This window comes from Hydrogenophaga sp. LT287, from assembly GCF_055702805.1.
In genome coordinates, this window is sequence record NZ_JBVPZC010000018.1 from 1 (window position 1) to 57671 (window position 57671).

47 protein-coding genes and 5 tRNA genes (1 of these 52 running past the window's edge) are annotated in these 57671 nt (G+C 63.0%); 39 read left to right on the forward strand and 13 right to left on the reverse strand.

The features are described 5' to 3' along the window. Positions 1 to 148 precede the first annotated feature (148 nt). Positions 149 to 1111: an IS5 family transposase gene (locus AC0GNR_RS13365; RefSeq protein ID WP_472900628.1), complete on the reverse strand. Its 963-nt coding sequence runs from the start codon at positions 1109 to 1111 to the stop codon at positions 149 to 151. Positions 1112 to 1245: 134 nt separating this feature from the next. On the opposite strand from AC0GNR_RS13365, the gene AC0GNR_RS13370 reads away from it, so the two are divergent. After that, on the forward strand, positions 1246 to 1563 hold the full coding sequence (locus tag AC0GNR_RS13370; RefSeq protein WP_472901435.1) for a high-potential iron-sulfur protein: 318 nt from the start codon (positions 1246 to 1248) through the stop codon (positions 1561 to 1563). Positions 1564 to 1608: 45 nt separating this feature from the next. Here AC0GNR_RS13370 and hpnD read toward each other — a convergent pair whose 3' ends face one another. From hpnD to hpnC, 4 genes are read right to left on the reverse strand one after another with little or no spacing between them, the layout of a single operon-like run. Beyond that, entirely contained in the window at positions 1609 to 2475 is an 867-nt protein-coding gene (gene hpnD, locus AC0GNR_RS13375; RefSeq protein ID WP_472901436.1) for a presqualene diphosphate synthase HpnD, read from the reverse strand. Between the two features lie 26 nt (positions 2476 to 2501). Beyond that, positions 2502 to 5642 (reverse strand): efflux RND transporter permease subunit, encoded by a 3141-nt coding sequence (locus AC0GNR_RS13380; RefSeq protein WP_472901437.1) that lies wholly within the window; start codon positions 5640 to 5642, stop codon positions 2502 to 2504. A 13-nt stretch (positions 5643 to 5655) separates the two neighbouring features. Next, on the reverse strand, positions 5656 to 6765 hold the full coding sequence (locus AC0GNR_RS13385; protein WP_472901438.1) for an efflux RND transporter periplasmic adaptor subunit: 1110 nt from the start codon (positions 6763 to 6765) through the stop codon (positions 5656 to 5658). A gap of 58 nt (positions 6766 to 6823) precedes the next feature. Next, positions 6824 to 7744 (reverse strand): squalene synthase HpnC, encoded by a 921-nt coding sequence (hpnC, locus tag AC0GNR_RS13390; protein WP_472901439.1) that lies wholly within the window; start codon positions 7742 to 7744, stop codon positions 6824 to 6826. A 278-nt stretch (positions 7745 to 8022) separates the two neighbouring features. On the opposite strand from hpnC, the gene AC0GNR_RS13395 reads away from it, so the two are divergent. The 17 genes from AC0GNR_RS13395 to AC0GNR_RS13475 all read left to right on the forward strand — a co-directional run bounded on the left by AC0GNR_RS13395 (position 8023) and on the right by AC0GNR_RS13475 (position 26887). Further along, positions 8023 to 9135: an efflux RND transporter periplasmic adaptor subunit gene (locus tag AC0GNR_RS13395; RefSeq protein ID WP_472901440.1), complete on the forward strand. Its 1113-nt coding sequence runs from the start codon at positions 8023 to 8025 to the stop codon at positions 9133 to 9135. Positions 9136 to 9143: 8 nt separating this feature from the next. Further along, positions 9144 to 12308 carry an efflux RND transporter permease subunit gene (locus tag AC0GNR_RS13400; protein WP_472901441.1) on the forward strand — a complete coding sequence of 1055 codons (3165 nt, stop codon included), beginning with the start codon at positions 9144 to 9146 and terminating at the stop codon, positions 12306 to 12308. Between the two features lie 161 nt (positions 12309 to 12469). Further along, a complete protein-coding gene (locus AC0GNR_RS13405) occupies positions 12470 to 13354 on the forward strand; it encodes a MurR/RpiR family transcriptional regulator (RefSeq protein ID WP_472901442.1) in 885 nt (294 codons plus the stop codon). 42 nt (positions 13355 to 13396) lie between these two features. Continuing rightward, positions 13397 to 14776 (forward strand): aspartate aminotransferase family protein, encoded by a 1380-nt coding sequence (locus AC0GNR_RS13410; protein ID WP_472901443.1) that lies wholly within the window; start codon positions 13397 to 13399, stop codon positions 14774 to 14776. Positions 14777 to 14915: 139 nt separating this feature from the next. Continuing rightward, a complete protein-coding gene (locus AC0GNR_RS13415; RefSeq protein ID WP_472901444.1) occupies positions 14916 to 15890 on the forward strand; it encodes a TAXI family TRAP transporter solute-binding subunit in 975 nt (324 codons plus the stop codon). Positions 15891 to 15998: 108 nt separating this feature from the next. After that, positions 15999 to 18575, forward strand: coding sequence for a TRAP transporter permease (locus AC0GNR_RS13420; protein ID WP_472901445.1), 2577 nt, complete (start codon positions 15999 to 16001; stop codon positions 18573 to 18575). Next, positions 18572 to 19216, forward strand: coding sequence for an aspartate/glutamate racemase family protein (locus AC0GNR_RS13425; protein ID WP_472901446.1), 645 nt, complete (start codon positions 18572 to 18574; stop codon positions 19214 to 19216). The genes AC0GNR_RS13420 and AC0GNR_RS13425 overlap by 4 nt, the downstream gene beginning before the upstream one ends. Before the next feature lie 106 nt (positions 19217 to 19322). Then, a tRNA-Leu gene (locus AC0GNR_RS13430) sits at positions 19323 to 19409 on the forward strand. 70 nt (positions 19410 to 19479) lie between these two features. Beyond that, complete coding sequence (gene tig / locus AC0GNR_RS13435; RefSeq protein ID WP_472901447.1) at positions 19480 to 20790, forward strand: trigger factor; 1311 nt, start codon at positions 19480 to 19482, stop codon at positions 20788 to 20790. 230 nt (positions 20791 to 21020) lie between these two features. Beyond that, complete coding sequence (clpP, locus tag AC0GNR_RS13440) at positions 21021 to 21638, forward strand: ATP-dependent Clp endopeptidase proteolytic subunit ClpP (protein WP_304840021.1); 618 nt, start codon at positions 21021 to 21023, stop codon at positions 21636 to 21638. A 146-nt stretch (positions 21639 to 21784) separates the two neighbouring features. After that, positions 21785 to 23050, forward strand: a complete 1266-nt coding sequence (gene clpX / locus AC0GNR_RS13445) for an ATP-dependent Clp protease ATP-binding subunit ClpX (RefSeq protein WP_472901448.1) — start codon at positions 21785 to 21787, stop codon at positions 23048 to 23050. 101 nt (positions 23051 to 23151) lie between these two features. Further along, positions 23152 to 25584 carry an endopeptidase La gene (lon, locus tag AC0GNR_RS13450; RefSeq protein ID WP_472901449.1) on the forward strand — a complete coding sequence of 811 codons (2433 nt, stop codon included), beginning with the start codon at positions 23152 to 23154 and terminating at the stop codon, positions 25582 to 25584. Between the two features lie 77 nt (positions 25585 to 25661). Next, positions 25662 to 25737: transfer RNA gene (locus tag AC0GNR_RS13455), tRNA-Gly, on the forward strand. A 72-nt stretch (positions 25738 to 25809) separates the two neighbouring features. Then, positions 25810 to 25883, forward strand: a tRNA-Cys gene (locus tag AC0GNR_RS13460). Between the two features lie 24 nt (positions 25884 to 25907). Continuing rightward, positions 25908 to 25983, forward strand: a tRNA-Gly gene (locus AC0GNR_RS13465). A gap of 149 nt (positions 25984 to 26132) precedes the next feature. Then, positions 26133 to 26221 (forward strand) — tRNA-Leu (locus AC0GNR_RS13470). Between the two features lie 42 nt (positions 26222 to 26263). Next, positions 26264 to 26887 carry a DUF6806 family protein gene (locus AC0GNR_RS13475; protein ID WP_472901450.1) on the forward strand — a complete coding sequence of 208 codons (624 nt, stop codon included), beginning with the start codon at positions 26264 to 26266 and terminating at the stop codon, positions 26885 to 26887. A 414-nt stretch (positions 26888 to 27301) separates the two neighbouring features. On the opposite strand, the gene AC0GNR_RS13480 is transcribed toward AC0GNR_RS13475, so the two are convergent. The 3 genes from AC0GNR_RS13480 to AC0GNR_RS13490 all read right to left on the reverse strand — a co-directional run bounded on the left by AC0GNR_RS13480 (position 27302) and on the right by AC0GNR_RS13490 (position 30236). Beyond that, positions 27302 to 27712 (reverse strand): DUF4332 domain-containing protein, encoded by a 411-nt coding sequence (locus tag AC0GNR_RS13480; RefSeq protein WP_472901451.1) that lies wholly within the window; start codon positions 27710 to 27712, stop codon positions 27302 to 27304. 161 nt (positions 27713 to 27873) lie between these two features. Further along, positions 27874 to 28686 (reverse strand): glutamate racemase, encoded by an 813-nt coding sequence (gene murI / locus AC0GNR_RS13485; RefSeq protein WP_472901452.1) that lies wholly within the window; start codon positions 28684 to 28686, stop codon positions 27874 to 27876. Then, positions 28683 to 30236 carry a fumarate hydratase gene (locus tag AC0GNR_RS13490; protein WP_472901453.1) on the reverse strand — a complete coding sequence of 518 codons (1554 nt, stop codon included), beginning with the start codon at positions 30234 to 30236 and terminating at the stop codon, positions 28683 to 28685. Before AC0GNR_RS13490 ends, murI begins: the two co-directional genes overlap by 4 nt. A gap of 153 nt (positions 30237 to 30389) precedes the next feature. Here AC0GNR_RS13490 and fumC point away from each other — a divergent pair, with 153 nt between their 5' ends. After that, positions 30390 to 31787, forward strand: a complete 1398-nt coding sequence (fumC, locus tag AC0GNR_RS13495; RefSeq protein WP_472901454.1) for a class II fumarate hydratase — start codon at positions 30390 to 30392, stop codon at positions 31785 to 31787. A gap of 47 nt (positions 31788 to 31834) precedes the next feature. On the opposite strand, the gene AC0GNR_RS13500 is transcribed toward fumC, so the two are convergent. After that, entirely contained in the window at positions 31835 to 32707 is an 873-nt protein-coding gene (locus AC0GNR_RS13500; protein ID WP_472901455.1) for an ion transporter, read from the reverse strand. A 165-nt stretch (positions 32708 to 32872) separates the two neighbouring features. On the opposite strand from AC0GNR_RS13500, the gene acs reads away from it, so the two are divergent. Beyond that, positions 32873 to 34867, forward strand: a complete 1995-nt coding sequence (gene acs / locus AC0GNR_RS13505; protein WP_472901456.1) for an acetate--CoA ligase — start codon at positions 32873 to 32875, stop codon at positions 34865 to 34867. Between the two features lie 91 nt (positions 34868 to 34958). Here acs and AC0GNR_RS13510 read toward each other — a convergent pair whose 3' ends face one another. Further along, the gene (locus tag AC0GNR_RS13510; protein WP_472901457.1) at positions 34959 to 35264 is read right to left on the reverse strand and encodes a c-type cytochrome; all 306 of its coding nucleotides are present in this window, start codon (positions 35262 to 35264) and stop codon (positions 34959 to 34961) included. Positions 35265 to 35385: 121 nt separating this feature from the next. Between AC0GNR_RS13510 and AC0GNR_RS13515 the strand changes: the two genes are divergently transcribed. Beyond that, positions 35386 to 35628: a TIGR04438 family Trp-rich protein gene (locus AC0GNR_RS13515; RefSeq protein ID WP_472901458.1), complete on the forward strand. Its 243-nt coding sequence runs from the start codon at positions 35386 to 35388 to the stop codon at positions 35626 to 35628. A gap of 12 nt (positions 35629 to 35640) precedes the next feature. Here the strand turns inward: AC0GNR_RS13515 and ilvD (AC0GNR_RS13520) are convergent, their stop codons facing one another. After that, a complete protein-coding gene (gene ilvD, locus AC0GNR_RS13520) occupies positions 35641 to 37344 on the reverse strand; it encodes a dihydroxy-acid dehydratase (protein WP_472901459.1) in 1704 nt (567 codons plus the stop codon). Between the two features lie 159 nt (positions 37345 to 37503). On the opposite strand from ilvD (AC0GNR_RS13520), the gene ilvD (AC0GNR_RS13525) reads away from it, so the two are divergent. From ilvD (AC0GNR_RS13525) to AC0GNR_RS13555, 7 genes are all read left to right on the forward strand, one after another. Continuing rightward, positions 37504 to 39363: a dihydroxy-acid dehydratase gene (ilvD, locus tag AC0GNR_RS13525; RefSeq protein WP_472901460.1), complete on the forward strand. Its 1860-nt coding sequence runs from the start codon at positions 37504 to 37506 to the stop codon at positions 39361 to 39363. Between the two features lie 78 nt (positions 39364 to 39441). Continuing rightward, positions 39442 to 40245 (forward strand): prolipoprotein diacylglyceryl transferase, encoded by an 804-nt coding sequence (gene lgt, locus AC0GNR_RS13530; protein ID WP_472901461.1) that lies wholly within the window; start codon positions 39442 to 39444, stop codon positions 40243 to 40245. Between the two features lie 176 nt (positions 40246 to 40421). After that, the gene (locus AC0GNR_RS13535) at positions 40422 to 41090 is read left to right on the forward strand and encodes a GntR family transcriptional regulator (RefSeq protein WP_472901462.1); all 669 of its coding nucleotides are present in this window, start codon (positions 40422 to 40424) and stop codon (positions 41088 to 41090) included. Continuing rightward, positions 41087 to 42415: a malonyl-CoA decarboxylase domain-containing protein gene (locus AC0GNR_RS13540; RefSeq protein WP_472901463.1), complete on the forward strand. Its 1329-nt coding sequence runs from the start codon at positions 41087 to 41089 to the stop codon at positions 42413 to 42415. The genes AC0GNR_RS13535 and AC0GNR_RS13540 overlap by 4 nt, the downstream gene beginning before the upstream one ends. A gap of 28 nt (positions 42416 to 42443) precedes the next feature. Continuing rightward, positions 42444 to 43430 carry a Bug family tripartite tricarboxylate transporter substrate binding protein gene (locus AC0GNR_RS13545; RefSeq protein ID WP_472901464.1) on the forward strand — a complete coding sequence of 329 codons (987 nt, stop codon included), beginning with the start codon at positions 42444 to 42446 and terminating at the stop codon, positions 43428 to 43430. Between the two features lie 2 nt (positions 43431 to 43432). Continuing rightward, complete coding sequence (locus tag AC0GNR_RS13550; RefSeq protein ID WP_472901465.1) at positions 43433 to 44200, forward strand: enoyl-CoA hydratase/isomerase family protein; 768 nt, start codon at positions 43433 to 43435, stop codon at positions 44198 to 44200. 38 nt (positions 44201 to 44238) lie between these two features. Then, positions 44239 to 45792 (forward strand): malonate--CoA ligase, encoded by a 1554-nt coding sequence (locus AC0GNR_RS13555; protein ID WP_472901466.1) that lies wholly within the window; start codon positions 44239 to 44241, stop codon positions 45790 to 45792. Positions 45793 to 45917: 125 nt separating this feature from the next. Here the strand turns inward: AC0GNR_RS13555 and AC0GNR_RS13560 are convergent, their stop codons facing one another. After that, positions 45918 to 46361 carry a universal stress protein gene (locus tag AC0GNR_RS13560; protein WP_304838702.1) on the reverse strand — a complete coding sequence of 148 codons (444 nt, stop codon included), beginning with the start codon at positions 46359 to 46361 and terminating at the stop codon, positions 45918 to 45920. 79 nt (positions 46362 to 46440) lie between these two features. Between AC0GNR_RS13560 and AC0GNR_RS13565 the strand changes: the two genes are divergently transcribed. From AC0GNR_RS13565 to AC0GNR_RS13605, 9 genes are all read left to right on the forward strand, one after another. Next, positions 46441 to 48885, forward strand: a complete 2445-nt coding sequence (locus tag AC0GNR_RS13565; protein ID WP_472901467.1) for a heavy metal translocating P-type ATPase — start codon at positions 46441 to 46443, stop codon at positions 48883 to 48885. 62 nt (positions 48886 to 48947) lie between these two features. After that, positions 48948 to 49085, forward strand: coding sequence for a cbb3-type cytochrome oxidase assembly protein CcoS (ccoS, locus tag AC0GNR_RS13570; protein ID WP_472901468.1), 138 nt, complete (start codon positions 48948 to 48950; stop codon positions 49083 to 49085). Positions 49086 to 49153: 68 nt separating this feature from the next. Beyond that, positions 49154 to 50599, forward strand: coding sequence for a cytochrome-c oxidase, cbb3-type subunit I (gene ccoN / locus AC0GNR_RS13575; RefSeq protein ID WP_472901469.1), 1446 nt, complete (start codon positions 49154 to 49156; stop codon positions 50597 to 50599). Between the two features lie 11 nt (positions 50600 to 50610). Beyond that, positions 50611 to 51231, forward strand: a complete 621-nt coding sequence (gene ccoO, locus AC0GNR_RS13580) for a cytochrome-c oxidase, cbb3-type subunit II (RefSeq protein WP_472901470.1) — start codon at positions 50611 to 50613, stop codon at positions 51229 to 51231. A gap of 15 nt (positions 51232 to 51246) precedes the next feature. Beyond that, complete coding sequence (locus AC0GNR_RS13585; protein ID WP_472901471.1) at positions 51247 to 51384, forward strand: cbb3-type cytochrome oxidase subunit 3; 138 nt, start codon at positions 51247 to 51249, stop codon at positions 51382 to 51384. A gap of 26 nt (positions 51385 to 51410) precedes the next feature. After that, positions 51411 to 52319, forward strand: a complete 909-nt coding sequence (gene ccoP / locus AC0GNR_RS13590; protein WP_472901472.1) for a cytochrome-c oxidase, cbb3-type subunit III — start codon at positions 51411 to 51413, stop codon at positions 52317 to 52319. A gap of 170 nt (positions 52320 to 52489) precedes the next feature. After that, positions 52490 to 53863, forward strand: a complete 1374-nt coding sequence (gene ccoG, locus AC0GNR_RS13595) for a cytochrome c oxidase accessory protein CcoG (RefSeq protein ID WP_472901484.1) — start codon at positions 52490 to 52492, stop codon at positions 53861 to 53863. A gap of 43 nt (positions 53864 to 53906) precedes the next feature. Continuing rightward, positions 53907 to 54203, forward strand: coding sequence for a hypothetical protein (locus tag AC0GNR_RS13600; protein ID WP_472901473.1), 297 nt, complete (start codon positions 53907 to 53909; stop codon positions 54201 to 54203). A gap of 81 nt (positions 54204 to 54284) precedes the next feature. Next, complete coding sequence (locus tag AC0GNR_RS13605; RefSeq protein ID WP_472901474.1) at positions 54285 to 54578, forward strand: hypothetical protein; 294 nt, start codon at positions 54285 to 54287, stop codon at positions 54576 to 54578. A gap of 109 nt (positions 54579 to 54687) precedes the next feature. Here the strand turns inward: AC0GNR_RS13605 and fnr are convergent, their stop codons facing one another. Beyond that, entirely contained in the window at positions 54688 to 55407 is a 720-nt protein-coding gene (gene fnr / locus AC0GNR_RS13610) for a fumarate/nitrate reduction transcriptional regulator Fnr (protein WP_472901475.1), read from the reverse strand. Positions 55408 to 55589: 182 nt separating this feature from the next. Here fnr and hemN point away from each other — a divergent pair, with 182 nt between their 5' ends. Together hemN and AC0GNR_RS13620 are read left to right on the forward strand one after the other, a co-directional pair. After that, positions 55590 to 56969 (forward strand): oxygen-independent coproporphyrinogen III oxidase, encoded by a 1380-nt coding sequence (hemN, locus tag AC0GNR_RS13615; RefSeq protein WP_472901476.1) that lies wholly within the window; start codon positions 55590 to 55592, stop codon positions 56967 to 56969. Positions 56970 to 57043: 74 nt separating this feature from the next. Next, positions 57044 to 57671, forward strand: the 5' portion of a protein-coding gene (locus AC0GNR_RS13620) for a sulfite exporter TauE/SafE family protein (protein WP_472901477.1). 32 nt of this gene lie beyond the right edge of the window; only the first 628 of its 660 coding nucleotides appear in the window; its start codon is at positions 57044 to 57046; its stop codon lies off the right edge, out of view.

The window sequence follows — 57671 nt, forward strand, 5'->3', positions numbered from 1 at the left end:
TAAGGCAACGCTGAACAAGCGGTCGATCCAGCGACCCGTTGCCTCCTGATTGCGCCATGCGAGAAGCAAGGTCAAATCAAGTGGATTTCGTACCGTTTCAGGGCCATTTCGACCTTGTGCACGCGTTTGGCGTGCGCTGCAGACGCACTCATCCCATGAGGCGCTGACGCGCCAGGTAGATGTTGGCCAATCCCAGCGCCACGAACGAGCGCGTGGCGTTCTTGGCCAGCCCCCGGTAGCGCACCTTGGCAAAGCCCCACAGCCGCTTGACCACTGCAAAGACGTGTTCGACCCGCGCCCGGATTCTGGACTTGTTGCGGTTCTTCGAGCGTTCGGCTTCATCGACTTCACCGCCCTTGCGCACGCGCTGGTTGGTGAAGTCTTTGGCCTTGGGCGCCCTGGAAGCGATCAGCGTCTTCTGGCTAGCGTAGGCGCTGTCGCCGTACACGCGCTGCTCGTTGCCGTGCAGCAAATCGGGCAGCGGGTGTTTGTCGTGCATGTTGGCCGCTGTCACCACGGCGCTGTGCGCCAGCCCGCTGCGACTGTCCACGCCGATGTGCATCTTCATCCCGAAATACCACTGCTGACCCTTCTTGGTCTGGTGCATCTCGGGGTCACGTTGCTTGTCTGCGTTTTTGGTCGAGCTCGGTGCGCCGATGATGGTGGCGTCCACGATGGTGCCGGTACCGACCTTCATGCCCTGCGCCTGCAGCACCTCTCCCACTTTGGCAAACAAGGCCTCGCCCAGTTGGTGCGTCTCCAGCAAGCGGCGAAACTTCAGCAGCGTGGTCGCATCGGGCACGCGCTCGCGCCCGAGGTCTATGCCGACAAAGCGCCGCAGCGCGGTGCTGTCGAGTAGCGCATCCTCGCAGGCCTCATCGGCCAGGTTGAACCAGTGCTGCACGAAGTACATGCGCAGCATACGCTCGAGCCCGATCGGTGGACGCCCGTTGCCGGCCTTGGGGTAGTGAGGCTCGATCACCGCGCACAACGCCTGCCAGGGCACGATCTGCTGCATCGTGGCCAGGAAGGTATCGCGCCTGGTCGGCCTGCGGTAAGGCTCAAAACCTTCAGCTTGATCGGCGGCCATGGCAAGGGTTTGCTGTTTCATCTTCATCTGCCTGTTCGTCTGTACTGCAACGGTACAGGTAAACACCACGCTCGAGCAGTACTTAATCAGCGTTGCCTTAATGTTGAGAGCGCAACGTGTCGGGGCGATTTCGCAACCACTTTCAAAGGTTTTCAATGATGCGTTCCACCCGTCGTGTGTTCATGATGCAAGTCGCTGCCGGCAGCGCTCTGCTGGCCGCGGCAACCGCCCAGGCTCAGGGGGCTCCGCTGGTGAATGAGAAAGACGCGCAGGCGGTTTCTCTGGGCTATTTGGCCGACACCACCAAGGTCGACGGCAAAAAGTACCCCAAGCATGCTGCGGCCCAGAAGTGCAGCAACTGCATGCTGTACACAGGCAAAGTCAGCGACGCCTCGGGCCCTTGCGGCATCTTCCCGGGCAAGGCGGTGGCCGGTAACGGCTGGTGCAGCGCTTACGTGAAAAAGGCGGGCTGATTCCCCGCCGCACGGACGGGCCAGCCCCACCGGGGGGCGCCCGTCCTACAGCCGGCCCAGCGCCTGCACCTTCCAGGCCAGCCAGAACTTGCGCAGGGGTGTCAGGCTCACCCGCTGGGTCAGCACCAGCGCGGGGTCGGCGGCAATTTCCTGCAGCAGCGTGCGGTAAATGCTGGCCATCATCAGGCCGGGTTTCTGGCTGCGGCGATCGGCTTCGGGCAGCATGGCCAGGGCCTCTTCGTAGGTGCGCAGGGCGCGCTCACACTGAAACTGCATCAGCGCGGTGAAGCGCCGCTGAAAGTCGGCCGCGTCGGTGCCAGGCGCTTTGCCGCGCTTGAGCAGTTCGTGGGCTTTCACGTCAAAGCGTTGCAGCTCGTTCACGGGCAGGTACACACGCCCGCGGGTGGCGTCTTCGCCCACGTCACGGATGATGTTGGTGAGCTGAAACGCCAGGCCCAGGCGGTGGGCAAACGCGGTTGTCTCGGGCTGGGTCTGGCCGAAAATGCGGGCCGCCACTTCACCCACCACGCCGGCCACCAGATGGCAGTATTGCTGCAGGTTGGGAAAGTCGAAATAGCGGTTCTGGTCCAGGTCCATCTGGCAACCGTCAATAACGGCCAGCAGGTGGCGCGGTTCGATGCCGAAGGGGGCGGTGTGCGGCATCAGGGCTTGCGTTACCGGGTGGCTGGGCTCGCCGGCAAAGGCTTTGGCGACTTCGCTGCGCCACCAGGCCAGCGTGGTTTGCGCCACGCCGGGGTCGCTCACTTCGTCCACCACATCGTCCACCTCGCGGCAGAAGGCGTAAAACGCCGTGATGGCCGCGCGCCGCTCGGGTGGCAAGAACAGAAAGGCGTAATAAAAGCTGCTGCCCGAGGCGGCCGCTTTTTGCTGAACGTAGTCTTGTGGATTCATGGGCGCTCTGAGTGTAATCAGCCCGATCAAACGGGTTGCACTCGGACTGCTGTGCCGCCCTTGCGCGGCCGCATGAATGCCAGATACAGCAGCGGCACCACAAACAAGGTGAGCACGGTGGAAAACGCCAGGCCCCAGACGATGCTGGCCGCCACCGGCCCCCACAGCAGGCTTTGGCCACCGATGCCAAAGGCGAGCGAAAACAGGCCGCCGATGGTGGTGGTGGTGGTGATGAGAATGGGCACCACGCGCCGGCGCGCGGCCTGGATGATGGCGTGGATGGTGCTCATGCCGCGCTGCATGCGGTCGTTCGCTGCGTCGATGAGGACGATGGCGGAGTTGACGGCAATGCCGGTGAGAGCGATCACGCCGTACAGCGTGTAGAGCGACAGCGGGTTGCTGGAAATGGCCAGACCAAAGGCCACACCGGTGAAGGCCAGCGGCACGGTGACCAGGATCATCATGGGTTGCCAGTAGCTCTTGAACTGCGCCGCCAGGATCAGGTAAATGATGCCCACGCCCAGCAAAAACAGCTGCTGCATGGCGGCCAGGCTTTCTTCAATGTCTTCGAGCTCGCCCGAAAAGTCCAGGTCCACGCCCGGGTGCTGCGCGCGGATGCCTTCCCACCTGGCCTTGATCAGGTCGTTGGCCACTTTCGTGTCGGTGATTTCCTTGTCCAGATTGGCCTCGACCGTGGTGGTGCGGCGCAGGTTGTAGTGGCGGATGAAGCCGCGCCCGGGTGCCGCTTCGGCCTGCACCAGAGCGCCCAGGCGGGTGGTCTGGCCGTTGGGCAGGGCTATCGGTTCGTCCAGCAGGCTGGCCGGATCCACGCGCAGATCGTCGGGACCGCGCAGGGCCTGGTCGGAGCGCACGCGCAGCTCGATCTTGTCGCCCTCGTCGCGGGTGAAGGCCACCACCTCGCCGTCCACCGCCAGGCGCACCAGGCGCGCCACCTGGGCGGCGCTCAGGCCGGCGTCGCGCAGGGCGTCGCGGTCCAGCCGCAGTTGCAGTTGCGCGCGCCCGGGCAGGTTGTCGTCTTGCACGTCTTTGGCGCCAGGCACCGCGGCCACAATGGTTTTCAGCGCGTCGGCGGCGGCCTGAATCTGGTCGAAGTCGTCGCCGCGCACCTTCACGCTGATGGCCTTGCCCGCGGGCGGGCCGCCCGACAGCACGGTGAAGCTTTTGCGGCCCGGGCCGCTCAGGCTTTCAATGCGCTGGCGCATGTCTTCCACCAACTGTTGCACGTCGCGCGAGTCGTCGGTGCGCGGGTTGAGCGACACGAACACCTGGCCATACAGATCGCCATACACCGGCTCGGTTTCGGTGAACTTCAAGCCGGCGGTGGAGGTGACCGCCCGCGCTTCGCCGTCCAGCCCCACGCCGCGCAGCTGCTCGCGCACCGCCGCTTCCACGCGCTGGGTTTCGGTCAGCGTGTCTTCCAGCGACGCGGTTTGCGGCATGTCCACGTTGACGTAGAACGCGCGGATCGGGTCGAAGGCAAAAAACTGCACCCGGATCACGCCGGTGGCAAGCAGCGCCACCGCCGCTGCCACCGCCAGGCTGCTCACCAGAGCCGAGCGCTTGGGCCGGCGCAACACATAGCCCAGCGCCTGGCCGTAGCGCAGGCGAATGCCCCGGTTGAAGCGCTCGCGCCAGGCTTGCACGCGCGAGGGCCGGTCAAAGCGCACGCCAATGGCGCTCACGTGCACCGGCATCATCCAGAACGCTTCGATGAGCGAAATGGCCAGCGCCAGCGTGACCACAAACGGAATGACAAACATGAACTTGCCGATGATGCCGGGCAGCAGCATGAGCGGCAAAAACGCGGCCATGGTGGTGGCCACCGAGGCCAGCACCGGTTTCCACACCTCGCCAATCGCATCCAGACTGGCGGCCAGCGCCTCTTGTCCGCGCTGCATGCGGTAGTAAATGGATTCGACCACCACCACCGCGTCGTCCACCAGCATGCCCAGCGCGATCACCACGCCCAGCAGCACCGACACGTTGACCGTGTAGCCCATGGCCGAGAGCACGGCGAAGGTGCCGAGCAAAGAAAACGGAATGCCCAGCGTGACCAGCAGCCCAATGCGCCAGCCCAGAAACGCCCAGCACACCGCCAGCACCATGAGCATGCCCACCAGGGCGTTGGTTTGCATCACGCCAATGGCCTCGCGGGTGGGCACGGTCTGGTCGTCGGTCAGCACCAGCTGCAGGCCGGAGGCGGCCAGCACGCTGTTTTGGCTGGCCAGGTAGGCGTTGAGGCGGTCCACCAGTTCCAGGGTGTTGGTGCCCGACTTTTTTGTGACCGCCAGCGACACGGCCGGCTGGCCGTTGGAGGCCGCGTATTGCGAGGCGGGGGCGCGGGCGCGCTCGATGCGCGCCACCTCGCCCAGCCGGGCCGACACGCCCGGGCGCATGCTGGACGCCACCGGCAGGCCTTCCAGCGCCTGCGGGTCGGTGAGTACGCCCTTGACGCTGATGGACCAGGCGCCGTTTTGCGTTTTCAGGGTGCCGCCCGAGGTGTCGCGCCACCAGGCCGACACCGTGTCGGCCACGTCAGACGCCAGCAGCCCGCGCGCGGCCAGCGCCTGGGCGTTGGGGCTGATCAAAATTTCGGGCTCGCGCAGACCCGATGCAAACACCTGGTCCACGCCACCCATGCGCTCCAGGTCGTCTTTGATGCGCCGCGCGTTCAGGCGCAGGGTTTCGTCGTCGGCCTGCCCCAGCAGCATCAGCGCGGCGGTGGGGAAGCCGTTGCTGGTGGTGATCTCCAGAATCAACGGGTCGCGCGCCTCGCGGGGCAGCTCGCTGGCGGCTTTGTTTTGAATCTCGCGGCGCAGGTCGGCCATGCGCTTGTCAAAGGTGCGCTCGTTGATTTCGCGGAACCGCACCAGCAGGCTGGCCACGTTTTCGCGCGAATTGCTGATGACAAAGCGGACGTCGGCCACGCCCTTGATGCCGTCCTCCAGCGGGTTGGTGATGAGGCGCTCCACCTCTTCGGCGCTGGCCCCGGGCAGCACGGCGGTGACGCTGACCCAGTTGAAGTTGACCTCGGGGTCTTGCTCCCGGGGCATGGTGTTGTAGCTCACCAGACCGAGCAGCAGCACCACCATAAAAGCGATGTTGGCTAGCGGGTGGTTGGTGAGCAGGGCGCGCATGAGTTTCATGGGGTGCTCCGGCTCACTGGCCTGCGGCCTGCGCGTCGATGGCCTGCCCGTGTTGCAGCGCCGCCTGGCCGCGAACGATCATCCGCGTGTCGGCCGGCAAGGCCACGGCGCTGGCGCGGCCTTCTTGCGCACCGGGCAGCGGCACAAAGCGTGCCGTGGCCTGGGCGCCGCTGCCTTGCTGCACATACACACCCAGCACGTTTTGGCGCCGCACCATGAGGCCTGGGGGCAGGTGCGGGGCGGCTTCCCTCCAGCGCAGCGTGCCGCTGGTGCCGGCCGCTGGCGCGGTGGCGGGTTCGATGAACGCCAGGCGCGCGGCTTGGGTGCGCGCGGGCGCGGTGACGGTAGGGGCCACGCGCAGCAAGCGCACGGCGTGGCTGGCGCCGGGGGTTTCAAAGCGCGCGGTGCGGGCGGCGCGCAGCCCGGCCACGTCCGCCGGGCTCAGGGTGATGGCCAGTTCGGCCGGGCCGCTGTCGGTCAGCACATACAACGCGCTGCCGGGTGCAACGGCTTCGCCGGTTTGGGCCAGGCGCTCGGTCACGCTGGCATCAAACGGCGCGCGCAGCGTGGTCTTGCCGAGCTGGCGCTGGGCCGTGGCCAGCTGGGCCCGGTTGGCGCTGGCCTCGGTTTGCAGCAGCGCCACCTCGGTTTCGCGCTGGGCCAGCGCTTCTTGCGAGTAAAAGCCCTGCGCCACCAGGTCGCGTGAACGCTGCAGCTGCGCCTGTGCCAGCTTCATTCGGGCGTTGCTGGCGTCCAGCGCGGCCTGGGCGCGCTGGACGCTCAGCTCGGCGTCGCGCGGGTCGATCTGGGCCAGCACCTCGCCGCGCTTCACGGCGGCACCCACATCGGCGGTCCAGCGCAGCAGGGTGCCCGCCGTCTCGGCCGACAAGCGCGATACGTTGCGCGCCACCACGCTGGCCGGGGCCTCGCGCTCGGGCTGCATCCACACGCTGTCCAGCCGGGTCACGCCCACGCTGGCGCGCGCCGGGCTGCTGGCCACTGGCGCGGTGGTGGTTTGGGCCCAGGCGCTGTGCATGCCCAGCGCCAGGCTGAGCGTGATTGCACTCCAAGCGGCGGACCGAAGCACAAACGCGCTAAATGGGCGGGTTGGGTGTGTTGTCATGGGGCATTCCTGAAGGCGGTTTTTTTTGGGGCGTCGGGTGGCAGGGCGCGCAGCTGGGTCACATCCACAGCGCGCGCCAGAGCAGGCGCGGCACATCGGTTTTGTTCAGCGTGGGACGGGTTTGCCAGGTGCGGTGGTCGGCCGCGGCGATGGCGTCCAGTATGCGCAGCCCGCCTTGCACCACCAGGCGCAGTTCCCAGCCGGCGCGCCCGGGCACGCGGCGTGCCAGTGGTGCGCCCATCTGCATCAGGCCGCGGGCGTGGGCGCAGAGCTCGGTCACCACGGCCTGCTGGGCGCTGGGGTGGTTCTGGGGTACGTTGGCCGTGGGGTGAAAAAAGTCTTCTACCTGCAGGCCCTGGCGTTGCAGAGCGTCGGCCGGCAGGTACACCCGGCCCCGGGGCAGGTCCACGCTGATGTCTTGCCAGAAATTGATGAGTTGCAGGGCGCTGCAGATCTGGTCGCTTTGCAGCAGCGACACCGCGTCTTGCACGCCATAGAGGTGCAGCAGCAGGCGGCCCACCGGGTTGGCAGACAGGCGGCAATAGTCGAGCAGCTCGGCGGTGCTGGCGTAGCGGTGGCCGCTGGCGGTGTTGCGCACGTCTTGTTCAAAGGCACTGAGCAGGTCGTGCAGCAGGGAGGTAGGCAGGGCGTGTTGTGCCACCGCTTGCGCAAGTGGGCCAAACACGCCGGCCCAGCGCCCTTGCGCTGCCGCCCCACCCAGGCAGGCATTCAGCGCGTCGCGGTAGGCGGCCAGCTCAGTCAGGCGCTGCTCGGCGGTCGCATCACCTTCGTCTGCCAAGTCGTCGGCCGTGCGGGCAAAGTGGTAGATCGCCATGACGGCCGGCCGCAGGTGTTTGGGGCAGAGCACCGACGCCACCGGAAAATTTTCGTAATGCGCCACGTGTGCCGATAAAGGGGCATCTGCACCAGTGCGGGCCGGTGGTTCGGAGAAGGCGGGTTGCGGCGGTGGCGTGTGCATGGGCTGCTTGGCGGGGGGTCTGATGGGCTGGTGGACACGGAGTCTGACAGGGCTCGGCATGCGCGCAGTGCTTTGGGCCTCACCCTGGTGGTTGCAAGGGCGTTGTTGGAGCAGGCAATTGCACTACAATTTTGATTACTAACCAGTCGGTCAGTAATTTGCCGGAGCCGCCACGGCGACTTGGGCTGTACTGCCCGGCAGAAGCCAGTTCAACCGCCTTGGCCCTGGCCAAGCCGGTTTCGGGTACCCAATTTCACCACCGCTCGTTCACCGTTGCCATGAAAACACCGCATTTTTTCCTCATCATGACCGCCGCACTGGCCCTGGCGGCCTGCTCGCGCCCGGAAGCACCGCAGGAGCCGGTGCGCGCCGTCAAGCTGCTCACGGTGAGCGCCGGGCCGGTGGGTGCCCAGAGCGAATACGCCGGCGAGGTGCGTGCGCGCACCGAATCGCGGCTGGGTTTCCGGGTGGGTGGCAAGTTGCTGCAGCGCCCCGCCGAGGTGGGCCAGCGCGTGGTGGCGGGCCAGTTGCTGGCCCAGCTGGACGCGCAAGATTTCACCCTGGCCAGCCAGGCCGCCCAGGCGCAGGTGAGCGCGGCGCAAACCCAGCGCGACCTGGCTGCGGCCGACCTGAAGCGGTTCACCGACCTGAAGGCGCAGGGCTTTGTGAGCGGTGCTGAAATTGAGCGCCGCCAAGCCACGCTGCACGCGGCCGAAGCCACACTGAAGCAAGCCCGCGCCCAGGGCGCCGTGCAGGGCAACCAGGCCAGCTACACCCGCTTGCTGGCCGACGCTGCGGGCGTGGTGCTGGCGGTGGAGGCCGAGGTGGGCCAGGTGGTGGCTGCGGGCACGCCGGTGGTGCGCCTGGCGCGCGACGGCGCGCGCGACGTGGTGGTGGCGGTGCCCGAAGACCGGTTGGCGCAGCTGCGCACCGGGCAGGCCGCGCAGGTGCGGCTGTGGGCGGGCGCGGGTGTGCCCGTGGCCGCTGCACCGCTGCAGGCCAGCGTGCGCGAAGTGGCGGCCAGTGCCGACCCGGTGACCCGCACCTACCAGGTCAAGCTGGCCTTGCCCGAAGGCGCGCAGGTGCCGCTGGGTGCCACGGCTTACGTGGCGTTTGCATGGACTGGGGCTTCGGCGCCGGCGGCCGTGAAGCTGCCCACCAGCGCGCTGATGCGCTCGGAGGCGGGCGCTCCGTCCAGCACCTCGGTGTGGGTGTTTGACGCGGCCACCAGTACGGTGCAACCGCGCCCGGTGGTGGTGGCTGGGGCAGACGGCAATGAGATGGTGATTGCCAGCGGCCTGCAGCCGGGCGAAGAGGTGGTGGCCGCGGGCGTGCATGTGTTGCAGCCAGGCCAGAAGGTGACGCGTTTTGCTGGCGCCGCCACACAGTGAGGCCCGGAATGAACCTGACCACGGCACCGGCCACCGCAGCCCCGTCGACCTGGGTGTCGCGCTTTAACCTTTCGCAATGGGCGCTGGACCACCAGGCCCTGACCCGCTATTTGATGATCGTGCTGATGTTGCTGGGCGTGGCCGCCTACTTTCAGCTCGGCCAGGACGAAGACCCGCCGTTTACCTTTCGCGCCATGGTGGTGCAGGCCTCTTGGCCCGGCGCCACCGCGCAGCAGATGGCCGAGCAAGTGGCAGACCGGGTGGAAAAGACGCTGCAAGAGGTGCCTTATGCGGACAAGATCCGCAGCTACTCCAAGCCGGGCGAATCGCTCATCATCTTTCAGCTGAAAGACAACGCACCCGCCAGCGATGTGCCGCAGACCTGGTACACCGTGCGCAAAAAAATCGGCGACATGCGCGGCACGCTGCCACCGGGCGTGGTGGGGCCGTTCTACAACGACGAGTTTGGTGATGTGTATGGCGTGATCTACGCCCTGCAGGGCGAAGGCTTTTCGCCCGCCGACAAAAAGCTGGTGGCCGACGACGTGCGCCAGCGCCTGCTGCGCGTGAAAGACGTGAACAAGGTGGAGCTGTTTGGCGTGCAAGCCGAAAAGCTCTTCATTGAAGTCTCCATGAAACGCCTCGCCACGCTGGGGCTTGATCTGCCGCAGGTGCTGGCTGCGCTGGGGCAGCAAAACACGGTGGAGTCCGCTGGCGCGGTGCAGGCGCCGCAAGACGTGGTGCAGGTGCGGGTGGCGGGCGCTTTTACCTCGGTAGAGCAATTGCGCGCCATGCCCATCCGGGCGGCCAATGGCCGGCAGCTGCGCCTGGGCGACATCGCGCAGATCGGGTTGGGCTACGCCGATCCGCCGCAGGTGATGGTGCGCCACAACGGCCAAGACAGCATTGCCCTGGGCATTTCCATGGCCAAGGGGGGCGACATCATTGCGCTGGGCAAGGCCCTGAAAACCACGGTGACCGAGATCGAGGCCGCCTTGCCCGCCGGCATGGCGCTGGTGCAGGTGCAAGACCAGCCCGCCGCCGTGACGCGCTCGGTCAACGAATTCGTCAAGGTGCTGATCGAAGCGGTGGTGATCGTGCTGGCGGTGAGTTTTCTGGCGCTGGGCCTGCACAAGCGCGAAGGCGGGCGGGGCTTGCGCCGCTACACGCTGGACATGCGCCCCGGCCTGGTGGTGTTCATCACCATTCCGCTGGTGCTGGCCATCACCTTTCTGGCCATGCAGTACTGGGGAATCGGGCTGCACAAAATTTCGCTCGGCTCGCTCATCATTGCGCTGGGCTTGCTGGTGGACGACGCCATCATTGCGGTGGAAATGATGGTGCGCAAGCTGGAGGAGGGCTACACCATGATGCGCGCGGCCACCTTCACCTGGGAGGCCACGGCCATGCCCATGCTGACGGGCACGCTCATCACCGCAGCGGGCTTCCTGCCCATCGGCATGGCCAATTCCACCGTGGGCGAATACACCTTTGCCATTTTTGCCGTGACGGTCATTGCGCTGGTGCTGTCCTGGATCGTGGCGGTGTTTTTCGTGCCCTACCTGGGTGTGAAGCTGCTCAAGGTGAAGCCCCATGTGGGCCCGGCCGACGAGGTGTTTGACGGCCCGTTCTACGACCGTTTCCGGGCCACGGTGGACTGGTGCGTGCAACACCGCTGGATCACCATTGGCCTCACCATCGGCACCTTTGTGCTGGGCATCGTGGGCATGGGCCAGGTGCAACAGCAGTTTTTCCCGGACTCCAGCCGGCCCGAGATCATGGTGGACGTGTGGTTGCCCGAGGGCAGCAGCATGGCCGCCAACGACGCCGTGACGCGCCGGGTGGAAGCCCGCCTGGCGGCGGAGCCGGGCGTGACCAGCGTGAGCACCTGGGTCGGTTCGGGTGTACCGCGTTTCTATTTGCCGCTGGACCAGATCTTTCCGCAGACCAACGTGTCGCAAATGATCGTGTTGCCGCAAGACTTGACCACCCGCGAGCGCCTGCGCAAGGCCCTGCCCGAACTGCTGGCCACCGAATTCCCCGAGGTGCGCGGGCGCGTGAAGCTGCTGCCCAACGGCCCGCCGGTGCCGTACCCGGTGCAGTTCCGCGTGGTCGGCACCGATCCGGCCGTGCTGCGCGGCCTGGCCGACGAGGTGAAAGCCGCCGTGCGCGCCAGCCCCAACATGCGCGGCGTGAACGACAACTGGAACGAGTCGGTGAAGGTGCTGCGCCTGGAAGTGGACCAGGCCAAGGCCCGCGCGCTGGGCGTGAGCAGCCAGTCCATCGCGCAGGCCGGGCGCACCTTGCTCAGCGGCAGCACCGTGGGCCAGTACCGAGACGGCGACAAACTGATCGACATCGTGTTGCGCCAACCCTTGAACGAGCGCGATGCGATTTCAAGCCTGGCCAATGCCTACCTGCCCACCGCCAGCGGCCAGAGCATTCCGCTGCTGCAAATTGCGCGCCCCGTGTTTGATTGGGAACCCGGCGTGATCTGGCGCGAGAACCGCGACTACGCCATCACCGTGCAAGGCGATGTGGTGGAAGGCAAGCAAGGTGCGACCGTGACTGCCGAGCTGTTGCCAGCGCTCAAAGCCATTGAAAGCGGTTGGGCGCAGCGCGGCCTGAGCGCCTACCGGGTGCAGGTGGCCGGCGCGGTGGAAGAAAGCAGCAAGGGCTCGGCGTCCATTGCGGCGGGCATTCCCATCATGCTGTTCATCACCTTCACGTTGCTCATGCTGCAGTTGCAAAGCTTCAGCCGCTCGCTGCTGGTGTTCATCACCGGCCCACTGGGCTTGGCCGGTGTGGCCGGTGCGCTGCTGCTGCTGAACCGCCCGTTCGGCTTTGTGGCGCTGCTCGGCGTCATTGCGCTCATGGGCATGATCCAGCGCAACTCGGTGATCTTGATCGACCAGATCGAGCAAGACCGCAGCCGTGGTGTGCCGGCCTGGGACGCGGTGGTGGAATCGGCCGTGCGCCGCATGCGCCCGATCGTGCTCACTGCGGCAGCCGCCGTGCTGGCCATGATCCCGCTCTCGCGCAGCGTGTTCTGGGGACCGATGGCCGTGGCCATCATGGGCGGCCTGATCGTGGCCACCGTGCTCACGCTGCTGGCGCTGCCCGCCATGTACGCCGCCTGGTTCCGTGTGAAACGCGAGCCGCAACCGGCCTGAGCGGGCTGCGGCCGCTGAAGCCCGCTCGATCTGTCGGTTGTGACGGATCGGCGGGCTTTTTTTTGCGCCACTGTGGGGCTGCAGCGCTGTTTCAAAAAGCTTGACTTGAAACGAGTGAATCAATATTATTTGCTTGATTCAAGTGTTTCAATTTCAATCGCGTGCCCTACCGCCAACTTATCCAGCATCTGGACAGCCACTTTGATGCCCTGAGCCCCGAACTGCAGCGGGCGGCCCGCTGGGTGCGGGCGCACCCGGCCGAGCTGGGCTTGCAGTCCATGCGGCAGTCGGCGCGGGCCGCCGGTGTGGCGCCCGCCACCATGACGCGGCTGGCCCAGGCGCTGGGCCTGGGCGGGTTTGACGCCATGCGCCGCCCCGCCATGGCGGCGTTTGTGCGCTCGGTGGGCGAACAGGGCAGCGAACCCATGAACACTGCGGGGGACGCGCTTGAGCCCTTTCAGGAGCAGCCCGCGCTGGCCCGTGCCCAGGCGGGTAACCTGGCTTCGGTGGCGGTGCACAACCCTGCGCCCAGCCTGGCCGCAGCCGCGCAGCGCATCTTGCAGGCGCGCCGCGTGCTGTTTCTGGGGCTGCGTGCCAGCTTTGGCACGGCCTACCACTTGGCCTACACCAGCGACTGGCTTCGCGCCGGCACCGCGCTGGCCACCGACCCCGGTGGCGCCTGGGCCGACCGCCTGGCCGCGCTGGAACCCACCGACCTGCTGGTAGCGGTGAGCCAGGCCCCCTACACCGTGCACACGGTGGAAGCGGTGCAGAAAACCGTTGCCCGCGGTGTGCCAGTGCTGGCGCTGACCGACAGCGCACTGTCGCCTCTGGCCCGCGTGGCCACGCAAAGCCTGTTGTTTGACGCCGCATCGCCCGCCTTTTTCCATTCCATGACCGGCGCTCAGGCCCTGGCCGAAACGCTGATGCAGGCCGTGGCCGAGCAGGGCGGTGAAGCGGTCGTGCAGCGCCTGGCCCAGCGCCAAAAACAGCTGCAGACAGCCCGCGTGTATTGGGACAAGCCCGGCCCGCTCGGTCGGCTCTGACGTGATCAACCTCGCCGCTTTTTTCCACTTTTTTGCCGAACCATGAACGCACCCACCCCCCTCGCCGCCGTCCAGCCCGACGCCACCCATGTGTTTCACCGCCAGTTGCACCACGGCCTGCCCGTGGCCGTCAGCGGGCAGGGCATTGCCATCACCGACGCCAGCGGCAAGGTCTACCTGGACGCTTCGGGTGGTGCTGCGGTGTCGTGCCTGGGCCATGGCCATCCCGACGTGATCGCGGCCATGCACGCCCAGATTGACCAGCTCTCCTACGCCCACACCAGTTTTTTCACCACCGCCGTGGCCGAAGAGCTGGCGGACTTGCTGATCGACACTGCGCCCGCCGGCATGAGTCACGTCTATTTCGTCAGCGGCGGCTCTGAAGCGGTGGAGGCGGCGCTGAAAATGGCGCGCCAATACTTTGTGGAAATCGGCCAACCCCAGCGGCGCCATTTCATCGCTCGGCGCCAGAGTTACCACGGCAACACCCTGGGGGCGTTGGCCGTGGGCGGCAACGCCTGGCGGCGCGAGCAGTTCAAGTCGATCCTGATCGACGTGACCCATGTGGCGCCGTGTTACGAATACCGCGACCGCCGCAACGACGAAACCGGCGAGCAATACGGTCAGCGCCTGGTGGCCGAGTTGTCGGCCGCCATTGACGAGCTGGGCGGCGAGAACGTGATGGCCTTTGTGGCCGAAACGGTGGGCGGCGCCACGGCCGGTGTGCTCACGCCGGTGCCGGGCTACTTCAAAGGCGTGCGCGAGCTGTGCGACCGCCACGGCATTTTGTTGATCCTGGACGAGGTGATGTGCGGCATGGGCCGCACCGGCACGTTGCATGCGTGCGAGCAAGAGGGCGTGGTGCCCGACCTGCTCACCATTGCCAAGGGCTTGGGCGGCGGCTACCAGCCCATTGGCGCGGTGCTGGCGCAGGGCCGTCTGGTGGATGCGTTTCGCCAAGGCAGCGGCCTGTTTCAACACGGCCACACCTACCTGGGCCATGCGGTGGCGTGCGCGGCCGCGCTGGCGGTGCAGCGCGTGATCCAGCGCGATGGCTTGCTGGCCCAGGTGCGCGAGCGTGGGCAGCAACTGCAGGGGCTGCTGCAACAGGCTTTGGGTGACCACCCCAACGTGGGCGATATCCGCGGGCGCGGTCTGTTCTGGGGCGTTGAGCTGGTGGCTGATCGGGCCAGCAAACAGTGGATCGACCCGGCCCACAAACTCCATGTTCGGATCAAGCGCGAGGCCATGGCCGAGGGCTTGATGGTCTACCCCATGGGCGGCACGGTGGACGGCCGGTGCGGTGACCACATCTTGCTGGCGCCGCCTTTCATCAGCACGCCCGATGAGCTGGCACAGATCGTTGAGCGGCTGAAACGGGCGCTCAACCGCTCGTTGGCCGCTGTGGGTGTGGGATCATAAAAATAATGCATAGAGTTTCAGGGTAAACACGAGGGGATATCGTTCAGGCTTACATGGAGCTTGCGATACCATCACCAGTCTTGGGCCACAAGCCCGTTTATTTCCGTAATCACGCAGTCCACTGCAGGAGTTGTTCGAGATGAAGAAAATCACCGCATATCTGAGCGCTGTTGCCGCCGCTACCGCCATGCTGGCACCCGTGGGTCAGGCCCAGGCCCAGCAAAAGTTCATGACCATCGGCACCGGTGGCGTGACCGGCGTTTACTACGCTGCCGGCGGCGCCATTTGCCGTCTGGTGAACAAAGACCGCGCCAAGCACGGCTTCCGTTGTTCGGTGGAATCCACGGGCGGTTCCGTGGTGAACATCAACACCATCAAGGCCGGTGAGCTCGACTTCGGCGTGTCCCAGTCGGACGTGCAATACAACGCCTTCAACGGCGCCAAGCAGTTCGAAAAAGACGGCAAGCACACCGACCTGCGCGCGGTGTTTTCCATCCACCCCGAGCCCTTCACCGTGCTGTCGCGCAAAGAAGCCAACATCACCAAGTTTGACGACCTGAAGGGCAAGCGCTTCAACGTCGGCAACCCTGGCTCCGGCACCCGCGCCGCCATGGACGAGTACCTGGCCAGCAGCGGTGGCAAGATCAGCGACTTCGGTCTGGCTGCCGAGCTGAAGGCCGACGAACACGGTGCCGCTTTGTGCGACAACAAGATCGACGGTTTCATCTACGGCGTGGGTCACCCCAGCGCCAACATCCAGGACCCGATCACCACCTGCGGCGCCAAGCTGGTGCCCATGACCGGTCCAGCGGTGGACAAACTGGTGAAGGCCAACAGCTACTACGCCAAGGTCAACATCCCTGGCGGCCTGTACGCCGGCCACCCCAACCCCACGCCCACCTACGGCGTGCTGGCCTCGTTTGTGACGTCGGCCAAGGTGTCCGACGCGGCGGTGTACGAGCTGGTCAAGGCCGTGTTTGAAAACTTCGACGAGTTCAAGAAGCTGCACCCTGCGTTTGTCGGCCTCGATCCCAAGAACATGATCAAGGACGGCCTGTCGGCTCCGCTGCACCCTGGTGCCGTGAAGTACTACAAGGAAAAAGGCTGGATGTAATTGCCTGCCGATTGCTGAGGTCCAACCGGACTGATGCCGCAAAAAAGCTCTGACTCGTCAGGGCTTTTTTGTTGGCCCCTCACAAAAAAACACAACGCATAGGTCTGCATGAAAACCCAAACCGCACCCGAGGTTGACGTCAACCAACTGGTTGCCGACAACGACACCGGCGGCCGCGCACCCGGCCGCTGGATGAGCCGCATGCTGCTGGCCGTGGCACTGGCTTGGTCCGTGTTCCAGCTCTGGATCGCCTCACCGCTGCCGTTCAGCCTCGGCATTCTGGTGTTCAACGACACCGAAACCCGCGCCATTCACCTGGGCTTTGCGGTGTTCCTCTCTTACATGGCGTACCCCGCGTTCAAGCGATCGCCGCGCGCCTATGTGCCCATCACCGACTGGGTGTTTGCGCTGGTGGGCACCTTCTGCGCCACCTACCTGTTCATCTTTTACAGTGAACTGGCCACCCGCCCGGGCCAGCCCACGCCCATGGACGTGTACACCGGCGCGGTCGGTATCGTGCTGCTGCTGGAAGCCACACGCCGCGTGCTGGGCTTGCCCATGGTGATCGTGGCGCTGGTGTTCCTGGGTTACACCTTTGGCGGGGCCTACATGCCCGACATGATTGCCCACCGGGGTTTCTCGCTCAACCGTGCCATGAGCCACCAGTGGCTCACCACAGAAGGCGTGTTCGGCGTGGCGCTGGGCGTGTCCAGTGGCTTCATCTTTCTGTTTGTGCTGTTTGGCTCGCTGCTGGACAAGGCCGGTGCTGGCAACTACTTCATCAAGTCGGCCTTTGCCTTGCTGGGCCACATGCGTGGCGGCCCGGCCAAGGCGGCGGTGCTGTCGTCGGCGGCCACCGGCATCATTTCCGGTTCGTCGATCGCCAACGTGGTGACCACCGGCACCTTCACCATTCCGCTGATGAAGCGGGTGGGCTACCGGCCCGACCAGGCCGGCGCGGTGGAAGTGTCAAGCTCGGTGAACGGCCAGATCATGCCGCCGGTCATGGGCGCTGCCGCCTTCCTGATGGTGGAATACGTGGGCATCCCCTACATCGAGGTGATGAAGCACGCCTTCTTGCCCGCCATCATTTCCTACATTGCCTTGCTCTACATCGTCCACCTGGAGGCGCTCAAGGCCAACATGGTGGGCCTGCCACGCCGGGGCACCGCCACGGCCGGCTCGCGCCTCATGTCGTTTGCCATGACCGTGGCCGGTTTCATCGTGCTGTCGGGCGCGGTGTACTGGGGCATCGGCTGGATCAAGACCGTCATGGGCGACGCCGCCGTCTGGGTCGTGGGTGCGGGCCTGCTGGCGGCCTATGTGGGCCTGCTGTGGTTTGGCGCCAAGCAGCCCGCCCTGGAGCTGGACGACCCCAACGCGCCGGTGTTTGAACTACCCGAAACCGGGCCCACGGTGAAGTCGGGCCTGCACTACCTGCTGGCCGTGGTGGTGCTGATCTGGTGCCTGATGGTCGAGCAAATGTCGCCAGGCCTCTCAGCCTTCTGGGCCACGATGTTCATCATCTTCGTCATGGTCACGCAAAAACCCATCATCGCCGCGTTTCGCGGCCAGGGTAGGCTGGGTGCTGCCACCCGCCAAGGCTTTGCCGATCTGATCGATGGCCTGGCCACCGGTGCGCGCAACATGATCGGTATTGGCGTGGCCACGGCGGCGGCCGGCATCATCGTCGGCACCGTGTCGCTCACTGGTGTCGGTCTGGTCATGACCGAGCTGGTGGAACTGTTGTCGGGTGGCAACCTCATGCTCATGCTGATTCTGGTGGCGGTCATCAGCCTGATTCTGGGCATGGGCTTGCCCACCACCGCCAATTACATCGTGGTGTCCACTCTCATGGCACCGGTGGTGGTGGAGCTGGGCGCCCAGAGCGGCCTGATCGTGCCGCTGATTGCGGTGCACCTGTTTGTGTTCTATTTCGGTCTCATGGCCGACGTGACGCCGCCGGTGGGGTTGGCCTCGTTTGCTGCGGCGGCCATTGCGCGGGCCGATCCCATCAAAACCGGCATCACCGCCTTCGCGTACAGCATGCGCACCGCCATCTTGCCGTTCCTCTTCATCTTCAACACGCAGCTGCTGATGATCGGGCTGTCGGGCCCGCTGCACCTGATGTTGACCGTGGTGAGTGCCACGGTGGCCATGCTGGTGTTTGCGGCGGCCACGCAGGGGTACTTCCTGGTCAGATCGCGGTGGTACGAAACGCTGGCCCTGCTGCTCATCACCTTCACCCTGTTCCGGCCGGGCTTCTGGTGGGACATGGTTTACCCGCCGTTTGACGAAGTGCCTGCGGCCCAGATGACATCGCTCATTGAACAAGCCCCTGCCGGTTCGGGCAAGCGCATCTGGATCGAAGGCATGAACATGAATGGCGATGACATCCGCAAAGGCGTGCTGCTGCCCTTGGGTGAGCCTGGAACGGCGCGCGAGCGTCTGGCCAGTTCGGGCCTGACCGTGATGGCGCAAGGCGACGAAATGCTGATTGCTGCGGTGAAGTTTGGCAGCCCCGCTGAAAAACTCGGTATCGAGCAGGGCTACCGCATCGTGTCGGCAGAAGTGCCGTCCGACCGGCCGGCCAAAGAATGGTTGTTCCTGCCCGCACTGGCCTTGCTGCTGCTGGTCATGGGTTTGCAGCGCCGCCGTCAGAAGCGGCAGGGCGCAGCGGCGTGACGCGCATAGCGCTCATTCACGCGCTGGCCCATTCGGTGGCGCCCGTCAATGACGAGCTGGCACGGGAATGGCCGCAGGCGCAGCGCATGAACTTGTTGGACGACAGCCTTTCCGCCGACCTTGCGCGCTCGGGACAAGGTCTGGACGCCGCCATGTACCAGCGCTTTGAAGCCTTGGCCGCCTACGCTGAGGGCACGGGCGCGCAGGCCATTTTGTTCACCTGCTCGGCCTTCGGGCCTTGCATTGAAGCGGTGGCCGCGCGCCGGCCCCACCTGCCTGTGCTCAAGCCCAACGAGGCCATGGTGGCCGAAGCGGTCAAGCATGGAGGGCGCATCGGTTTGATCGCGTCCTTTGCGCCGACCCTCGCGTCCATGCCGGTCGAATTCCCGGCCGGTACCGACTTGCGTACCGAGTTGGCCAAGGGCGCATTGGACGCCCTGAACCAGGGCGACACCGCGCTTCATGACGCACGGGTGGTGCTGGCTGCCAAGGCCCTTGCGAGCCAAGGTTGTATGGTGATTGCCCTGGCTCAATTCAGCATGGCGCGCGCGCAAGTGGCGGTGCACCAGGCCGTCGGTTTGCCTGTGCTTACCACACCCGGCAGCGCCGTGCGGGCACTGCGCCAGCGGCTGCATGCGTGAGCCGGTTTGCTGTGGCGGCTGCGGCTACAATCTAGGGTTGCCGTAAAGCGGGCATCTGGCTTGTAGCGTCTTCAAGACGCGATGCTGGTAAGTCCGTTCACAGGACGCGCGGGTGGCGAAATTGGTAGACGCACCAGGTTTAGGTCCTGACGTCCGCAAGGATGTGGGGGTTCGAGTCCCCCCCCGCGCACCACCTCACAGACGAAGAGATACCCCGGGTCAGCCAGGCAGGCTGGTTGACCGACACCCTTTTGGAGAAAACCATGACCGTGAACGTTGAAACCCTTGAGAAGCTCGAGCGCAAGATCACGCTGACGCTGCCCGCAGAAGTGATCCAGAGCGAAGTGGCCAAGCGCCTCAAGCGCTTGGCACGCGACGTCAAGATGGACGGTTTCCGTCCCGGCAAAGTGCCGATGAACGTTGTGGCCCAGCGTTACGGCTACTCCGTGCACTACGAAGTCATGAACGACAAAGTGGGCGAAGCCTTCGCCACTGCCGCCAACGAAGCGCAGCTGCGCGTGGCTGGCCAGCCCAAGATCACCGAAAAAGAGGAGGCGCCCGAAGGCCAGCTGGCCTTTGACGCGGTTTTCGAGGTCTACCCCGAAGTCAAAATCGACGACCTGACCACCGCCGAAGTGGAAAAAGTCAGCGCCGACGTCAACGACGCCGCCATCGACCGCACCCTGGACATCCTGCGCAAGCAGCGCCGCACCTTTGCGCAGCGCGCGCAAGACCAGGCCGCCCAAGACGGCGACCGCGTCACCATCGACTTCGCTGGCAAGATCGACGGCGAGCCGTTTGAAGGCGGCAAGGCCGAAGCCTTCCAGTTCATCGTTGGCGACGGCCAGATGCTCAAGGAATTTGAAGACGCCGTGCGCGGCATGAAGTCGGGTGAGTCCAAGACCTTCCCGCTGGCTTTCCCTGAGGACTACCACGGCAAAGACGTCGCCGGCAAAACGGCCGACTTCCTGGTCACGGTCAACAAGATCGAAGCCGCTCATCTGCCCGAAGTGGACGATGCCCTGGCCGCCTCGCTGGGCATTGCCGACGGCACGGTGGACGGCTTGCGCGCTGACATCAAGAAAAACTTGGAACGCGAAGTGAAGTTCCGTTTGCAGGCGCGCAACAAACAGGCTGCCATGGACGCCCTGGCCGCCAAAGCCGAGCTGGACCTGCCGAAGTCGGTGGTGCAAGCCGAACTCGACCGCCTGGTGGAAGGCGCCCGCGCCGACCTGAAGCAGCGCGGTGTGAAAGACGCCGACAAGGCGCCGATTCCTGACGACCTGTTCCGCCCTCAAGCCGAGCGCCGTGTGCGTCTGGGCCTGGTGGTGGCTGAATTGGTGCGCGCCAACGAACTGCACGCCAAGCCCGAGCAGATCAAGGCCCACATCGAAGAGCTGGCCGCTTCGTACGAAAAGCCGGCCGACGTGGTGCGCTGGTACACCGGCGACAACCGCCGCATGGCCGAGGTGGAAGCCATCGTGATCGAAAACAACGTGACCGAATTCGTTCTGTCCAAAGCCAAGATCACCGACAAGTCGGTCAGCTTCGAAGAGCTGATGGGCCAGGCCTGATCGGCTTGGGCCGCTTCGTGGTCGGTGCGTGAGCACGGGCCCGATGAACGGTTTGGCGAGTGTGGCAGCAATGCCCAGGGCGGAGTATTCCGCCCTTTTTTTTGACTTTGGCTTGCCTTTCGCGGTCTGCACGCCATATGGACAGTCTGGTCAAGCCCGTGACCGGGTAACGGCCTTCCCAGGTTGGTTACAGTAGTGGCATCGCGACCAATCAATACACGGAGAAACGCATGAGCGCAATGGATATTCAAGGCTTGGGCATGGTGCCCATGGTGATCGAGCAGTCGGGCCGCGGCGAGCGCGCGTACGACATCTATTCGCGCCTGCTCAAGGAACGCGTGATCTTTCTGGTGGGCCCGGTGAACGATCAGTCTGCCAACCTGGTGGTGGCGCAGTTGTTGTTTCTGGAAAGCGAAAATCCGGACAAGGACATTTCGTTCTACATCAACTCCCCCGGTGGGTCGGTGAGCGCCGGTATGGCGATTTTTGACACCATGAACTTCATCAAGTCCGACGTGTCTACACTGTGCATCGGCATGGCGGCCAGCATGGGTGCTTTCTTGCTGTCGGCTGGCGCCAAGGGCAAGCGTTTCGCGTTGCCCAACTCTAAGATCATGATTCACCAGCCTCTGGGCGGAACCCAGGGCCAGGCCACCGAAATCGAGATTCACGCCCGTGAAATTTTGAAGACGCGTGACCAGCTCAACAAGATTCTGGCCGAGCGCACTGGCCAGCCGCTGGAAAAAATTGAACGTGATACCGAGCGCGATTACTACCTTTCGGCTGCCGAGTCGGCCGAATACGGCCTCATCGACAAGGTGATCGACAAGCGTCCCGGCGCCGTCTGAGTTTCCACGGCGCTGTGCTCTGTCTGACATGCGCCGCACGAAGGGGAAAGCGCCGAAACCGGTGCTTTTCACCCGTTTGCCCCCTGGCAGCCTTGAACTATCATCGTTGCTGCTTGCACTTTCCGTTTCCAAGACCCTAAAGACTTATGGCCGACAAAAAAGCCACCTCCAGTGAAAAAGCGCTCTACTGCTCGTTTTGTGGCAAGAGCCAACACGAGGTCAAGAAGCTGATCGCTGGCCCTTCGGTCTTCATCTGCGACGAGTGCATTGATCTTTGCAACGACATCATCCGTGACGAGTTGCCCGGTCTGGAGTCGGTCAAGGCTGCTGGCGATGACGTACCCACGCCCGCCGAGCTGAAGTCCAACCTGGACAACTACGTGATTGGCCAAGACCCGGCCAAGCGTGCCCTGGCGGTTGCGGTGTACAACCACTACAAGCGCCTACGCCACAAGCTCACGGCCCGCAAGGACGACGTGGAACTGGCCAAAAGCAATATTTTGCTGATCGGCCCCACAGGCTCTGGCAAAACGCTGCTGGCTCAGACCATGGCGCGCATGCTCAATGTGCCCTTCGTCATGGCCGACGCGACCACCCTGACCGAAGCCGGTTATGTGGGCGAAGACGTGGAAAACATCGTGGCCAAGCTCTTGCAGAGCTGCAACTACGATGTCGAGCGCGCGCAGCAGGGCATCGTTTACATCGACGAAATCGACAAGATCACCCGCAAGTCGGACAACCCGTCCATCACCCGTGACGTGTCGGGTGAGGGCGTTCAGCAGGCCTTGCTGAAGCTCATCGAGGGCACCATGGCCTCGGTGCCTCCGCAAGGTGGTCGCAAACACCCGAACCAGGATTTTCTGCAGGTGGACACCACCAACATCCTGTTCATCTGCGGCGGCGCGTTTGCCGGCCTTGAAAAGATCATCGAAAACCGCACAGAAGCCTCGGGCATGGGTTTTGGTGCGCTGGTCAAGAGCAAGCAGCAGCGCAGCCTGACCGAAGCCTTCAAGGAAATCGAGCCAGAAGACCTGATCAAGTTCGGTCTGATCCCCGAGTTGGTGGGCCGTGTGCCCGTCATTGCCGCGCTGTCTGAACTCAGCGAGGACGCACTGGTCGAAATCCTCACCGAACCCAAAAACGCCGTGGTGAAACAGTTTTCCCGCCTGCTGTCCATGGAAGGTGCCGAGTTGGAGGTGCGTCCTGCAGCGCTCAAGGCGATTGCCCGCAAGGCGCTGGCCCGCAAGACGGGCGCCCGCGGTTTGCGCTCCATCCTGGAAAATGCGCTGATCGACACCATGTTTGAGTTGCCAGGGATGAGCAACGTTGAGAAAGTGGTGGTCGACGAGTCCACCATTGACGAAAACAAACCACCGCTGCTGGTGTACCGCGAAGCTGCCAAGCAGGCCTGACCACCATCCCCAGCGGATGGGAGCCTGCTTTTTAATGTCATCGATGCGTCCGGTTGATATCGCCCGCATCAACCCTACCTGCTGATTTTGCTGAGGTTGAAATGTCCGGACATACCCCCTTGCCCAGTTCGCCGGTTGACCTGCCCCTGTTGCCCTTGCGCGATGTGGTGGTCTTCCCGCACATGGTGATTCCGCTGTTTGTGGGTCGCCCGAAAAGTATCAAAGCACTTGAAGCTGCCATGGAGGCCGAGCGCCGCATCATGCTGGTGGCGCAAAAGGCCGCAGCCAAGGACGAGCCTTCCACGGAAGACATGTTTGAGATGGGCTGCGTGGCCACCATCTTGCAAATGCTCAAGCTGCCCGACGGTACCGTGAAGGTGCTGGTTGAAGGCCTTCAGCGGGCCAAGGTGCTCGACATTCGCGACGGTGACACCCATTTCGTGGCCAATGTGACCCCCGTTGACCCGTCGACCGAGCGCGCCGACACGCAGTCCACCGAGCTTGAGGCGCTGCGCCGCGCGGTGATGCAGCAGTTTGACCAGTACGTCAAGCTCAACAAAAAGATCCCCTCCGAGATCTTGACGTCGATCTCCAGCATCGACGACCCAGGTCGCCTGGCCGACACCATCGCTGCCCACCTGCCGCTCAAGCTGGAGTCCAAGCAGGTGGTGCTGGACCTCGACCCGGTCAACAAGCGCCTGGAAAACCTGTTTGAACAGCTCGAGCGCGAAGTCGACATCTTGAACGTCGACAAAAAAATCCGCGGTCGCGTCAAGCGCCAAATGGAAAAGAACCAACGCGACTTCTATCTGAACGAGCAGGTCAAGGCGATCCAGAAAGAACTGGGCGAAGGCGAAGAGGGCGCCGATATTGAAGAGATCGAGAAGAAGATCAAGGCCGCCAAAATGCCCGCTGATGCGCGCAAAAAGGCCGACGCCGAATTCAAAAAGCTCAAGCTGATGTCGCCCATGTCTGCCGAAGCCACGGTGGTGCGCAACTACATCGATGCACTGGTGGCGTTGCCATGGAGCAAGAAGACCAAGATCAAGCACGACCTGGCGCACGCTGAAGCCGTGCTCAACGAAGATCATTACGGTCTAGACAAGGTCAAGGACCGCATCCTCGAATACCTTGCGGTTCAGCAGCGCGTGGACAAGGTGAAGGCGCCCATCTTGTGCTTGGTGGGTCCGCCCGGCGTGGGCAAGACCTCGCTGGGGCAGTCAGTTGCCAAGGCCACCGGACGCAAGTACGTTCGTATGGCGCTGGGTGGTATGCGCGACGAGGCCGAGATTCGCGGCCACCGCCGCACCTACATTGGTGCGATGCCAGGCAAGGTGTTGCAAAGCCTGAGCAAAGTGGGCACACGCAACCCGCTTTTCTTGCTGGACGAGATCGACAAACTGGGCACCGATTTCCGTGGTGACCCTTCCAGCGCTTTGCTGGAAGTGCTTGACCCCGAGCAGAACCACACCTTCGGGGATCACTACGTCGAAGTGGACTTTGACCTCTCCGACGTGATGTTTGTGGCCACGTCGAACTCGATGAACATCCCGCCGGCGCTGCTGGACCGGATGGAAGTGATCCGCCTGTCGGGTTACACCGAAGACGAAAAGACCAACATCGCCATGCGCTACCTGCTGCCCAAGCAGCTGAAGAACAACGGTATTCGAGATGGTGAGATGGAGGTTCAGGAGTCTGCGGTGCGTGACATCGTGCGCTACTACACCCGAGAAGCCGGCGTGCGTTCGCTTGAGCGCGAGCTGGGCAAGATCTGCCGCAAGGTGGTGAAGGGCCTGCTGCTCAAAAAATACACCCCCACCGTGGTGGTCAACTCAGACAACCTCAACGATTTTCTGGGTGTGCGCAAATACAGCTATGGCCGTGCTGAAGCGCAAAACCAGGTGGGGCAGGTGGTGGGACTGGCGTGGACCGAGGTCGGCGGCGATTTGCTCACCATCGAAGTGGCGATCATGCCCGGCAAAGGCGTGATCACCCGCACCGGATCGCTGGGCGATGTGATGAAAGAGTCGGTTGAGGCAGCGCGCACCGTGGTACGCAGCCGTTCCCGTTCACTGGGCATCAAAGACGAGCAATTCGACAAGCGAGACATCCACATTCACGTGCCCGACGGCGCGACACCGAAAGACGGCCCCAGCGCGGGTGCAGCCATGACCACGGCCCTTGTCTCATCGCTCACGGGCATTCCCGTGCGTGCGGATGTAGCCATGACCGGGGAGATCACCCTGCGCGGTGAGGTCACGGCCATTGGCGGTCTCAAAGAAAAGTTGCTGGCCGCATTGCGTGGCGGCATCAAGACCGTGATCATTCCGGAAGAGAACGTGAAGGATCTGGCGGAGATTCCGGACAACGTGAAGGAAGGTCTGGAGATCGTTCCGGTGAAGTGGATCGACAAGGTGCTGGCGATCGCGCTGGAGCGTTTGCCCGTGCCTTTGACCGACGAAGAGGTGGCCGCCCAGGTGGCTGCAGCGTCGGCCCGGCCTGCGGCAACGGCGCCGGATGCTGTCAAGCACTGAGCAAAAAGTTGCTAGGGGCTTGAAAACCAGCGTTTTTTTGCGCTAGAATTTCAGCTTCTGGCAGACGTTAGAAACATGCGGGATTAGCTCAGTTGGTAGAGCGATACCTTGCCAAGGTATAGGTCGAGAGTTCGAGTCTCTTATCCCGCTCCAAATTAAAAAGGGAAGCCCTGCTTCCCTTTTTTGTCGGTGATGTTGCAGTTGGCTTTGGTGCCAGTTGCATTTGGCGCGATAGCAAATCGGTTATGCAACGGATTGCAAATCCGTCTAGCCCGGTTCGACTCCGGGTCGCGCCTCCAGTCGCTGGCAAGCGGCACACGTATGCGGGATTAGCTCAGTTGGTAGAGCGATACCTTGCCAAGGTATAGGTCGAGAGTTCGAGTCTCTTATCCCGCTCCAATCTCTAAAAGGAAGCTTTGCTTCCTTTTTTTGTTGGTGGCTCAAATGTGTTGACGGCAAGCCTTTACAGGCCACGGCGGAACCGCGCAATGGTCTTCGCGCAGGCTCCCCCCAAAGTCCAGATGTCGAACCTGCGACAATGACGGCCAGCCTCGATGGTGAAATTGGTAGACACAGCGGACTTAAAATCCGCCGGCTTTAACAGGCCGTACCGGTTCGATTCCGGTTCGAGGCACCACCGCTAGGTTTTTTCCGGTTTCGCCGGTACAGTGAGTTTCCCATGACCCGATACAACGCACCCTTCGAAATCCATGTGCATGGAGACGTGCCGCTGCGCGAAGATGTGGTGTTCAGCCAGATCCAAGACGCGCTCAAGCCGCTGTGGCAATACGCCGGCGCACGCTCTCTGGCCGCCGCCGCCGAGAGCGCCTACGAAGACGAGCCTGGCATCCGTTTCGATGCGGCTGCGCACGTGCTGCAGATGTGCTGGACCGTTCCCGGCGACGAAGACTTTCGGCAGGTGATCGAGGAAGCTTGCATGGGCCTGAACGAAATCGCCTCGGCCGGAGCGCCGTTGGAGGTGTCTTTTTACGACACCGAATACGACGAGGAAGACGAGTCTTCTGAAGAAGAAGCCCGCGACGACTTCATGATGTGCTTTGTCGGTCCGACGCCAGCAGCGATCATGCAGGTACAGCGCGACTTGCTCGTTCAGGACGTGGTGCACATCATGGAGCGCCACTTTGACGCGGCCGAGCTTGGTGATGTGGTGGTGGCCATTGACAAGCTGTTTACTGAGCGTTTTGACGCCCTGGTGAACTCGATGCAGCTGGGCCGTCCGCCCCGTGGACACGGTGGCCCTTCGGGGCACGGTGGACCGCGCAAGCCTCGCCATTTGCACTGATCATCAAGCGTGGTGTCCTGCTGGCCACAACCTGGCAGTGGTTCTCTGGTTCGCCGCAGCCCCCTGCTGTCTTTTGCACGGGCTCAATGTAGTCGTCGGGCCGTGCCATGGCGGGTAGGTTGGCCACGCCAAAACAGCGGGTTGAGATTTATGGTCTGTGGACTTTTGCAACCCGTCTGGCCACTATCCTTGGGCCCTTGAGTTGTGGGCTCACTTCGACGACAGGAGAGGGGCGTCAACCAGCGCAGCTGCCCATTGGCCTCACTGGTGCGTTGTTCTTGGGGGTTTGGCCTTGTTGATTCCGGTGAACATGCAGCGCGGCCATGCCGCCACACTGGCCGGACCAGCGCCCCGTCAGACAAGAAAAATGGCCCCGCAGGGCCATGTGACTGTCGCGTGCCCGGGGTAGAGCCTTCAGTATTCAAGCATTCGTGGCAGGCCTTTGGCCTGCTCGACCCACTTTGTCACTTCGGCTTCGGTGGGGACGCGGCGGACCAGTTTTTTCGTGGCGTTGAGTTCGGCCATAGCCGTCGTCAGGTTGTCTGCCCGGCGGCGGGCCAACTCGGGCACCGTGTCCACCCCGGCGGCTTCCAGCAAGTCGGCGTACTCCGAGCCCACACCGCTGATGCGGTACAGGTCGACCATGTTGGCAAATCTCAGCAGCTGCTTTTCCGTCAGGCCGGCTTTGGCTGCAAGGGCCTTGCGCAGGGCCGGTGTTTTGGCCTGGTTCAGCAGGGAGTCCGTGTCTGCTACGCCAGCGTTATTCAATTTTTCGCCGATGACTGGGCCGATACCCTCAACATCGTTGATCTTTTTGTTGGCCATGCCTTGCGTTCCTTTCAGAGGTGGTTGAGACGAACACCGTTGAGGTGCACGCTTGCCAATGTACTGAATTGGTGTCGTTTAGGCCAGAGGGGGTGTCCGCAGGGTGTGTCAGGCATCACACGATGCGTGTGGCGGTGTGGCGCTCAGGTCAAGCGAAAAGCTCAGCAGATCAGTGGCGCTGCGGTGGCTGAGGTGGGTAGCCAGCACTGTGCGGCCTGCGTAAGCGCAGCTGGGTCGCCTGTGCAAAGCAGTTGTAGCCTGGGGTGTGCGACATCACCGCGATGGTCTGCCGCGTCGAGTCCTAGAACCGCCCTGGTGCGGCGGGCCACGGGCAGGCCGGTTTCCACCAACATGATGCCAGGGCCACAGAGCTGGCTCAGAACATCTGCCGCGAAGGGGTAGTGGGTGCATCCCAGTACCAGGGTATCGATGGGCGGGGAGGGGTCTTGCCGCGTTTGCACGGCCTGCAGATAGCGCTGGCAAAGCCGCTGGGTGGTGTTGGCGTCGCCGCGCTCAATGGCATCGGCCAGTCCGTCGCAAGGTTGGCAGCTGAATTGAGCACTGGGAGCGGATGCCTCGACGCGGGAGCGCAGTTGAGCAAAACGCGCACTGTCCAGGGTGCCGCGTGTGGCGAGCACGCCAATGTGCCCGCTGCGGCTCATTTGGGCTGCGGTTTTCAGGGCCGGCTCCACGCCCACAATAGGCAGGTGCGGGTAGGCCAGGCGCAAGTCGTCAATCGCCATGGCTGTGGCGGTGTTGCAGGCCACCACCAGCGCATCAACAGCATGGTGCTGCAAAAGGTAGGCCGCGATGCGGCTGGAGCGGTCGACAACAGCTTGGGCGCTGCGCTCGCCATAGGGGGCGAAGGCGCTGTCGGCCACATAAACAAACTGGGCTTCTGGAATTTCAGCCAGCAAGGCACGCAGCACGCTCAGGCCACCCACCCCGCTGTCAAAAATTCCGATGGTTTTCAAGCGCTGGCGACGGCAATGCCTTTGAACTCGCCAGTGGCGATGCGCTTGCTCCACTCGGCCGGGCCGGTGATGTGGGCGCTGGTGCCACCCGAATCCACGGCCACGGTCACGGGCATGTCCACCACGTCGAATTCGTAGATGGCTTCCATGCCCATGTCGGCAAAGCCCACCACTTTGGCATGCTTGATGGCCTTGGATACCAGGTAGGCAGCGCCGCCCACGGCCATGAGGTAGGCCGACTGGTGTTTTTTGATGGCTTCAATAGCGACCGGGCCACGCTCGGCTTTACCAATCATGGCGATCAATCCGGTCTTGGCCAGCATCATTTCGGTGAAGCCGTCCATGCGGGTGGCGGTGGTGGGGCCAGCGGGACCCACGGCTTCGTCGCGCACCGGATCGACCGGGCCCACGTAGTAAATGACGCGGTTGGTGAAGTCCACCGGCAGGGACTCCCCCTTGGCCAGCATGTCCTGGATGCGCTTGTGCGCGGCGTCGCGACCGGTGAGCATCTTGCCGTTGAGCAGCAGGGTCTGGCCCGGCTTCCAGCTGGCCACCTCGGCGGGCGTGAGCGTGTCCAGGTTGACGCGCTGGCTCTTCTGCGTGTCGGGCGTCCAGTCGACGTTGGGCCACAGGTCGAGGCTCGGTGGGTCCAGGTAGACCGGGCCGCTGCCGTCGAGCACAAAGTGGGCGTGGCGCGTGGCCGCGCAGTTGGGGATCATGGCCACGGGCTTGCTGGCCGCGTGGGTGGGGTACATCTTGATCTTCACATCGAGCACGGTGGTCAGGCCGCCCAGGCCCTGCGCGCCAATGCCGAGCGCGTTGACTTTCTCAAACAGCTCCAGGCGCATCTCATCGACCTTGCTGAGCTTCTCGCCCTTGGACGCCTTGGCCTGCAGTTCGTACATGTCCAGGTCGTCCATCAGGCTTTCTTTGGCCATGAGCACCGCTTTTTCAGCGGTGCCGCCGATACCGATGCCCAACATGCCCGGCGGGCACCAGCCGGCGCCCATGGTCGGTACAGTTTTCAGCACCCAGTCCACCACGCTGTCGCCGGGGTTGAGCATGACCATCTTGGACTTGTTTTCCGAGCCGCCGCCCTTGGCGGCTACGGTCACTTCCACCGTGTTGCCGGGCACGATCTCGGTAAAGATCACGGCGGGGGTGTTGTCCTTGGTGTTCTTGCGGTCGAACTGCGGGTCGGCCACCACGCTGGCGCGCAGCGTGTTGTCGGGGTGGTTGTAGCCCTGGCGCACGCCTTCGTTGATGGCGTCGTCCAGGCTGCCGGTGAAGCCGTCCCAGCGCACGTCCATGCCCACCTTCAGGAACACGTTGACGATGCCGGTGTCCTGGCAGATCGGGCGGTGACCGGTGGCGCTCATCTTGCTGTTGGTCAGGATCTGCGCAATCGCATCTTTCGCGGCCGGGCTTTGCTCGCGTTCGTAAGCGCGGGCCAGGTGGGCGATGTAGTCGGCCGGGTGGTAGTAGCTGATGTACTGCAGGGCGGCGGCGACGGATTCGATCAGGTCGTTCTGGCGGATGCTCGTGGTCATGGCGTGGGTGTTGTGTGCAAGTGGGTTGGCTTGGATATGGGCTTGGATGGCACTGGCCGCGTTGCATACGCGGCGATGACTCTGCTACGGTGTGCGCAACATGTTATTTTGACAGGTCAGCCCTTGGCCTGGCTGACGACCAGAGGCTTCGCCATGAATGCTGAATCAGAGACCCGCGACGAGTCGGACAGCACGGGCCCCATTGCGGTGCCCGCTCAGCGTTTGTGGGGTGCGCAGACGCAGCGCTCGCTGGCGCATTTCAACATTTCGGGCGAGCTCATGCCGAGCGAGCTGATTGATGCGCTGGCGAGGGTGAAGCGGGCTTGCGCCGTGGTCAACGCGCGCCTTGCCGGACTAGACGCGGACAAGTCCCAAGCCATCGTGGCCGCGGCTGACGAGGTGATTGGCGGCCAGCACGCGGTTGAATTCCCGTTGATGGTCTGGCAGACCGGCTCGGGGACGCAAACCAACATGAATTTGAACGAGGTGCTGGCCAATCGGGCGAGCGAGTTGCTGGGCGGGCCGCGGGGCGCCGGCCGCCTCGTGCATCCGAACGACGACGTGAACCGAAGCCAGTCGTCGAACGACGTGTTTCCCACCGCCATGCACCTGGCCGCCGTGCTGGGCCTGAAGCAGCGCTTGCTGCCGGCGTTGGCCGACCTGCACGCTACGCTGGCTGCCAAAGTGGCGGCTTTTGACGCGATCGTGAAAGTTGGCAGAACCCATTTGCAAGACGCAACCCCTCTGACGCTGGGACAGGAAATGTCGGGCTGGGCGGCACAGCTGTCGCACGCGGATCGGCATGTGCGTGCGGCGCTCCCTCATTTGTGTGAGCTGGCGCTGGGTGGCACAGCGGTGGGCACCGGGCTCAATGCGCCGGCTGGTTTCGATGTGGCCGTGGCAGCCGAACTGGCCCGCCACACGGGCATGCCGCTGGTCACAGCACCCAACAAGTTTGAGGCGATGGCCAGCTGCGATGCGCTGGTGCATGCCCATGGCGCTTTGAAAACGCTGGCCGCTGGCCTGATGAAGATCGCCAACGACGTGCGTTGGCTGGCGAGTGGGCCGCGTTGTGGCTTGGGTGAAATCTCGATTCCCGAGAACGAGCCCGGGTCGTCCATCATGCCGGGGAAGGTCAACCCGACTCAGTGTGAGGCGCTCACCATGTTGTGTTGTCAGGTCATGGGCAACGACGTGGCCATCAACATGGGCGGCGCGTCGGGCAATTTTGAACTCAACGTGTTCCGGCCCATGATTGCGCACAATTTTCTGCAAAGTGTGCGGCTGCTGAGCGATGGGATGCGCAGTTTTCGCGAGCATTGCGCAAAGGGCATCGAGCCTAATGTGGGCCGCATGGCCGAGATGGTGGAGCGCTCGCTGATGCTGGTGACCGCCTTGAATGCGCACATTGGCTACGACAAGGCGGCGGAGATCGCCAAAAAGGCCCACCGGGACGGCTCGACCTTGCGCGCTGCAGCGCTGGCTCTGGGCCATGTGACCGGGGATCAGTTTGACCTGTGGGTGGACCCGGCCGCCATGGTGGGGCGCTAGGTAAGAGCCACACCACAGGCACCTTTCGCATTCAGCCGAGCTTTGTTTCAGCGGGGCGCGCTGTTCGCGCCGAGCACGCCGTCAGCGCCGCGCAGCAGGCCCTTGAGTTCGCCGATTTCCTGGCGCAGCAGTTGCACCTCTGCATGCAACTGATGCTCAATGGACTGGCCGACCTGCTCCACCGCTTCCACTGTGGATTGGTGTTCGCCTTCGTTGAAGGTCTGCATCGCGTTGACGATGATCGCGATGAACAGGTTGAGCATCGTGAAAGTGGCGAACAAGATGAAGATGATGAAGAAAATCCAGGCGAAAGGCGCCACTTCCATCACCGGCCGGGCGATGCCCATCGACCAGCTCTCCAGCGTCATGATCTGGAACAGTGTGTACAGCGACCGGCCGAGGTGTCCAAACCAGTCCGGGAAGTCGACGCCAAACAGGTGCGTGGCGATGACGGCGAAAACATAAAAGACCAGCAGCAGCACCAGCGCAATCGACGAAAGCCCCGGGATGGCAGAAAGCAGCGCCCCCACCACCCGGCGCATGGAGGGCACCATGGTGAGCATGCGCAGCACCCGCAGCACGCGCAGGGCACGCAGCACCGCGAAGGGCCCGCTGGCAGGAATGAGTGCAATGCCCACCACCGCAAAATCAAACAGGCTCCACGGGTCGCGGAAAAATGCTGCGCGGTGGACGTAGAGGCGCAGGGCAATCTCCAGCACGAACACCACCAGGATGGCCCGGTCGAAGGCGAGCAGGGTGTTGCCGTATTGGGCCATCAGGGCTGGTGAGGTCTCCAGTCCCATCAGCACCGCATTGATCACGATCAAGCCAATGATGAACCGCTGAACGCGAGCACTGGCCAGGAATGCGCCAAGTCGCAGGCGCAAGCTTGGGTTGGGAACGGAGTGTGTGTCGGGCATGGTTGCCTGAAGGGCCTGGGTGATGGGGGGCTTGATTTTAGGGCGCGTCCCAATGTTCTGCCGTTCGTCAGGCTATGCAAGCCGCCGGCCATGTAAGTGGCTCGTAAGAGCCTTTGCGCACATTCGATGGCTGATCTGTTACCCATACACCCGAGGAGACTGCCCATGTCCGCACCGTCGACGTCCATCCAATCCACCCTGGTCGAAAACCGCGTTTTTGAACCCACCGAGGCCACGGTGAAGGCCGCCCGCATTTCGGGCATGGATGCCTACAACGCGCTGTGTGCCGAGGCAGAAAACGACTTCGAGGGTTTCTGGGCCAAACGCGCTCGTGAAACCTTGACCTGGCACAAGCCCTTCACCAAAACGCTGGACGAGTCGAACGCTCCCTTCTACAAGTGGTTCGAAGATGGCGAGTTGAACGCTTCGTACAACTGCCTGGACCGCCACATGGGCACCCCGGTGGAAAACAAGACCGCCATCATCTTCGAAGCCGATGGCGGCGAAGTGACCAAGGTGACCTACAAGGAACTGCTGGCCAAGGTCTCCCAGTTCGCCAACGCGCTCAAGGCCAAGGGTGTGAAGAAGGGCGACCGCGTCGTCATTTACATGCCCATGACCATTGAAGGCGTGGTGGCCATGCAGGCTTGCGCCCGCATCGGCGCCACCCACAGCGTGGTGTTCGGTGGCTTCTCGGCCAAGGCCCTGCAAGAGCGCATCCAAAACGCCAGCGCCGTGGCCGTGATCACAGCCAACTACCAGCTGCGCGGCGGCAAAGAGCTGCCGCTCAAGTCCATCGTGGACGAAGGCATCGCCATGGGCGGCTGCGATTGCGTGAAAGACGTGATCGTGTTCCAGCGCACCCCCACCGCGGTCAACATGGTGGCCGGTCGCGACAGTTTCATGCACGACGTCATGGCTGCCGAGTCGACCGATTGCCCGGCCGAAATGGTGAGCGCCGAGCACCCGCTGTTTGTGCTTTACACCTCGGGTTCCACCGGCACGCCCAAGGGCGTGCAGCACAGCACCGGTGGCTACCTGCTGTGGGCCAACCTGACCATGAACTGGACCTTCGACCTGAAGGACAGCGACGTGTTCTGGTGCACCGCCGACATCGGCTGGATCACCGGCCACACCTACGTGGCCTATGGCCCGCTGGCCGCAGGCGCCACGCAAATCGTGTTCGAAGGCGTGCCCACCTACCCGAACGCTGGCCGCTTCTGGCAGATGATCGAGAAGCACAAGTGCACCATTTTCTACACCGCTCCCACGGCCATCCGCTCGCTGATCAAGGCCGCTGAGGGTGACGAGAAAGTGCATCCGGCGCGCTCCGATCTGAGCAGCCTGCGTCTGCTGGGTTCGGTGGGCGAGCCCATCAACCCAGAAGCCTGGATGTGGTACTACAAGCACGTAGGCGGCGAGCGCTGCCCGATTGTGGACACCTTCTGGCAGACCGAAACCGGTGGTCACATGATCACGCCGCTGCCTGGTGCAACGCCATTGGTGCCGGGTTCGTGCACGCTGCCGCTGCCGGGCATTACCACCGCCATCGTGGACGAGACGGGCAACGACGTGCCCAACGGTGCCGGTGGCATCTTGGTGGTCAAGCGCCCATGGCCTTCGATGATCCGCACCATCTGGGGTGACCCCGAGCGCTTCAAGAAAAGCTACTTCCCTGAAGAGCTCAAGGGCTACTACCTGGCCGGCGACGGCGCCGTGCGCAGCGTAGACCGCGGCTACTTCCGCATCACGGGCCGCATTGACGACGTGCTGAACGTGTCGGGCCACCGCATGGGCACGATGGAAATCGAATCCGCGCTGGTGGGCAAGACCGACCTGGTGGCCGAAGCCGCTGTGGTGGGCCGTCCGGACGACCTCACCGGCGAAGCCATTGTGGCCTTCGTGGTGCTCAAGCGTTCGCGCCCCACCGGCGACGAAGCCAAAGCCATTGCCAAGGTGCTGCGCGACTGGGTGGGCAAAGAGATCGGCCCGATCGCCAAGCCCAAAGACATCCGTTTCGGTGACAACCTGCCCAAGACCCGCTCGGGCAAGATCATGCGCCGCCTGCTGCGCTCGATCGCCAAAGGTGAAGCTATCACCCAGGACACCTCCACCCTGGAGAACCCGGCCATCCTGGATCAATTGTCTGAAAACAATTGATGCTGTGAATATGCCTGAGCGCCGCAAGGCGTTCAGGCAACAAAAAACCCGCTGAGATTCAGCGGGTTTTTTGTTTTCAAAGGAACTGAAATTACTTTTGGCTCAGCACCCAGGCAGCCAGCTTCTTGGAGTCAGCTTCGCTGACCTGCGGATTGGCTGGCATAGGGATCGCACCCCACACGCCCGAACCACCCTTGATGATCTTGGTGGCCAGCATGTCGAGCGCTTTCGCGTCGCCAGCGTATTTCTTGGCCACGTCCTTGTAAGACGGGCCCACCAGCTTCTTGTCAGCGGCATGGCAAGCCATGCAATTTTTGCTTTTGGCCAGCGCTTCGTCAGCAATGGCCGGTGCAGCGATGGCGGCCATGGCGGCCATAATCAGAAGAGCGCGTTTCATGTGTTGTCCTTGTGCAATGGGGAAGTGGTGCAGACGCCTCAATTTTAACGGTTCCCCCGGCTCAGATACGGTCGGTTACAGTTTCTTGCCGGGCTTTATCGGGCCTTTACTGGAGGGTGTGATGTTTTTCCTGTTCACGGGCATGGGCCTGATGCTGCTGAAGTATTTTGAGATCGGTTTTGTGGCTGATCTCTCCTGGTGGTGGGTCTTGTCGCCCTTTGCCATGGCGGTGGCCTGGTGGGCCTGGGCCGACACCACCGGCTACACCAAACGCAAGGCCATGGAGCGGATGGACCAGAAAAAGCAGGATCGCATTGACCGCCAGCGCGAGGCGCTGGGCATCAAGAGCAAGCGGCGCAAATAAACGGCGTACGCGTCAGTAGTTGTCCAGCACGGCGCCCTTGCTGGCGCTGGACGCGTTGAAGGCAAACTTGGCTTGCACGCCCCGCGTGTAGCGCGGAGCCGGAGCGGTCCAGCCTGCCTTGCGCCGTGCAATTTCGCTCTCAGGCACGTTGAGCTCCAGTTTCAGGGCGTGGGCGTCGATGGTGATGCTGTCGCCTTCTTCGACAAAGGCGATGGTCCCGCCCGCGGCGGCCTCGGGCGCCACATGCCCGACCACCATGCCCCAGGTGCCACCCGAGAAGCGGCCGTCGGTGATGAGGCCCACACTCTCCCCCAGGCCGGCGCCAATGAGGGCGCCCGTGGGGGCCAGCATCTCGGGCATGCCCGGGCCGCCCTTGGGGCCGAGGTAACGCAGCACCATCACGTCACCGGCTTTTATCTTGCCGTCCAGGATGGCCTTGAGAGCCGACTGTTCGTCTTCAAACACGCGGGCGGGTCCGGTCATAACTGGATTTTTCAGGCCCGTGATCTTGGCCACACAGCCTTCGGGAGACAGGTTGCCCTTGAGGATGGCCAGGTGGCCCTGCTTGTACATCGCGTTCTCGATTGTGTGGATCACGCTCTGCTCAGGTGGCGCGTCCGGCACGTCTTTCAGCACCTCGGCAATGGTCTGGCCGGTGATGGTGATGCAGTCGCCGTGCAACAGGCCGGCGTTCAGCAGCATTTTCATCACCTGCGGAATGCCGCCTGCAACGTGCAAGTCCACGGCCAGCGCCTTGCCGCTGGGCTTCAGGTCGCACAGCACCGGGGTGCGCTGGCGGATGCGCTCGAAGTCGTCGATGCTCCACTCCACGCCCGCGCAATGCGCAATGGCCAGGAAGTGCAGCACTGCGTTCGTCGACCCGCCGGTGGCCATGATCACGGCCACCGCGTTTTCAATGGATTTGCGCGTGACGATGTCGCGTGGCTTGATGTCCTGGCGGATGGCTTCGATCAGCACCCGGGCCGACTCTTTGGCCGAGGCCACCTTTTCTTCGTGCACGTTGGCCATGGTGGAGGAGTAGGGCAGCGAGATGCCCAGGGCCTCGAAGGCCGAGCTCATGGTGTTGGCGGTGTACATGCCGCCGCAGGAGCCGGTGCCGGGGATGGCGCGTTTCTCGATCTCCAGCAGGTCGGCGTCGCTCATGTTGCCGGCGGCGTTTTGGCCCACAGCCTCGAACACGCTGACGATGTTGAGGTCTTCGCCCTTGTACTTGCCCGGCAGGATGGTGCCGCCGTACACATAGATGGCCGGCACGTTGGCGCGCAGCATGCCCATGAGGCCGCCGGGCATATTCTTGTCACACCCGCCAATGACGACTACGCCGTCCATCCACTGGCCTTGCACGCAGGTTTCCACGCAATCGGAAATCACCTCGCGGGAAACCAGCGAATACTTCATACCCTCGGTGCCCATGGCCATGCCGTCTGAAATGGTCGGGGTGCCAAACACCTGGGCGTTGCCGCCGGCTTCCTCAATGCCCGCAATCGCTGCGTCGGCCAGTTTTTGCAGGCCCGAGTTGCACGGCGTGATGGTGCTGTGTCCGTTGGCCACGCCCACCATGGGTTTCACGAAATCGCCTTCTTGGTAGCCCATGGCGTAGTACATGGATCGGTTGGGCGCTCGCGACTTGCCTTGGGTGATGTTCGCGCTGCGGTTGTTGATGGGCTGGATCGGGATGGTTTTGGATTCGGCCATGGTGGGTCTCTTCGGTCGGGTGGGTGGGCGTTGGTGTGCCGTGTTCATGGGCTTGGCGGTCACCCCGCCTTATAGCCCACGCGGCATAACCCGCTGCGGGGTGGGCGATAATTGAGGCCGCTTTTTCCTTCCCTGAACCCTTCCAGTCGAAGCCTCACCATGCCCGCTTACCGCTCCAAAACTTCCACCGCCGGCCGCAACATGGCAGGTGCCCGTTCCCTGTGGCGTGCCACCGGCATGAAAGACGGCGACTTTGAAAAGCCAATCATCGCCATCGCCAACTCGTTCACCCAGTTCGTGCCCGGCCATGTGCATTTGAAAGACCTGGGCCAGCTGGTGGCCCGAGAGATTGAGGCGGTGGGCGGTGTGGCAAAAGAATTCAACACCATTGCCGTGGACGATGGCATTGCCATGGGCCACGACGGCATGCTGTATTCCTTGCCCAGCCGAGAGCTGATCGCCGATTCGGTGGAGTACATGGTCAATGCCCACTGCGCCGACGCGCTGGTGTGCATTTCCAACTGCGACAAGATCACCCCCGGCATGTTGATGGCGGCGATGCGCCTGAACATCCCGGTGGTGTTCGTGTCGGGTGGCCCCATGGAAGCCGGCAAGGTGCGCCTGGCCAACCCGCAATCGCAGGTGGTGGAGTTCAAGAAGCTGGACCTGGTGGATGCCATGGTGATGGCGGTGGACGACAAGGTGAGCGATGCCGAACTGGCCGAAGTGGAGCGCTCGGCTTGCCCAACCTGCGGTTCCTGCTCGGGCATGTTCACGGCCAATTCCATGAACTGCCTGGCCGAAGCACTGGGTCTGGCGCTGCCGGGCAACGGCACCGTGCTGGCCACGCACGCTGACCGCGAGCAACTGTTCAAGCGGGCAGGGCGCCTGGCCGTGGACCTGTGCCGCCGCTACTACGAGCAGGAAGACGCCTCGGTGCTGCCGCGCTCCATGGGTTTCAAGGCCTTCGAGAACGCGATCACGCTCGACATCGCCATGGGCGGCTCGACCAACACCATCCTGCACATCCTGGCCATTGCGCGAGAGGCCGAGATTGACTTCACCATGGCCGACATCGACCGTCTGTCGCGGGTTGTGCCGCAGCTGTGCAAGGTGGCGCCCAACACCAACAAGTACCACATTGAGGACGTGCACCGCGCGGGCGGCATCATGGCCATCCTGGGTGAGCTGGACCGTGCCGGCAAGTTGCACACCGATGTGCCCACCATCCACGCGAAGACCATGAAGGACGCACTGGACGCCTGGGACATTGCGCGCAACCCGTCGGAAGAGGTCAAGACCTTTTACCGGGCAGGCCCGGCCGGTATCCCCACCCAGGTGGCATTCAGCCAGGCCACGCGCTGGCCCAGCCTGGACGTGGACCGTGCCGAAGGCTGCATCCGCTCAGGCGAACACGCTTTCTCGCAAGAGGGCGGCCTGGCCGTGCTGCGCGGCAACATTGCGCTGGACGGCTGTGTGGTGAAAACCGCGGGCGTGGATGAATCGATTCTGGTGTTTGAAGGCTCGGCCTTTGTGACCGAGTCGCAAGACGAAGCGGTGGCGCAGATCCTGGCCGACAACGTGAAGGCCGGCGACGTGGTGATCGTGCGCTACGAAGGCCCCAAGGGTGGCCCCGGCATGCAGGAAATGCTGTACCCGACCAGCTACATCAAGTCCAAAGGCCTGGGCAAAGCCTGCGCTCTGCTGACCGACGGGCGCTTTTCTGGCGGTACATCGGGCCTGTCCATTGGCCACTGCTCGCCCGAAGCGGCCGCGGGCGGCGCCATTGGCCTGGTGCGCAACGGTGACAAGATCCGCATCGATATTCCCAACCGCAGCATCAACCTGCTGGTGAGTGACGAAGAGCTGGCCCAGCGCCGTGCCGAACAAGATGCCAAGGGCTGGAAACCGACCCTGCCGCGCCCGCGCAAGGTGTCGGCCGCGCTCAAGGCCTATGCGTTTCTCGCCACCTCGGCCGACAAAGGCGCTGTGCGCGACCTGTCGCTGCTTGGCGATTGAACCTCCGCCAGCGGTGCGGGCCGGCAAGCCGGTGCCGCTCGGGTCATCGGGTGGCGCTTGCGTGCACAATCGCAGACCATGCTGATCCATCCTCAAATTGACCCTGTCGCGCTGCAGCTCGGGCCCGTGGCCATTCATTGGTACGGGCTGACCTACCTCGCCGCTTTTGGCCTCTTCATGCTGCTGGCCAATGCCCGCTTGCGGCATCTGCCGTTTGCCGCCGTACAGCAGCCCGCTCCCTGGGTGCGGCGCGATGTGGAAGACATCCTTTTTCTTGGCGTCATGGGCGTCGTGCTGGGTGGGCGCGTGGGCTACTGCCTGTTTTACAAGCCTGCTTATTACCTGGCGAACCCGCTGGAGATCTTTGCCGTCTGGCAAGGTGGCATGAGCTTTCACGGCGGTTTGCTGGGCGTGATGTTGGCCATGGTCTGGTACGCGCGCAGCCGGCAACGGCCGTTCATGCAGGTCATGGACTTTGTGGCGCCATGTGTGCCCACGGGACTGGCGGCCGGCCGCCTGGGCAATTTCATCAACGGCGAACTCTGGGGCCGTGTGGCCGACCCTTCGCTGCCCTGGGGCATGGTGTTTCGTGGCGCGGGTGACCTGCCCCGACACCCGTCGCAGGCCTACCAGTTCTTGCTGGAAGGGCTCTTGCTGTTTGTGCTGCTTTGGCTTTATGCGCGCAAACCGAGGGCCAGAGGCCAGGTTTCGGCGGTGTTTCTTCTGGGCTACGGTGTGTTCCGTTTTATTGCTGAATTTTTCCGCGAGCCCGACGCACATCTGGGCCTGCTGTCGCTTGGCATGAGCATGGGGCAGTGGTTGTGCGTTCCCATGATCCTGGGTGGTGCCGGCCTGTGGTGGTGGTTTGGTCGCAAGGTCTGACGTCTTGCCTTCACAGCCTCACGCAGGCTGAGGCGCGCTCACAGGGCGCCGCTTGCGCGGCACAGGGCTCGGTGGTTGGGCCAAGCCAGCCAGCTGCCGACCGATTCGAGGGTAAACACCACGGCAAGGCATCGCGCTGACGCTCTAAAATTATTCGTAATTACAGGTGATTACGAATGCGCGTGGTACTCAATTCTCTGCATGACGAAGTGGCGGCCCAGTTGCGGGAACGCATCTTTTCGGGCGTGATGGCGCCCGGCAGTTTTGTGGACGAACTGGCTTTGTGCAGCGAACTGTCGATCTCGCGCACACCGCTGCGTGAAGCGCTCAAGGTGCTCACGGCCGAAGGCTTGTTGCACCACCAGCCGCGCCGCGGCTGTTTCGTGAGCGAGATCACCGAGCGCGATCTGGACGAAATCTTCCCGGTGATCGCCTTGCTGGAAGGGCGCTGCGCCTACGAGGCCGCCAACAACGCCAGCAACGCCGACCTCGACGCGTTGGAGCAGTTGCACGAGCGGCTCAACCGCCATGCGCAGGCCCGCCGCATCAACGACTACTACGAAGCGAATTTCGCCATCCACGAAGCCATCATCACCCTGGCCAACAACCGCTGGTTGGCGCAGGTGATTGGTGACTTGCGCAAGCTCGTCAAGCTCGCGCGGCTGCAGCAATTGCACGCACCGGGCCGCCTGGAGCAGAGCCTCTCAGAGCACATGGCGGTGTTTGCCGCTCTGAAGGCGCGTGATGCCGAAGGCGCAGAGGCGGCCATGCGCACCCACCTGACGCGCCAGCGCGTGGCCCTGCGCGAACTCGCGCGCAACCAGACCTCACGGATCACTGCATGAACACCACCGACTGGATCGTTCAACGCGTGACGCGGCTCAAGCCGGCGTCGGGCACGGCACCGCGCTCGACGCAGGACCGCCTCAAGGCGACGCTGCGCCAGGGACCCGAAGCGTTGTCCCCGCGCGCGCTGCGCCATGTGCTGGATGACTTGCGGGCCATCGTGGACCCGCTGGTGAGCGAGGTGGAGGGTGGTCGCCGCGCCCAGGCGGTGATGGACTGGTACGCCAGCGCGCCCGCGCCGCAGCGGCGCGACCTGTGGCTGCTGATGAGCGAACGTTTCATGGCCGACCCGGTGCAGGTCAAGCAGGCGCAGGCCCAACTGGAAGCCGCGGTTGGCACCCCCGACGAGGCGGCGGCCGAGGTGATTTTCCGGCGTGCAACTGTTTCGCCGCGGCGCAGGTTGCTGCAGCGCTTCAGCGCCCACCAGGACGGTGTGCGCTTTCTGGTCGATTTGCGCGCTGAAATGCAGGGCGCACTGAAGACCGACAAGCGCCTGCTGGCCCTGGACGTGGAGATGGAATACATGTTCTCCACCTGGTTTGACGTGGGCTTTCTGGAGCTGCGCCGCATCAGCTGGGACTCGCCGGCTTCGCTGGTGGAAAAGCTCATCAAATACGAGGCGGTGCACGACATCCGCAGCTGGGCCGATGTGAAGAACCGGCTCGACAGCGACCGGCGGTGCTACGGCTTTTTCCACCCGCGGCTGCCGGGTGAACCGCTTATTTTTGTGGAAGTGGCGCTGGTCAACGAGATCGCCACCAGCATCACCCCGCTGCTGGACGAGGCCGCTGCCCCAGCCGATCTGGAGCGCGCCACCACCGCCATTTTTTATTCCATCAGCAACACCCAGCCCGGCCTGCGCGGCGTGAGCTTTGGTGACTCGCTCATCAAGCAAGTGGTGGAAACGCTGCACCAGGAATTCCCCCGGCTCAAGACATTCGCCACCTTGTCTCCCATTCCCGGCCTGCGTGGCTGGCTGATGAAAAACGCACCGGCCGACCTGCTCAAGGCCTGGGAGCGTGTTGCCGAAATGCCTGAAAACGCACCCGAACGGCGGGCCTTGCTGGGTTGGGCTGCGCGCTATCTGGGCGCCGAGCTGCAAGATGGCAAGCCGGTGGACCCGGTGGCTCGCTTTCACCTGGGCAACGGCGCATGTGTGGAGCGCCTGAACTGGGCCGCCGATCCCTCAGCCAAGGGCCTGAAGCAGTCGTATGGGTTGATGGTGAACTACCTTTACGACCTGAAGCGGCTCGACAAACACCGCGCCATGCTGGCGCAAGCAAAGATCCCGACAGCCCGCGCGATCAAGGACCTCTACCTGTGACGCGCACATTACAACCCTGGAGACAAGCATGAACAACGACCTGAATCGACGAGATATTTTGTGTGCCGCTATCGCAGGCGCCGCTGTTTACAGCACCGCAGGCCACGCGCAGGCAACCTGGCCCAGCCGGCCGGTGAACCTGGTGGTGCCATTCCCCGCCGGTGGCGGCACCGATGCTTTCGCCCGTCCGATGGGTGCCCAGTTCACACGCCTGACGGGCAAGTCACTGGTGATTGACAACAGGGGTGGCGCCGGTGGCACGCTGGGCGCGGGCGTCGCGGCCAAAGCGGCACCCGATGGCTACACGCTGTTCATGGGTGCCGTGCACCACGCCATTGCGCCGAGCATGTATCCCCGCCTGGACTACGACATCGAAAAAGACTTTGTGCCACTGATCCTGGTGGCCACCGTGCCCCAGGTGCTGGTGGTGAACAGCAAGAAATACGAAGGCATGGATTTCAAGGCGTTTCTGGCGCGGGTCAAATCCAACCCGGGCAAGCTCAACTACGGCTCGGCGGGCAGTGGCACTTCACACCACATGGCGGGCGAGTTGTTCAAGCAGCAGACCAAGACCTTCATCACACACATTCCCTACCGCGGCGCCGGCCCTGCGCTGAACGACCTGATTGCCGGTAATGTGGACATGATGTTTGATGGCCTGGGCTCTTCGGCGGGCCACATCAAGGGTGGACGCATCAAGGCGCTGATGGTGTCGGGCAGCAAGCGCAACGCCGCGTTCCCCGACGTGCCCTGCGCCGCCGAATTGGGCCTGCCCGAATACACGGTGACCACCTGGTACGGCATCTGGGCGCCGGCGGGCACACCGGCCGATGTGCAGGCTCGCGCGATCGAAGAGATTGCTCGCGCCGTCAGCGCCGACGAAAGCCGTGCCATCTGGGCTGGGCAAGGCGCTGAGTTTGCCAACGTGCGTGGCCCCCAGTTCGACGCCTTTGTGAAGGGTGAAGTCCGCCGGTGGGCGCAGGTCGTCAAGGCCTCTGGCGCCAAGCTTGACTGAGCATGTCGGGCGCTGTTCTGCTGCAATGTGATGGCGCGCTGGCCCGGGTGACGCTGAGCCATCCGGGCCGCTTCAACGCCATGTCCCGTGCGATGTGGCGCGCCTTGAAGGCCGTGTTTGAAGACTTGCAGACCCGCACCGATGTGCGCGCCGTGCTGGTGGGCGGAGAGGGCGGGCATTTTTGTGCCGGTGGTGACATCAGCGAATACCCGTCGTTTCGTTTTGACGAAGCGGGCTTGCGCGACTTCCACGAAAACGACGTGTGGGGCGGTCTGAGCGCCATGCTGGCCTGCGACCTGCCGCTGTTTGCGCAAATCGAAGGCAACTGCATGGGCGCCGGGGTCGAAATTGCCAGCTGCTGCGACGTGCGCCTGGCCGGGCAGGGCGCGCGCTTCGGTGCCCCGATTGCCCGCCTGGGTTTTCCCATGGCGCCGCGCGAGGCTCAGCTGGTGGCCCGAGAAGTCGGGTTGGCCACCGCCCGCGAGATGCTGCTGGAAGCCACCGTGTTGGACGCGGCCGAAATGAAGCAGCGCGGGTTTTTGCAGGCGGTCTGGCCCGACGCTGAGGTGGCCGGGCAAGCGCTTTTGCGAGCGCAGCGGGCCACCCAACTGGCGCCACAAGCCGCCCGCCTGAACAAACAGACCTTGCGCAGCCTGTCGGCCCAACCCGTACCACCTGAGCTGATGGCTGGCGCCTATGAGTACGCCAACAGCGCCGAACACCGCGAAGGTGTGGGCGCTTTTATGGCGAAGCGCAAACCTGCTTTTTGATTTATTGAACCACCCTTCTTGAAACCCGTGGCCAAACCATGACCAACCACAACCTGTTCGCTGCGCTGCGCGCGGCTTTCCCCGACGACCTGGACCGCGTGGCGGTGGAAACTGTGGACCCGGACGGCCCCAGCCTGTGCTACAGCTGGCGCGACCTGGACCGCGCCACCGCCATGGTGGCCAACTTGCTGGCTTCGCTGGACCTGCCCGCAGGCGCGCGCGTGGCCGTGCAGGTTGAAAAATCGGTGGAAGCGCTGGTGCTTTACTTGGCCACGCTGCGAGCGGGCTATGTGTTTTTGCCGCTCAACACCGCCTACCAAAGCGCCGAAATTGAATATTTCGTAGGCAACGCCGAACCCGCCGTGGTGGTGTGCAGCCCGAAAAACTTTGGCTGGGTGTCCAAGATTGCCTTCAACGCCGGCACGCGCCATGTGTTCACCCTGGACGACGCGCGCAACGGCAGCCTGCTGGAGCGCGCCGCCCACCACAGCGATGTGCACACCCCCGCTGTGTGCGCCGCCGATGATCTGGCGGTGATCATCTACACCAGCGGCACCACCGGGCGCAGCAAAGGGGCCATGCTGTCGCACGGCAACGTGTTGAGCAACGCCCAGGTGTTGCGCAGCTACTGGGCCTGGCAGCCAGACGACGTGCTGATCCACGCCTTGCCGATCTTCCATGTCCACGGTTTGTTTGTGGCCATTCACGGTGCGCTCATCAACGGCAGCCCCATGCTGTGGCTCAACAAGTTTGATGCGCCCACGGCGGTTTCGCTCTTTCCCCGCGCCACGGTGTTCATGGGGGTTCCCACGCTGTACGTGCGCATGCTGGCCGAGCCCACCCTGACGCGGCAGCAGGCGGCGCACATGCGGCTGTTCATTTCGGGCTCGGCGCCCTTGTTGATCGAAACCTTCAACGAATGGCAGGCCCGCACGGGCCACACCATCCTGGAGCGCTACGGCATGAGCGAAACCGTGATGCTCACGTCCAACCCCTGCGGCCCCGATGCCCGCTACGCCGGTGAGCGCGAGCGGCGCGGCAGCACCGTGGGTTTCCCGCTGCCTGGCGTGGAACTGCGTGTGGTGGACGACGCGGGCTTGCCGCTGACCGCGGGTGAGATCGGTGGGATTCAGGTGCGCGGCCCCAATGTCTTCAAGGGTTACTGGCGCATGCCAGAAAAAACCGCCGAAGAATTCACCGCCGATGGATTTTTCAAAACTGGCGATGTGGGGCGCGTGGACGCCAGGGGCTACGTGTGCATCGTGGGGCGCAGCAAAGACCTGATCATTTCCGGTGGCTACAACGTCTACCCGGCCGAGATTGAAGGCTTCATCAACGAGCTGGCCGGTGTGGCTGAAAGTGCGCTGGTGGGCGTGCCCCACCCCGACTTTGGCGAAGTGGGCGTGGCCGTGGTCATTGCCAAGCCTGGCGCCACGCTGAACGCGGATCAGATCATTGCCGCGCTCAAGTCCAATCTGGCCAATTTCAAGATCCCCAAGCGCTGTTTCGTGGTCAGCGAACTGCCCCGAAACACCATGGGCAAGGTGCAAAAGAACTTGCTGCGCGAGCAGTACAAAAACGAGTTCGCCTGAAAAAACGAAACGCGCTACGGGCAACGATCCGGAGCGCGTGACTCAAACCCAGAACGCGGCGGAACCTCCGCCGGGCCACACGCATCGCCCCCTGGAGGGGGTGACGCCGCAGGCGGCGCGGGGGGTTACCTTAAAACAAGCACCGGCGTGTGCGAATGCGTCAGCACCTGCTGTGTTTCGCTGCCCAGCAACAGGCGCTTGAGGCCACGGCGACCGTGCGAAGCCATCACGATCAGGTCGCACTTGTTGCGCTTGGCCGCTGCAATGATCGCCTCGGCAATCAGGTCCGACTTCACCGTGATGGGCTTGACCTTCACTTCGCGCAGCTGACCGGCCGACTTCACCGCCGTCACGGCAGCCATGGCCTCGTCTTGCCATTGTTTTTCAATGCGGGCCACCTCGGCCGCCGCCAGGGCCACGCCGCCTTCAAAGTAGGTTTGCGGGTAACGCGGCACCACTTTCAGCGCTACCACTTCTGCACCCGTCAGGTCGGCCAGGTTGATGGCGTGCTCCACCGCTTGTTGCGAGAGTTTGGAGCCGTCGGTGGCCACCAGAATACGTTTGTACATGCGGTATCTCCTCAATAGTGTGTAGGGAAGCCATAGACTAGCAAACACGCTCCTATTCCGGTTGACTTAAATCAAGCACATGGAACCTGACTTCCCTTACGCTCGCCGCATGAACGAGGCCACTACCGTGCCCCCGGTAGGGCTGCCACTTGCCGACCCGCGCCTGGGTGGCGCACCCTCTGCGCAGGCCAACGCGCCGCTGTCGGCGCCTGCCAGCTGGCTCGGCGAGCACCGCGGACCCTTGGACGTCACCGACAACTTCGCGGTGCTCGACGACCCGATCGAGCAGCGCGAGTTCACCGAATTCAACGACGTTGACGGGCATACCGAAGCCGAATCGGTGCTGATGGTGCAGGGCATGTATTGCGCCGCCTGCGCGGACACCGTGGAAAGCGCGTTGCAGCATTTGCCGGGCGTGGAGCGCGCCCATGTGCACGCAGCCACCCGGCGGCTCACGCTGCGCTGGGACCCGGCAAAAACCACCATGTCCAGCTTGGCGCGAGCCGTGGGCGACACCGGTTACCGCTTGCTGCCCATGCAGCAGGCGCTGTCCATCAGCGAGCGGCTGCGCGAAACCCGCCAGGCCCTCTGGCGCCTGTTCGTCGCGGGCTTTTGCGCCATGCAGGTCATGATGTACGCATGGCCAGCCTACGTGACCGAGCCGGGCGAAATCCCCGCCGACATCGACCAGCTGCTGCGCTGGGCCAGCTGGGTGCTCAGCCTGCCGGTGGTGTTTTTTGCCAGTGGCCCATTTTTCAGCAGTGCGTGGCGCGACCTGAAACACGGCCGGGTGGGCATGGACACGCCGGTCTCCATCGGTATCTTGGTCACCTTTCTGGCCAGTTCGGGCGCCACCTTTGATCCCTCGGGCCCTTGGGGTTATGAGGTCTGGTACGACTCGCTCACCATGTTTGTGTTTTTCCTGCTGGGCGGGCGCTACCTGGAGCTGAAAGCACGTGACCGCACCGCCGGCGCACTCGACAGCCTGATGAACCGCCTGCCTGAGGTGTGCGACCTGCAGAAACCCGATGGCAGCTTTGAAGCGGTGTCTATTCGCCGGCTGGCGCTGGGCGACGTGGTGCGCGTGCAGGCCGGTCAGGCGTTTCCAGGCGACGGCGCGGTGCTCAGCGAAAGCGCCACCGTGGACGAAGCGCTGCTGACCGGTGAGTCGCGTCCTGTCACGCGGCACCAAGGGCAGGGTGTGGTTGCCGGCAGTTACAACCTGGGTGGCCCGGTGCTGATGCGGGTGGACAAACTCGGGCGCGACACGCGCTTTGCCCAGATCGTGTCGCTGATGGAAAAAGCTTCCACCGAAAAGCCCCGCTTGGCCATTTTGGCCGACCGCATTGCCGCCCCTTTTCTGGTGGCTGTGCTGGTGGCGGCAGCGTTTGCTGGCTGGTACTGGTGGCAGATCGATCACTCCAAGGCGCTGGCCGTGGCGGTGGCGGTGTTGATCGTGACCTGCCCATGCGCCCTGTCGCTGGCCACGCCGGCGGCCATGCTCACGTCGGCCGGTGCTTTGGCCCGGCGTGGCATTCTGGTGCGCCGTTTGCAGGCTTTTGAGTCACTCGCTGAGATCAACGCGGTGGTGTTCGACAAAACCGGTACCTTGACGCACGACCGCCTGGTGTTGGCCCATGTGCGCACCCGTGCCGGCGTCAGCCACGATGAGGCGCTGTTGCTTGGCGGCGCCATGGCAGCCGGTTCTTTGCACCCCGTGTCGCGAGCTATCGCGTTGGCGGCGGGCAGCCTTGATAGACCTCAGACCACCGGTTTGACCGACCTCGCCGAGGTGGCCGGCCAGGGTATGCAAGCGTTGCGCGCCGATGGCACACGTGTGCGTTTGGGTTCATCGGCGTTTTGTGGTGTTGACGACGTCGGCTCCCCCGATGCGAGCGAGTCCCCCCGCGTACACCTATCAGACGAGCAAGGTTGGCTCGCCTCCTTTGAATTGCAAGAAGGCTTGCGAGACGACGCCCAAGCCGCCGTGAGTGCGTTGCGGGCCATGGGGGTGCGTACCTGGCTGCTTTCAGGCGACCGCGAAGCCGCCGCCCAGCAAGTGGGGCAGGCCGTGGGCGTCGACCATGTGATCTCAGGCGCTTCACCCGAGCAAAAGCTGGCCGAGGTGAGCGCTCTTCAAGTACAGGGTATCAAGCTGGCCATGGTGGGTGACGGTTTGAACGACGGTCCGGTGCTGGCCCGGGCCAACACCTCGTTCGCGCTCGGCCATGCCGCGCCCCTGGCGCAAGCGCAATCCGATTACGTGATTCAGGGCGGTCAGGTCATGGATGTGGTGCTGACCTTGAAGCAAGCGCGCTCCACGCTGCGCATCGTGCGGGAAAACCTGATGTGGGCCGCGCTTTACAACTTGGTGTGTGTGCCGCTGGCGCTGCTGGGCTACATGCCGCCCTGGCTGGCTGGTCTGGGAATGGCCGGCAGTTCGTTGCTGGTCATCGGCAATGCCTTGCGCCTGGCATCTAAAGTCCCATCGCGGCCCTCTGATACTGCCTCGGGTAAACCCTGAAGGCGTACCATGCAGCGGTTCGGCAGCCGGTATTTGAAGTTTGAACTTTCTGGGTTTTCGCCATGGATATTTTGTATTTGTTGATCCCCATTTCCATCGTGCTGGTCTTCGCCATCATCGGCGTCTTCTGGTGGGCGCTGCAAAAGGGGCAATTTGACAACATCGAGCGGGAGGGCGATCGCATTCTCAGAGGCGATTGATATAAGTCAAGGCGGAAGAGGGGGTCCGTGAGGACACTCCACATAGTGACATTTACGAGGAGTTCTGTATGTCCGTAATAACAAAGGCCAGCCAGTCGGCGGTCTACGACGACGGTGTTGTCCGTGGTTTTGCCATCATGTCCGTGATCTACGGCGTGGTTGGCATGTTGGTGGGTGTGATCATTGCAGCCCAGTTAACTTGGCCCGAGCTCAATATGGGCATTGAGTGGTTGAGCTACGGGCGCTTGCGCCCGTTGCACACCAACGCGGTGATTTTTGCGTTTGGCGGTAGCGTGCTGTTTGCGACCAGCTACTACGTGGTGCAGCGCACCTGCCACACCAAGCTGTTCCTGAACAAGTTGGCCTGGTTGACGTTCTGGGGCTGGAACCTGGTCATCGTCTCGGCCGTTGTCACCTTGCCCATGGGTTTGACCCAGAGCAAGGAATACGCTGAACTCATCTGGCCGATCGATCTGTTGATCGCCGTGGTCTGGGTCTCTTACGCGGTGGTGTTCTTTGGCACCGTGGGCATCCGCAAGGTTCGCCACATCTATGTGGCCAACTGGTTCTTTGGTGCCTACATCATTGCCGTGGCGTTGTTGCACATCTTCAACAACATCCAGATCCCCACCAGCGCGACGCACTCCTACTCGGTCTACGCCGGTGTTCAGGACGCCATGATGCAGTGGTGGTACGGCCACAACGCCGTGGGCTTCTTCCTCACCGCTGCTTTCCTGGGCATGATGTACTACTTCATCCCCAAGCAGGCCGAGCGTCCGGTCTACTCCTACCGCCTCTCCATCGTCCACTTCTGGGCGCTGATCTTCACCTACATGTGGGCCGGCCCACACCACCTGCACTACACCGCGCTGCCAGACTGGACGCAATCGGTGGGCATGGTCTTCTCCCTCATCTTGTTGGCCCCCAGCTGGGGCGGCATGATCAACGGCATCATGACCCTGTCGGGTGCCTGGCACAAGCTGCGTGACGACCCCATCCTGCGGTTCCTGATCGTGTCCCTGTCGTTCTACGGCATGTCCACTTTCGAAGGCCCGATGATGTCGATCAAGACCGTCAACGCGCTGAGCCACTACACCGACTGGACCGTGGGCCACGTGCATTCCGGCGCCTTGGGTTGGGTGGGTCTGGTGTCCATGGGTTCGCTCTACTACCTGATTCCTCGCCTCTACGGTCAGAAGAAGATGTATTCGGTACCCGCCATTGAGCTGCACTTCTGGGTGGCCACCATCGGTATCGTGCTGTACATCGCCGCCATGTGGATCGCTGGTGTGATGCAGGGTCTGATGTGGCGCTCGGTCAACCCCGACGGTAGCCTGACCTACACCTTCGTCGAGTCGGTGAAAGCCACCTTCCCGTTCTATGTGATCCGTCTGGTGGGCGGTCTGCTGTACCTCGGCGGCATGATCGTCATGCTCTGGAACGTCATCATGACGGTGCGTCAGGGTCGCGTTGTGCCGGTCCCCGTGATGGCAGTCAACCCCGCACACGCCTGAGGAGAAGAAAAATGGCCAATAACGAAAAACTCACGGGTCACGCCCGGATCGAGACCAACAACTTCCTCATGATCGTGTTGATCACGCTCGTGGTGGCGGTGGGTGGTCTGGTGGAAATTGTTCCTCTGTTCTTCCAGAAGTCCACCACCCAGCCGATTGAGGGCCTCAAGCCCTACAGCGCGCTGCAGTTGGCTGGTCGGGACGTGTATGTCAGCGAGGGTTGCTACAACTGCCACTCGCAGATGATTCGCCCCTTCCAGGCTGAAACCCTGCGCTATGGTCCTTATTCGGTGGCGGGCGAGTTCGTTTACGACCGCCCATTCCAGTGGGGTTCCAAGCGTACCGGCCCTGACCTGCACCGTGTGGGCGGCCGCTACAGCGACGAATGGCACCGCATTCACCTGACCAACCCGCGCGATCTGGTGCCCGAGTCCAACATGCCCGCCTACCCTTGGCTGGCTGAAAAAATGGTCAACGAGACCCAGCTGCCCAAGCGCATGGAAGTGCTGCGCACCCTGGGCGCGCCTTACACCGACGAAGAGATCGCTGCCTCGGCGGAAGAGGTCAAGGGCAAGACAGAAATGGAAGCCGTCATCGCCTACCTGCAGGTGCTGGGCACCGCTCGCAAATAAACACGGAGCTTCGTCATGGACATCAACGACCTGCGCAGCATCGTCACAGTGGTCAGCCTGCTGACCTTTGTTGGCATCGTGGTCTGGGCCTGGTCCAAACGCAACAAGGCCAACTTTGATGAGGCAGCTCGGCTGCCCTTCAACGAAGACTAAACCGCGGCACCAACAAGAGAAACATCATGAGCGACTTTACAAGTGAATTCTGGCACTACTACGTGGCCGGGCTGACGCTGGTCAGCATCATCGCCTGTCTGATCCTGCTGTGGATCAGCGGCACGACCAAAGCGGCGACACTTGCCGACAACACCACCGGTCACGTGTGGGACGGTGACCTGGCCGAGATGAACAACCCCTTGCCACGCTGGTGGGTGTACCTTTTCATCATCACCGTGGTGTTCGCGTTGGCTTACGGCGTGCTTTACCCCACGTTTGGCAAATACCAGGGCGTGCTGGGCTGGTCGTCACAGGGGCAACACACCGCTGAGGTGAACAAGGTTCAGGAAGCCATCGCACCCATCTACGCCAAGTTCAATGAGATGAAGCCCGAGCAGCTGGCTGGCGACACCCAGGCAATGGCTGTGGGTGAGCGCTTGTTCATGAACTACTGTGCCCAGTGCCACGGTTCAGATGCCCGTGGCGCCAAGAGCTTCCCCAACCTCACCGACGGCGACTGGCTGTATGGTGGCGATCCAGAAGCCATTAAAACCACGATCGCTCAGGGCCGCAACGGCGTGATGCCGCCCATGGGCGCCGCAGTGGGTGGTCCGGAAGAGGTCCGTAACCTGGCTCACTATGTGCTCAGCTTGTCGGGCAGCCCGCACGACAGCGTGCGTGCCACGCAGGGTAAGAACAGCTTTGGCTCCTGCGCAGCCTGCCACGGTATGGACGCCAAGGGCAACATCGCCATGGGTGCACCCAACCTGACCGACGGTGTGTGGCTGCACGGCTGGGGCGAAGAGGCCATCATCCGCGCCGTCAACAACGGCATCAACAACCAAATGCCCGGCCAGTCGGCGTTGCTCAATGAGGCGCAGATTCACGTCCTCAGCGGCTACGTCTGGGGCATGTCCAACAAGCCGGCCAATTAAGCACTCTGTGCCCCTGAGACCGCGGCGGTTGTGATGACCGCCGCCCTTACTTTTTTGCCTTCCTTTCCGGGTTCCTCGTGAGTTCCGACACACCAGACAGCAACGCCAGCAAGCCCATCATTCCCATCGTTGCTGTGTCCCCTCGGGGCGCCAAAGACGACGATGAAGAGATGGTTTCTTTGTATGCCGCGAGGCAAAAGATCTACCCGCGCTCTGTATCGGGGATGTTCTCAAACTGGCGCTGGATCACGGTCTGGATCACACAAATTGTGTTTTACGGCTTGCCCTGGCTGGAGTGGAACGCTCGTCAAGCGGTTCTTTTTGACCTGGAAGCCCGTCGCTTCTACATCTTCAGCTTGGTGCTGTACCCGCAGGACTTCATTTACCTGACCGGGCTGTTGGTCATTTCTGCACTGGCCCTGTTCTTGTTCACGGCCGTGGCGGGTCGCCTCTGGTGTGGTTATGCGTGTCCACAAACGGTCTACACCGAAATTTTTCTCTGGATCGAAAAAAAGGTCGAGGGCGATCGCTCGGCCCGTATGCGCTTGGATCAGGCTGATTTTTCCGCGCAAAAGCTGGGCAAAAAGTGGCTTAAGCACGCCTTGTGGATTGCTTTTGCGCTCTGGACAGGCTTCACCTTCGTAGGCTATTTCACGCCCATCCGCGATCTGGCTGCCTTGTCGCTGGCCGCGTCTTTGGGCCCTTGGCAAACCTTCTGGGTATTTTTCTACGGCTTTGCCACCTACGGCAACGCAGGGTTCATGCGCGAGCAGGTCTGCAAGTACATGTGCCCCTACGCGCGTTTCCAGAGCGCGATGTTTGACAAAGACACCATGATCGTCACCTACGACGAAAAGCGTGGTGAGCCCCGCGGTCCGCGATCGAAAAAGGCCGATCCCTTGGCGCTGGGGTTGGGTTCTTGCGTTGACTGCACGCTCTGCGTCCAGGTCTGCCCCACCGGTATCGACATTCGCAAGGGTCTGCAATACGAATGCATCGGCTGCGGTGCCTGTATTGACGTGTGTGACGAGGTCATGGACAAGGTGGGTTATCCGCGCGGCTTGATCAAGTACTCCACCGAGAATGGGGTTGCTCAGGGCTGGACCACGGCTCAAATGATCAAGCGAGCGTTCAGACCCAGGGTGCTGGTGTACACCGGTATCCTGCTGGCCATCACCCTGGCTGTGATGGTCAGCTTGTTCATGCGCAAGCCGCTCAAGGTGGACGTGATCCGCGACCGGGGCGCATTGGCCCGCATGGTGGAGCAAGGACGCATTGAAAACGTCTTCCGGCTGCAAATCATGAACGCCACCGAATCCACACAGCGCTACGTCATCACGGTGTCCGGCCTGTCGGGTGTCACCATTGCTTCGGAAAACAAAGTCGAGGTGTTGCCCACTGAGGTCCGCTCGGCCGTGATTCGGGTTCAGATACCGCCGGATGCTGCAAACCCGGGCTCGCACCCCATCCAGTTCAGCATCCGCTCGGTTGGTGACGAGCCAGTCGAGGTTTCCGAGAAAGCTGCCTTCCTGGTCCCGCGCTGACGACATTCAGCGCCATTTGACATTCCCATTTCGGAGCTACAACATGAGCAACGCGCCCTTGACCCAGCCCCCAAGCCATGAAAATACCCCCTGGTGGAGAATTCCACATGTGGTGTTCGTGCCGGCTCTTCTGTTGTGTGGGGTGATAGCGACCAGCACCATGGTGGTCATTTCGTCGATGGACCAGGATCCGGTGCTTGACAAGGAGGTCTACGAGCGAGAGCGCAGGGCGGCACTGGCACTGGAGGGGCAAGCAAGGATCGATGCGCTGATGGCTGTGCAGCCAGCCAATCAGGGTCGAAACCATGCGGCTTCACCTTTGGTGCCCTCTGAAAAATAATGGCCAGCCTGGCTACCGGTGCAGCTGTACCCGGGTGCTTGTCGCTTTAACAAAACCAGATATGGAAGAGGAGCCGCACCGATGTGGACACAGCGTTTGATGTGGATAGCATGGCCTGCTTTTTTGGTGGCCGCGGTGCTGGAAATGGTGGTGTTTGCTTTTGTCGATCCCAGCGATCTGCATTGGTTTGGCTCTCCTCTGGCCCTGTCGCGGGAAGCGGTTTACACCCTCGCGTTCTTTGTGTTCTGGGGTGCAACCATGGTTTCCAGCGCCTTGACAACTTTGCTCGCCATGTCGCCATTTGAGGTGAACCGTTGCCCGATACCCGCAGACGAGCGACCAACCGACTGCGCCAAGAACGGTCGCTGCGGCTGAAACGGCTAGCGCCTTCAGCGCCAACAAAAACCCCGGAGAGGCGTATGCGCCTGTCCGGGGTTTTTTTGTTGGGCATTCGCCCAGGTTTTCGTTGTGTGTCGCGGTGGATTCAGCGGCAAGTTTGCGGATTCACGATCTGCTTGAGCCCTTCGGTGCTCTTGATGTGAACATAGCGCTGTTTCACTTCGATAATGCCGTCGTCAACGAACTTGGAGAAAGTGCGGCTCACCGTTTCGAGCTTCATACCCAGGTAGCTGCCGATCTCTTCGCGGGTCATGCGCAAAATCAGCTCGGACTGTGAGAACCCGCGGGCATGAAGCCGCTGGACCAGATTGAGCAAGAAAGCCGCCAGCCGTTCTTCGGCGCGCATGCTGCCCAGCAGCAGCATCACCGAGTGGTCGCGCACGATCTCGCGGCTCATGATCTTGTGGACGTGGTGTTGCAGGGTGGTGAATTCGCGTGAGAGCTCTTCCACCTGGTCAAAAGGCATCACGCACACCTCGGCGTCCTCCAGTGCAATCGCGTCGCACGAGTGGTGGTCGCTGACGATGCCGTCCAGGCCAATGATTTCTCCCGTCATCTGAAAGCCGGTCACCTGGTCACGGCCGTCTGCGGTAGTAACGCAGGTTTTAAAAAAACCAGAACGAACGGCAAATAGCGACGTGAACTTGTCGCCCGTGTTGAAGAGCGCGGAGCCGCGCTTGATGCGGCGGCGTGTGGAAATCACCGCGTCGAGCTTGTCTATCTCTTCGCTGTTCAGACCCATGGGCAGGCACAACTCCCGCAGGTTGCAGCTTGAGCAGGCGACTTTGATGCTTTGAATGTCCATAATTTTTCCAGGATTGCGGGGTTAGCTTAACGCATCGGCCCGAGCACTGTCGAGAAAAGGCCGGTCTGGAGTCTGGGGGCAATCCTGGGGACAACCCCCGGTCCGACCGAGGCCTTGATCAAGATCAAAGGCGCTGGCGCGCTCATGCGGCACATTCAGCCCTCAGAACTGGAGAACTGTTTGTGAGTCATGCTATTTCCAACGAGTTGCTCAAGCGATTCGACATTCCTGGGCCTCGTTACACCTCGTACCCGACGGCAGACCGATTCGTCGAAGCTTTCGCGGAGCAAGACTATATACAAGCGCTGGAGCAGCGCCGAGTGGGTTCCATGGCGCTGCCGCTGTCGCTGTATGTGCACATTCCGTTTTGTGAGTCGGTCTGCTACTACTGCGCCTGCAACAAGGTGATCACGAAGCACCACGAACGTGCAGCCGAATACCTGCGCTATCTGTCTCGTGAGGTGGAGCTGCAGGTGCAGCACTTCGGGCAAGGTCACAGCGTGTCGCAGCTGCACCTGGGCGGCGGTACCCCCACTTTTCTGTCCGATGCCGAGCTGGAAGACCTGATGTCGATGATCCGGCGCAATTTCACGCTGGTGCCGGGTGGTGAGTATTCGATTGAAGTGGACCCTCGCACGGTGACCGACCAGCGGTTGCAGACGTTGGCCAGACTGGGCTTCAACCGCTTGAGCTTTGGTGTGCAGGATTTCGATCCGGCGGTGCAAAAAGCGGTGCACCGGGTGCAACCCGCTGAACAGGTTTTTGCCCTGGTGGAAACCGCCCGCAAGATCGGGTTTGAGTCGGTCAATGTGGACCTCATCTACGGTTTGCCCCTGCAAACCCCGGAATCTTTTGCGCGCACCTTGGCCCAGGTCAACGAGTTGCGTCCGGACCGCATTGCGCTGTATGCCTACGCCCATCTGCCTTCGCGGTTCAAGCCACAGCGCCGCATCATCTCTGCCGAACTGCCCAGCGGCGGCGACAAGCTGGCCATGCTGTCGGCCTCGCTGGACGCGTTCATGGACGCGGGGTATGTGTATGTGGGCATGGACCACTTTGCTTTGCCCACCGATGCACTGGCCGTGGCCAAGCGCCAAGGTCGTCTGCACCGCAACTTTCAGGGCTACAGCACCCAGCCCGATTGCGATTTGATCGCTCTGGGCGTTTCGGCCATCGGACGCATTGGCGCCACCTACAGCCAGAACGCCAAAACGCTCGACGAGTACTACGACGCGTTGGACCAGGGGCGTCTGCCCATCGTGCGCGGCCTGGCGTTGACGCGGGATGACCTGTTGCGACGCTCCGTCATCATGTCGCTCATGTGCCAAGGCCAGTTGCAATACGAATCCATCGAGCTCGGCCACCTGATCGATTTCAAGTCCTACTTCGCGCGTGAGCTGGAAGTGTTGTCCGGCTTTGTAGAGAGCGGGTTGGTCACCATGGATGACACGGGCGTCGAGGTCACGACTACAGGTTGGTTTCTCGTGCGTGCCATCGCTATGGTGTTTGACAAGAACCTGCAGGTTGACCTGGACCGGGCGCGTTTTTCGAAAATCATCTGAGCGTTCAGCGGGATACCGCGGGCGCAGGCGTTGCCCGTGCCCGGCCTGCGCTACAGTGACTTATGCAGACTTCAATGGCGATCACGGCCCTGTTCATGGGCCTCGCGGGCGGGCCCCACTGCGTGGCCATGTGCGGCGCGGCTTGCGCGGGCATCAGCCGTGCGGCGGGTGAGCGCAGCACCCGCGCGCTGTGGACCTTCCAGTTCAGCCGCATGCTGGGCTACGCACTCTTCGGCGCCTTTGCCGCCGGCTCGGTGCAAGGCCTGGCCTGGTTGGGCACCAACACCGCGGTGCTGCGCCCTGTGTGGACCATGTTCCATGTGGCCGCTCTTTTGCTCGGTGCCGTGCTGATCTGGCAGGCCCGCCAGCCCGCCTGGATTGAAAACCTCGGTCAATCGATTTGGCGAAAGGCCCGTCCTGTGATGGCCTCCCTGGGACAGCGCGCACCTGTGGTGTTGGGTGTCGCTTGGGCACTCATGCCTTGTGGCTTGCTGTATTCGGCCTTGCTGGTGGCGTCCCTGTCGGCCAATGCAGCAGAGGGCGCTGCCATCATGGCGCTGTTCTCCATCGGCACATCCATATCGCTTACCGCAGGTCCTTGGCTGCTGTTGCGGTTGCGCGGTGGCCGCTCAGGTGCGTGGGGCATTCGCCTTGCCGGTCTGGCACTGGCGGCCACGTCGGGCTGGGCCCTGTGGATGGGCA

Coding starts and splice junctions, on each gene's coding strand:
- ccoO (WP_472901470.1), top strand. CDS start 50,611: ATGGCCAATAACGAAAAACTCACGGGTCACGCCCGGATCGAGACCAAC.
- AC0GNR_RS13415 (WP_472901444.1), top strand. CDS start 14,916: ATGAAGAAAATCACCGCATATCTGAGCGCTGTTGCCGCCGCTACCGCC.
- AC0GNR_RS13365 (WP_472900628.1), bottom strand. CDS start 1,111: ATGAAACAGCAAACCCTTGCCATGGCCGCCGATCAAGCTGAAGGTTTT.
- AC0GNR_RS13605 (WP_472901474.1), top strand. CDS start 54,285: ATGTGGACACAGCGTTTGATGTGGATAGCATGGCCTGCTTTTTTGGTG.
- hpnD (WP_472901436.1), bottom strand. CDS start 2,475: ATGAATCCACAAGACTACGTTCAGCAAAAAGCGGCCGCCTCGGGCAGC.
- hpnC (WP_472901439.1), bottom strand. CDS start 7,744: ATGCACACGCCACCGCCGCAACCCGCCTTCTCCGAACCACCGGCCCGC.
- AC0GNR_RS13475 (WP_472901450.1), top strand. CDS start 26,264: ATGACCCGATACAACGCACCCTTCGAAATCCATGTGCATGGAGACGTG.
- fnr (WP_472901475.1), bottom strand. CDS start 55,407: ATGGACATTCAAAGCATCAAAGTCGCCTGCTCAAGCTGCAACCTGCGG.
- AC0GNR_RS13480 (WP_472901451.1), bottom strand. CDS start 27,712: ATGGCCAACAAAAAGATCAACGATGTTGAGGGTATCGGCCCAGTCATC.
- ilvD (WP_472901460.1), top strand. CDS start 37,504: ATGCCCGCTTACCGCTCCAAAACTTCCACCGCCGGCCGCAACATGGCA.
- ccoP (WP_472901472.1), top strand. CDS start 51,411: ATGAGCGACTTTACAAGTGAATTCTGGCACTACTACGTGGCCGGGCTG.
- AC0GNR_RS13400 (WP_472901441.1), top strand. CDS start 9,144: ATGAACCTGACCACGGCACCGGCCACCGCAGCCCCGTCGACCTGGGTG.
- AC0GNR_RS13535 (WP_472901462.1), top strand. CDS start 40,422: ATGCGCGTGGTACTCAATTCTCTGCATGACGAAGTGGCGGCCCAGTTG.
- lgt (WP_472901461.1), top strand. CDS start 39,442: ATGCTGATCCATCCTCAAATTGACCCTGTCGCGCTGCAGCTCGGGCCC.
- AC0GNR_RS13385 (WP_472901438.1), bottom strand. CDS start 6,765: ATGACAACACACCCAACCCGCCCATTTAGCGCGTTTGTGCTTCGGTCC.
- ccoG (WP_472901484.1), top strand. CDS start 52,490: ATGGTTTCTTTGTATGCCGCGAGGCAAAAGATCTACCCGCGCTCTGTA.
- tig (WP_472901447.1), top strand. CDS start 19,480: ATGACCGTGAACGTTGAAACCCTTGAGAAGCTCGAGCGCAAGATCACG.
- AC0GNR_RS13545 (WP_472901464.1), top strand. CDS start 42,444: ATGAACAACGACCTGAATCGACGAGATATTTTGTGTGCCGCTATCGCA.
- AC0GNR_RS13555 (WP_472901466.1), top strand. CDS start 44,239: ATGACCAACCACAACCTGTTCGCTGCGCTGCGCGCGGCTTTCCCCGAC.
- AC0GNR_RS13515 (WP_472901458.1), top strand. CDS start 35,386: ATGTTTTTCCTGTTCACGGGCATGGGCCTGATGCTGCTGAAGTATTTT.
- clpP (WP_304840021.1), top strand. CDS start 21,021: ATGAGCGCAATGGATATTCAAGGCTTGGGCATGGTGCCCATGGTGATC.
- lon (WP_472901449.1), top strand. CDS start 23,152: ATGTCCGGACATACCCCCTTGCCCAGTTCGCCGGTTGACCTGCCCCTG.
- ilvD (WP_472901459.1), bottom strand. CDS start 37,344: ATGGCCGAATCCAAAACCATCCCGATCCAGCCCATCAACAACCGCAGC.
- clpX (WP_472901448.1), top strand. CDS start 21,785: ATGGCCGACAAAAAAGCCACCTCCAGTGAAAAAGCGCTCTACTGCTCG.
- AC0GNR_RS13410 (WP_472901443.1), top strand. CDS start 13,397: ATGAACGCACCCACCCCCCTCGCCGCCGTCCAGCCCGACGCCACCCAT.
- AC0GNR_RS13510 (WP_472901457.1), bottom strand. CDS start 35,264: ATGAAACGCGCTCTTCTGATTATGGCCGCCATGGCCGCCATCGCTGCA.
- AC0GNR_RS13380 (WP_472901437.1), bottom strand. CDS start 5,642: ATGAAACTCATGCGCGCCCTGCTCACCAACCACCCGCTAGCCAACATC.
- fumC (WP_472901454.1), top strand. CDS start 30,390: ATGAATGCTGAATCAGAGACCCGCGACGAGTCGGACAGCACGGGCCCC.
- AC0GNR_RS13500 (WP_472901455.1), bottom strand. CDS start 32,707: ATGCCCGACACACACTCCGTTCCCAACCCAAGCTTGCGCCTGCGACTT.
- AC0GNR_RS13550 (WP_472901465.1), top strand. CDS start 43,433: ATGTCGGGCGCTGTTCTGCTGCAATGTGATGGCGCGCTGGCCCGGGTG.
- ccoN (WP_472901469.1), top strand. CDS start 49,154: ATGTCCGTAATAACAAAGGCCAGCCAGTCGGCGGTCTACGACGACGGT.
- AC0GNR_RS13600 (WP_472901473.1), top strand. CDS start 53,907: ATGAGCAACGCGCCCTTGACCCAGCCCCCAAGCCATGAAAATACCCCC.
- ccoS (WP_472901468.1), top strand. CDS start 48,948: ATGGATATTTTGTATTTGTTGATCCCCATTTCCATCGTGCTGGTCTTC.
- acs (WP_472901456.1), top strand. CDS start 32,873: ATGTCCGCACCGTCGACGTCCATCCAATCCACCCTGGTCGAAAACCGC.
- AC0GNR_RS13395 (WP_472901440.1), top strand. CDS start 8,023: ATGAAAACACCGCATTTTTTCCTCATCATGACCGCCGCACTGGCCCTG.
- AC0GNR_RS13420 (WP_472901445.1), top strand. CDS start 15,999: ATGAAAACCCAAACCGCACCCGAGGTTGACGTCAACCAACTGGTTGCC.
- AC0GNR_RS13490 (WP_472901453.1), bottom strand. CDS start 30,236: ATGACCACGAGCATCCGCCAGAACGACCTGATCGAATCCGTCGCCGCC.
- AC0GNR_RS13585 (WP_472901471.1), top strand. CDS start 51,247: ATGGACATCAACGACCTGCGCAGCATCGTCACAGTGGTCAGCCTGCTG.
- AC0GNR_RS13560 (WP_304838702.1), bottom strand. CDS start 46,361: ATGTACAAACGTATTCTGGTGGCCACCGACGGCTCCAAACTCTCGCAA.
- AC0GNR_RS13565 (WP_472901467.1), top strand. CDS start 46,441: ATGGAACCTGACTTCCCTTACGCTCGCCGCATGAACGAGGCCACTACC.
- AC0GNR_RS13540 (WP_472901463.1), top strand. CDS start 41,087: ATGAACACCACCGACTGGATCGTTCAACGCGTGACGCGGCTCAAGCCG.
- AC0GNR_RS13370 (WP_472901435.1), top strand. CDS start 1,246: ATGATGCGTTCCACCCGTCGTGTGTTCATGATGCAAGTCGCTGCCGGC.